Below are 57671 nucleotides of genomic sequence, written 5' to 3'. Positions count from 1 at the left end.
GTCATCACCGCCCACGGCGGAACCGCCACCGTCACCAGCAGCCCCGGACACACCACCTTCCGCCTCACACTCCCCGACTGAGACCGTCCGGCCCGCCCAGGGCACCAGGGGATCAGACCCATAAACATGCCCGCATCATGGAGCGACCGCAGCAGCGGGGACGGACAGGTCCAGGTCGAGACGGAGGCCGATGTCCAGCTCGAACAAGCCGTACGGATCGGAGGCGACCGTGGCGGCGACGTTGTAGGCGGTGTAGAGACCGAGCGCGATCGTGGTGGCGGTCTTCGTGCCGTGCCCCCGGGGCCAGCAGCTCGGAGGCCCGCAGGATCAGCTGGGTCGCGGCGACGTTGCCCACCTCGAACGCAGCCACCGCCCCCATCAGTCGGCCGAGGTCTCCTTTGAGGACCGGCCGTACCCGGATCTTCAGCGGCACCTTGTCCCGGCTGGTGGGGCGCGGGGGTCTTACGGATCGCGTAGGTGATCGCGGCGGCGGTCAGGACGCCGGCGATGACGGACAGGCCGATCGCCCAGGTGACGCGAGCGTGGCCACCAGGCCGAGCGCGAGGAGGGGGCCGAAGATCGTGCCGAGGTTGTCCATCATCCGCTCGAACCCGTACGCCCGCCCGTACGCCTTGGCCGGGACGATGTCCGCCAGCAGGGTTGCGCGCCGGGACGCGCAGCCCACGGGCGGTCCAGGCGGCGGCGCGCAGCACGCCGACCTGCCACACGGCGGTCGCGGCACCCAGTACCGCGGTGGTTGTGTATCCGCCGGCGGCGACCTTCCGGCGGCGGGCCGGGTCGTCGGCCAACATGCCGCCGCCGAACCGGGCGGCACCCGCGAGCGCGTCGGAAACGCCTTCGATCGCGCCGAGGGCTGCGGCAGGGGCCACCGAGGGTTGAGGTCAGCAGGGCGGTGGGGATCTCGTGGCCGGCGTGGGCGAGGAAGCTGGCGGTGCCGATGCCGCGCACGCCCGGCGTCAGCCACCTCTCCTGCTCGGGGGCGGAAGGGCCGGAGGGCGGCGCGGTCTCGGTCATGCGGGCGGTCTTGCCGAACGCGGCCGCTCGGCGGCATTGGATGATCGGACAATCCGCGACGCCCCGAGGCCGGGAACGGGCAGCCTGGGCGGTGGTCGTTGGCGCAGGTCAGTCCCCCGTGAAGGTGTCGTGTCCGCCGAGGCGGACCATGGCCTCGTACACCTGGCCGGGGGTCATGGAGGCCGACCCACATCGCCGTCGCTGTCGGATTTGATGCCGACCGCGATATAGACGGTCAGAACGCACTGCAGGCCGAAGGCCAGGGCGGCGATGCGCCACCGGCCGCATGTGGGTGACGATCCGGACCTGCACGGTGGTGATACCGGGAAGGCCCGGAAGCAGGTCCAAGCTACTCGTGTGACCTCAGTCACAATCTAGATCCCCGCGGCAAGTGGAATCGCGACACCGGGAGGTGGACGGCCGCTACCCTGACACCGCGGCTGCCAACCCGTAATCGCTACACGATGTGGAGTGGACACGGGGACTGCAGCGAAAATCGGGGAGTGATCGGTGTGATCCCTCGTTGGCCCGTGAATCTGATCTGGTTGAGCGGCTGGTGCCGGACCGGATGTGGGTGCTGTTCGTTCAGGCGGGACCACACCCCGGCTTCGGACCACTCGGCCAGGCGGCACCAGCACGTCATGCCAGAGCCGAAGTCGAGCTTTTGCAGTAGGTGTTCCCAGGCGATTCCGGTATGCACCACGAACAGAATGCCCTGGAACACCAGTCGGTCCGGATGCCGCATCCGACCAGGAAGGCACTTCCGGCGCTCCAACTTCGGCAGCAGCAGTTCGATCAACGACGACGACTTGTCGTCAACATCCCACGGCTTCGACCGACCCACTGGACACCCCCAGATCGTCAAAATCCCGAAGCGATCCAACCACCACAGAGATCATTTCGTTAGGAGTTATTGAGGTGATGCCCGGAGGTGGAGAATGCGAGTGGGTTTGCACGCGCTCGGTATCGGTGACGGTGCTCATCCCGAGGTGATCCGTGCGGTGGCCACAGCCGCGGAGACACACGGCTTCGCGAGGCTCTGGTGCGGCGAGCACGTGGTGCTCGTGGACGCGCCCGCCTCGCGCTATCCCTACTCCGCGGACGGCCGGATCGCCGTGCCCACGGACGCGGACTGGCTGGACCCGCTGCTTGCCCTGACCTTCGCGGCGGCGGTCACCAGCCGGATCGAGCTCGCCTCCGGCGTACTCCTGCTGCCTGAGCACAACCCGGTCCTGGTCGCCAAACAGGCCGCCACACTCGACGTGCTCTCCGCCGGGCGGTTCAGCCTCGGGGTCGGGGTCGGCTGGTCGGCCGAGGAATTCGCAGCGCTCGGAGTGCCCTTCGCGAAGCGCGGGCGGCGCACCGAGGAGTACCTCGCCGCGATGCGCGCCGTCTGGGCCGAGGACCCGGCCTCCTTCACAGGGGAGTTCACCCGCTTCGACGCGATCCGGGTCAACCCGAAGCCGCTGCGCGGCGGCCGGCTCCCGGTCGTGGTCGGCGGCAACAGCGACGCTGCCTTGCGGCGCGCGGCAACGCTCGCCGACGGCTGGTACGGCTTCAACGTCCCGGCGGCCGACGTCCCGGCGCGCATCGCCGTTCTCGCCGATGAGTGCGCCCGCCACGGTCGCGCTTTTGACGAGCTCACGGTCGCCGTCGCGCTGAGCGACGGCATCCCGGAGCACCTCCCCGCACTCGGTGCGGTGGGCGTCACCGAACTCGTCGTCGTCGGCGCACCCCCGCCCGCTCCCGACGCGGCAGCCACCTGGGTCGCGGAACTCGCCCGGACCTGGATTCGCCCCGAGGAATAACCAGGGCTGGACGGAGTAGCAGCCGCACTCTTTCACGCCCGCAAGACGTCTCCCAGGGGCAAGACGACAGCCCTGAGCCCCGACGGGCGCGCCCTTGGTCGTACAGCAGGGAGAAGGTGGCTTCGTCGGTTCCTAGGAACAGCGATTGTCTGCCGGTTCGGGAGGCAGCTGGGAACAGGGACATGGCCAGTCGACCGCTGACAAAGCTGCTCGTGACCACGACCTCTGCGTCGAGAATGTCGTGAAGATGCAGCACACCCGGCGACCGACGCCCCAGCACACGCGCCTGAAAGCTGTTGTCGCCATCCGAGGACACCCTCGCCCGGGCGGCATCGGAGCACGTCGCACAAGGCTCTGACGGGTACCGGCACCGCCGGGGCTCCGGCCTTCTGCAACCCGGCATGCAGAGGGGCCGCCCGTCGGGAGATGCAGGTACGCGAAGCTGTTCCCCTCGTGAGCGTTACGGCTCCCAGTCCTCTCCACGAGCCGGCGCCGGCGCAAACGGCACCGTCAAGATGGCCCGGGCTGTCACGGACGCCCGTGCCGACGTCACCCTTCCTCGGCGCGTCCGGGGCGGCACAGGGGTTACAGCCCGCCGGGCAGCTCCGGCAGCTCCGGCAGCTGGAAAGAGTAGCGGCCGAGCCAGCGGGCTGAGCTGCAAGGGAAAGGGCTGGACATCGGCCGGCCGAGCACGAGCTGTGCCGGCTCACGGGCGCGGCCTGGGGGGTGGACCGGACCCTGGGCAGCCCCGCTCGGAAGCGGGCTGAGCCGATCGGTGTAACTGTGGGGTGAGCGGGCCAGTCGTCGGCACGGGTGGGCAGGAATGGGGGGCGGAGGTGTTTTCGAATGCCCAGCGGTGACGTGCTCGTACTCATCGATGACAGTGGCCGGGTGGTCGAGTGGGGGCGTCCGGCTGAGGAGCTGTTCGGGTGGTCTGCCGAGGAGGCCATCGGCCGGTCCGTGGCGGCTCTCATGCGTGAGGTCGCCGCTGACGGCGAATCGCGGCGGGAAAGGTTCTCGGATCCGGCCGCGGTGCTGGTCAAACCGGTGCTGCGAGGTACTTCTGTGGTGTGGCAGGTGCTCTCGGCGGGGGACACCATGTCGGGGCAGGACGTGGCGATCTTGAAGGCCATGTTCACCCATTCCCCTGTGGTACTGCACGTCCTCGACGATCAGCTGCGCGTGGTCCGCATGAGCAGCGCTACCGGCGAACTGAACAGCACACCGGTGGGGCACCTGCTGGGCAAGCATTTCACCGAGGCGTGGGAACTCGAAGATCCCGAGGAAGAAGCCGCCGTAGCGCAAAGGGTCATGGAGACCGGGGAACCGGTGGTGAACCGGCTCGTCCGGCACGTCGGGGCACCGGGCCGGCCCACGCGCCGTATCCAGTCCCTCTCCTACTTCCGCCTGGAGGACTCCCACGACCGTGTGCTCGGACTGGTGGCATCCGCCGTCGACGTCACCGAGCGAGAGAACGCACAGAACCGCCTGGCCCTCCTGGACACGGTCCGCAGACAAGTGGGGCACCGGCTGAACGTGGGTGCTGTCTGTCAGGAGCTGGTGGAGGCGGTAGTGCCCGCCTTCGCCGACATCGCCGACGCCGAAGTGATCGAAGACGTCATCCGCGGAGACGAGCCCCCGCCGGTGCCCGTCCACGGGGACGTTCCACTGCGCCGGACCGCCTTCCAGGGCCGAATCGAGGGTCAGCCGGTCGGAGTCGTGCGCCCCCTGCCGACCGGCACCCCCTTCTCGCAGGTCCTGTCCGACCTTCGGCCGCGCCTCGTATCGATCGAGGAGGACAGCTCGTGGCTGGCCGCCGACCCGGCCCGAGCCGAAATCATCAGGCGGTCCGGTTCACACTCCCTGATCGTGGCACCACTGGCGTTGCGCGGCCATGCTCTGGGCGTGGTCAGCTTCTACCGTCACCAGCAAGAAGATCCCTTTGAAGAGGAGGACGTCGCGGTGGCATCCGCGGTGTGTGCCCACACTGCGCTCTGCATCGACAACGCCCGCCAGTTCATGCGCGAGTGGATTATCGCGCGAACCGTCCAGCGCAGGCTACTTCCCCAACAACCCGCCACACATGCCACCGTGGACATCTGCCCACTCCACCTTCCGTCTCCGGAGAGCGGCGGCGCATGGTTCGACGCCATCGCGCTGCCCGGTGCACGGACCGCGCTGATCGTCGGCGACGTGGCAGGGCAAGGCATCGCCGCAGCCATCACGATGGGACTCCTGCGGACGGCCGTCCATACACTCGCCGTCCTGGACCTGCAGCCCGATGAGCTGCTGGCCCGCCTCAGCGACACCACAGCCCGTCTCGCCGCCGCATACGCCGAACTGCCTCCCACGGATCCCCTGGACCGCGAACCGCTCACCGCCGGCTGCGTCATCGCGATCTACGACCCGGTCGAACTCACCTGCACCATCGCCCGCGCCGGCCTCCCCGAGCCGGTCGCGGTCCTTCCCGACAGCACCTCGGCCGGCCTGCCCGGCCTGTCCGTTCCTGCAGGTCCCCCACTCGCCGAAACCGGCAACGCCCCATTCCCCGCGACCACCGTCAGCCTCCCAGAAGGAAGCACTCTGGCATTGGGCACGGCCGCGCTCGCGGACGAGGTCCTGGCCCCGTCCGGTGCACTGCGCCCGCTCCTGGACGGCGCCGGCACAAGGCCCCTGCCGGACCTGTGCGACGACATCGCGCACGCCCTCCCGGATGACCACCGGACCGGCGAGACACTCATGCTGCTGGCCCGCACGAAGGCGCTGCCCCCAGATCGGGTACTGACCCTCTCGCTGCCTGCGGGCCCCGAGGCCGCACCGGTCGCCCGCGCGGCGGCCCGCCACCAGCTGGACATCTGGGGCGTGGACGAGGAGACGGCGTACACCACCGAGCTCATCGTCAGCGAGCTCGTCGGCAACGCGGTCCGCTATGGCGCTCCGCCCCTGCAACTGCGGATGATCTTCGAGCGAATGCTGACCTGCGAGGTCAGCGACATCGCGACCAGCGCTCCGCAGGTGAAACATGCCCGCACCATCGACGAGACAGGCCGAGGACTGTTCATCATCGCGAGCCTCGCGGACCAGTGGGGCACCCGCCATCAACCCCAGGGAAAGACCGTCTGGGCAGAGCAACCAACAGGGCTGGCAACGGAGCACCGAAACGATGCCGAGCGTCCGACATGAGCGCGGCAGGCGGGGCCCGCCGCGCGGCGGGCCGGATCGCGAAATCCGAAGCCGCGTCGACCGCGGCACGCACTGGGTCAGGCTCAGCACCACGAACGACCCCGCCCCATTGGGCGGGGTCGTTTCGCAGCCCGGGTGCGGGCCGGTCGGCCGAGCACGGCACGGAACGGTTGGTCTTCGACCCGCTCCTTGATACTGCAAGGACGAGGATCTGCTTGCCGCCGGAGGTATGCAGGCCCAGACATCCGCGAGCTGCTGGGCGGTCCGGTGCTGGGAGTCCTGACAGGTACCGACTACATCGAGGAGACCTTCACGCTGGAGAAGGGCACCGCGCTGGTCATGGTCACTGACGATGTGGTCGAAGGGCCGGGCCTGACGCTTGAAGCCGGACTGAAGCAGGCCGGAACGCTGGCCGGCCAAGCTCTCCACGACGGACTGAACGCCGAGGCGATCGCTGACCGAATTCTCGACGCCGCGGTCGCGGTGGACCACCTCGACGACGTGGCCGTGCTGGTCATCAGACGAACATGACGGATTCATGGTGGTCGCCGTCAGTGGCCGGCGACAGCGGCCAGGATTAAGAGGAACGCCTTCGACGTCGGGGCGCTTGTGTGCCCGCGCCGGTGCCGTGGCAGGTGGCGGCAATGAGGTTGCTGGTGATGGAGCGGGTGGGGGCAGCATCGCCTGAGACCGCCCAAAGGGGGCGCCGCAGGTTCAGATGCCGAATGGCGGCGGCCCAGGCCATGGAGTGGGTGCGCTCGTAGAAGCTGTCGAGGCTGTCCGGGAGCAGTGGGTAGGTGGTGCCGACGATGAGGTGGTGACGGCGAGGGTGGAAAGGCCGTTGAAGTCAGCTCTCCACGAACCGTCGGCCTTCCGCGTTGGGCCAGGCTCAATTCGCCTGACCGGCCCCCGGCCCGCACCATGGAAGCGCCATGGTTCATGAGCAATCGATCGTGAATGCGCTAGGTGTTCTGACCACGGAGGTTGGTGACGGATCCCACGGCTTGGGGATCTTGAACGAGTGAGGGCCTTCCGGGTTCGGTGTGGATTGCGACATCTCCACCGAACGATCAGAAGGCCCTCATGCCCCACCGTAATGCACCCTTGACCGAGACCGGACGTCTGCGTCTGGCCCGCTGCGTCGTCGAGGACGGCTGGCCGCTGCGGCGGGCCGCCGAACGCTTCCAGGTCTCGCCCACGACGGCCCAGCGGTGGGCCGCCCGTTACCGCGAGCTCGGCGAGGCCGGTATGGCCGACCTCTCCTCACGGCCGCACCACAGCCCGCGTCGGACCCCGACCCGCACCGAGCGGCGGATCATCAAAGTCCGGCTTCTGCGCCGCTGGGGACCGGCCCGTATCGCCTACCTGCTACGGCTGAATCCCGCGACCGTGCACCGTGTTCTCACCCGGTACGGCCTCGCCCGCCTGGCCCACCTGGACCGCGCCACCGGCCGGGTGATCCGCCGCTACGAACACGTCGCTCCCGGCGACCTCGTGCACGTCGACATCAAGAAACTCGGCAACATCCCCGACGGCGGCGGCCACAAGGTCCTCGGCCGGGCCGAGGGCCGAAAGAACCGGGCGAACGCCGGCATGAGCTTCCTGCACAACGCCGTCGACGACCACTCCCGACTCGCCTACAGCGAGATCCTCACCGACGAGAAGAAGGAAACCGCCGTCGGATTCTGGCAGCGAGCCCAGACCTTCTTCACCGCTGCCGGCATCACCGTCCAGCGGGTTCTCACTGACAACGGGTCCTGCTACCGGTCACACCTTTGGCGCAACTCCCTTGCCGAACAAGGCATTTCACACAAGCGCACTCGGCCCTACAGGCCCCAGACCAACGGGAAGGTGGAGCGGTTCAACCGCACTCTCCTCGACGAATGGGCCTACGCAAAGCTCTACCGCACCGAGAGCGAACGACGCGAGGCCTACCCCGCCTGGCTGCACACCTACAATCACCACCGCGGACACACCGCGCTCAAGGGCCAACCACCCGCCAGCCGCGTCCCCAACCTCACGGGTCAGTACAGCTAGGGCACAGCGTGCCGGACTTCGCCGACGTGCAGCAAGATCGGCATTTCGCGAAGGCCCTGACGTGCGCTGTGCGGGAGCTGGGTGCATTCGTGGCCGTGGTTTTCGTTGCTCAGCCGGATGAGGGAGACCTGGTTGCCGCGGCAATCGGAGGCTCCCCTCCGGCAATTTTCTCGATTCCGGACCGAATACCGTGTGAGAGCCCGCATGCTTCGGCGACTGCCTGGCGTACCGGGCGGGCGGTGGAATCCGGCCTGCCCTTCACGAGCCCGGAAGTGGAGAGATCGTTCCGGCTCGTCTCCTATCCGTATTCGGTCATCGCTATCCCCCTTGGGGTGAGGGAGAGACGCTTCGGATCGCTAACGGCTCTCTGGGTGCCGCCCTGCCCGTCCGAGATTCCGCGCCTGCTGGACCGCCTGGCCGAGTTGGGGGAGCAGCTGGAGTGTGCCCTGCTGGAGCGTTCGCCGCGTGAGGAATGGCCGAGGCCATGCCCCATGATCGTCCCGGTGTTCGAGACGATGCGCGAGACTGCCGTATCCACGAGGGCGCGCGGGCATCGGTGGGGGCTGCCGGAGCTCCCTGCTTCGTCGGTGCTGTCGCAGATGTATCACCTCCACAAATTGTCCGCGGCCCTCAACCGGGCGTCCGGCATCGATGGGGTGGTACGTGAGGCCAGCGAGTGGATCATGAAGCCCTTCGGTGCGAGCACCCTCGTCGTGGTGCTCGGCAGACAGGGCCGGCTGCGGGTTGTGGGCCACGACGGAAGCCCTGGCCTGGTGCGGGCAATCCATGGAGCCCACCTCGACCGCAGGATTCCTGCCGCCGATGCACTACGAACAAACAAACCCCTCTTCCTTCCGGACCGCGAAGCATTGCTCGATTCCTATTCCGAGGCCGATGTCGCGGACCTTCGGGCCTTGGCTGTTCTACCCGTCACTGGCAGCGGCCACGTCCTCGGCAGCTTCATGCTCGGATTCGACACCGCCAGGGATTTCCCGGCCGAGGAGCAGGCGCTCCTGCTCATGATGGCCACGCACTTGACGGTCGCGGTCGAGCGTGAGTATCTGAACGAGACCAAGCACGCACTGACCGACGCCCTGCAGCGGAAGCTTCTGCCTCGCAGCCTGCCGGAATGGTCGGAGTTCGTGGTCACCGCCCGCTACCTGTCCCCGCCGGCGGCTTCAGGGATGGGCGGCGACTGGTATGACGTCATTCCGCTGCCCGGCAGGCAGGCAGGCAGGCAGGTCGGCGTGGTCGTGGGAGACGTGGAAGGCCACAACGCTGACAGCGCGGTGATCATGGGGCAGCTCCGCAGCGGCCTGCACGCGTATGCCGCCGAGGGACACGACCCCGCCGACGTGCTCGCCCGGTCGAGCGCGCTGCTGGCCGAACTGGATGCGGATCTCTACGCCACCTGCTGCTTCGTTCGTGTGGACCTCGAGTTCGGTGGCGCCGAGGTTGCCCTCGCCGGACACCCGCCCCCCCTGCTGCGCGGACCGGACGGGACGATTGTTCCGGTCAAGGCGCCGCCCAATGTCCCGCTGGCCGTGGTGCCCGGGCACACCTACGCCACCGTAGAGGTCCCCGTCCTTCCGGGAACGCTGCTGACGCTCTACACGAACGGCCTGTCCTCCCGGCCCGGTGACCCCACCACGGACGCCTGTCGTCTGCTGGAATCGGTGGATGGCGTAGAGCGCAGATCTCTGGACGGGCTCGCGGACATGATCATGCAAAGGGCGGCCGCGACCGAACGCTCAGCGCGTCCCTCGGACGACATCGTCCTGCTCCTGGCGCTCTACGAGGGAAGCCCCTTGGGGCCCGTGCAGAGGGTTGATCGCATGTTCATACCGCGGCACGACATTCATGGCGTCAAGTCCGTACGGCGCTCTATCCGTGGCTTCTTGCAGCGACGCGAACTCTTCCATCTTGTTGACGACATGGAGGTCATCAGCTCCGAGGCCGTCACCAACGCGCTTATCCACGCGGACAGCGATGTGGAGGTGCGGATCCGTGAGTATCCGGAGCGGGTCCACCTCGAAGTTCGCGACACCGACGCCAAGCCGCCCATACCCACCTCCGTCACCGACTCGCTCGAGACGAACGAAGTCGCCGAACACGGGAGGGGTATGGGCATTGTGGACTACCTCTCCACGACATGGGGGAGCTCACCGAATGGCCGCGGCAAGACGGTCTGGATAGACATTTCCAAGTGATCAGGCCCTGGCGACAGACCGTCAGTCCGGGCAGCGGACGGTCGGGGCCCGCCCCCCGGGTCGGAGGCGAGCTCGAGGGTGCTGCGCGGTGCAATGCATCTCATGTCATCATTCGTTCTCGTCAGCAGCGCCCGACTGTTCCGGGGATAGCAGCCCGTCGACAACGGAGATGGCGTGCATGGCCGGGCGGCGGTGTCCGCGGTCCGGTATGCCACCTGTCGGCTGTCAACACTGGTCCTCTGTTGCGGTGATGATCCCCCGATGAGCCAGGTCCATCGATGCCTCGATGCCTCGATGCCTTGACGGACCTGCTGACGGTGATCGAGGTCCGTGACGCACGCCCCGATCAGTGCCCGAGGAAGTCCAGGAGGCGCTTGGTCATCTCCGCGGGCTTCTCCTCCCAGAGCCAGTGGCCGGAGCCGCTGACGACGTCGCCGGTGACGTCCGTGGCGTAGCCGCGGATCTGGTCGGGGACGGTCTGGCCCAGGCTGTACTGCGCGCCGAGAGCCAGGACGGGCATTGTGAGCTTGGTCTTCCCGTTGACGGTGTTGTCGGTGACGTCTTGGTTCAGGGTGCGGAACCACTCGAAACTGGCGCGCAGGTGCGCGTCGTCCTTGAGGTAGTGGCCGTAGATCGCGGCGTCCTTGGGCGTGATGCCGTTCTTGTTGAATTCCAGCATGTCGGCGAAGCGCTCGATCCACTGTGTCTCGCGGCCATTGATGGTCTGCTCGGGAAGGCCGTTGGTGACGTTGAAGAAGCCGAAGTTCCAGAACCCGGGGCCCTGAGAGGTCAGAGCAGGGTAGTTGTAGATGACCTTGTCCGGGATGGGGGCCTCGGTGAGGACGAGCTTGGAGACGTCGCCCGGGTACGCGGCGGCGTAGGCGTAGGCAACCATCGTGCCGATGTCATGGCCAACCAAGGAGATGTCGTCGTTGTGGCCGAGCTTCTTCAGGAGTCCGTGGATGTCCGCGGCCATGGTCATCTTGTCGTATCCGGTGCCGGGAGTGTCACTGTTGCCCGCGCCTCGCAGATCGGGGGCGATGACGTGATAGTGCTTGCTGAGCTCGGGGAGCACCTTGTGCCACTCGTACCACGTCTGCGGATAGCCGTGGACGAGGACCAGCGTCTTGCCGTGGCCGCCCTCGACGAAGTTGATTCCGACGTCGCCGACCTTGACCTTGCGCTCAGTAAAGCCGGCCGGAACCTTCGGCTCGGGACTGCTGGCGTTATGGATGGATGCGGTTGTCGCCGAGGTGCGCGGCGGTGCGGCGGAGGCGGACGCGGGGACGTTGGCGAACGCAGCCAGTGCGGCGGCGGCGACCGCTCCGGAGGTCAGGGAGGTTATGAGGGTCTTATTCACGCCGAGTTCCTTGATCGTAGGGTCGAGATGGGCCAGCGGTGGTTCGCCCGCCCGGGCAAAGGGGTTTCAGAGGGTCTTGATGAGGCCGCCGTCGATCACGAAGTCGGCGCCGGTGATGTTGCCGGTGCGGTCGCTGGCGAGCATGACGACGAGGTCGGCGACCTCGTCCGGGCGCGTGAAGCGGCCGGTCGCGAACCCGCCGATGCTGTCGATGATCCGCTCGCGCGCGGTCTCCGTGTCGACGCCCATGGCGTCGGCCACGGTGGCGGCCATTCCGCCCTCGCCGAGCCACATGTCGGTCTCGACCGGTCCGGGGCTGATGGTGTTGACGCGGACGCCCTGGGGGCCGACTTCCTTGGACAGGGCTTTGGAGAAGTTGGTGAGTGCGGCTTTGGAGGCCGTGTAGTCGACGATGCCGGGGTCGGGCAGGAAGGCATTGACCGAGCTGATGGTGACGATCGCGCCCTTACGTTCGATCAGCGACGGAAGCGCGGCGCGCACGGCGCGGATCGCACTGAGCAGGTTGGTGTTGAGGGTCGCCATCCAGTCGTCGTCAGTGACGGAGAGGAAGCCGCCGAGCCGTGGGGTAAGTGTCGCGACGTTGTTCACGAGGACGTCCACGCCGCCGAAGCGATCATGCGCGACATGCACCAGCGCCTCCACTCCCTCCGGGGTGGACAGGTCGCCCGTCACCGAGACCGTGTCGTACTCCGTGGTGAGCTTGTCGAGCTCGCTGCCGCCCTTGCGGGAGCCGGCGACGACCTTCACGCCCTCCGTGGCGAGGGCGCGGACCGTGGCGAGGCCGATGCCGCGGCTGGCGCCGGTGACGACGGCAACCTTGTTGTGCAGATTCATGTCCATGGCATGCCTTCCATCTGGATTGAGTAATCCATAATTGACGCAGTGGGGTGCTGCGAGATTCTGCCGAGGGGAGGGGCGACGGCCCGCAGGAGAAGGTCAGTCCAGGATGCGCAGGGCGTTGTCGACGGCGTCCGCGGTGAAGGCGTCAGCCGCCGTTCGGATGTCAACTCCCAGGGCGGCGGCCACTGCCGACAAGACTGCCTTCGGCGGTCCACATGTCGTTGCGGCGGGCATAGCGTCGTCGACGGCGAGCCAATCAGGCGACAGTGCCGACAGAGTTGGCGATGGCTGCGGTGGCCTTCTGGAAGTGGGGCGCGAGCTGCTCCTCGGTCATCCCGTTGACCGAAATGAATTCGACGTCTGTGATGCCGAGGAAGCCAAGGATGCCGCGGATGTAAGGCTCGTGGAAGTCCAGCGGGGCAAAACGCGGGTTGCTGAAGTCGCTGCCTGAGGAGCGCAGGACTGCGACCTTCTTGCCTTCCAGCAGACCCTGCGGACCGTCGGCCGTGTAGCTGAAGGTGCGGCCGGCCATGGAGATCTGATCGATCCAGGCCTTGAAAGACGCCGGCACGTTGAAGTTGTATACCGGAACCCCCAGGGCCAGCACATCGGCTGCCTTGACTTCGGCTATCAGCTTCTCGGCCGCGGTGACCGCAGCGTCCGAGCGGGCGTCATGGATTTCGGCCGGACCGAACACGCCGCGCACCCAATGCTCGCTGACCAGATCCGGCACATTCACCGTCACGTCGCGGTAGGTCACGGTGCCGCCGGGGTTCTGGGCCTTCCATGCATCGACGTACTGGGCGGAGAGACGTCGGCTGGCGGATCCGAATCCTGTGCTGCGGGCGCTGGAGTCGATATGCAACAGGTGAGGCATGAGGGTTTCCGTTTCATTGTGGATTGATCAATCCAGTATTGAGCGCGCGAGACTTGAGCGCTCAAGTGACGACAGTAGCAGTTCTGGATTGTTCAATCAAGAACAGTCGCTCCGACGTGTATGAGGCGACGGTGAGCCCGGATCCGGCGTCCGCAGGGACACGGACCCGGTACCACTGGAGCTGGTGGCCGTGCATCGCAGCTGACCACCGCGCCTTCTGCCTCGACATGCGCACTTTGTTCCGGACGAGGTGTATGACAAGGCGGCGGCGCACTTCAACGAGGCGGAGCTGGCGCAGCTGATTGCGGCGATCGCGTTCATCAACGAGTGGAGCCGATTCAGCGTGACCTCCCCGTACGCTCCTGGGCCGCTCCGCACGAGGTCAACTGAGTCGGCCTGAGTCCGGCTGAAGCCGCGTGGGCGGCCGCAGCGAGCGGGTGCAGCCCCGGCGTTTTACTCGAAGAGATCGAGGCTGGCAGTAGTATTCCCGCGGCAGCTGGGGGAAGTGCCCCGGTCCGCGGCCTACGGGCCCGCTTGTGAAACGCTTTCCGAACCGCAGGTAACGACGTCCCCGGATGGATGGGCATCTGCATCGCGTCACGGGCAGCCACAAGGAAGCCCAGCGTCCTGCTCGTGGCAGGTCGATCACTGAGACGGGGTGGCTCGCCAGGGTGGTGGGCAGCCCCTCGGTGAACGGCTGTACTTGCGGGCATGGTCCAGGGCTGTCTAGTCCAGGCTGCGCATCGCAGTGGCGACGGCCGATTCAACGAATTCCCGCCCGGCCCGGGCATTGCCCATGACACGTAGCCCCTGCATGAAGGTGGTCAGCAGACGCGCCAGGTCGGTGGGGTTCTTGTCCGCCGTGAGCTCGCCTTGAGCCTTGGCTCGCTCCAGCGCCCCGGCGATGGTCGACTCGACCAGTCGCAGGGTTGCTGAGACCTGTGCGGCCGTGGTCGGGTCGGAGGCGCGCTCGGTGGCGGCGTTGACCATCATGCAGCCCCGGTCAGGGTTGCACAGGTCTGCTTCGGCCATGGCCGCCAATGCGGCCCGCAGCGCCGGACGCACCTCGTCGGCCGACTCCAGTTGCGCTACTAGTTCGCCAGCGTTGCGCGAGGTGTAACGCTTCAGTGCCAGCCCGTACAGCTTCTCCTTGGACCCGAATGCCGCGTATAGGCTGCCGCTGCCAATGCCAAGCGCCGAGGTCAGGTCCTGCAGTGACGTCTCGGCGTAACCGCGGCGCCAGAACACCTCCATCGCTTGGTCGACAGCATGATCGATATCGAACTCCCGTGTGCGCGCCATGCTGTCAAGCGTAGCTGTTGTGGATTGGTCACTCAAATATCTTGTCTCCTCGATGCGAAGGCACTCGCTTCTGCCAAGACATGGCGTGACGTCGTCCGTGACCCTGTGCCTCTGGTTCGGGGCGACGGCCGCTGGGTAAGGTCGCTGGTTCACTGGTTCACAGCTTTGTCACCGCGCCCTGGAGGGCCTGACCTTCCGAGTCGGGAGTTGAGGATCTCAACGAAGTGGCACATCCGCTGGTCTGCGAACGGCGTCCTTCGCCAGCCACTTCTTCGCCCTCATCGACTACGGCCGCCGCTCAGGCGCTGCAGAGGTTTCGGCCGATTCCTCAAGGCGTCCGTGGTGCGTGGCCGCGCCACGTCGTTGCCTTCTGCACCCGCACGACGGTCTTGCCCTGGGTGTGCCTCAATGGCACCGGTAAGACACCGGCAGAAGAACGCGCCATCAATCGCCTCAAAGGCTTCCGCGCCGTCGCGGAATCGCGAGGGCGTCGTTCCTGTGCTCGCCCACGTCAGCGACACACCGGCTGACAGCGGCGATCCCTGCCAGCCGACAAGGCGCGATCGGCGTACGTCAGGATGCGCGCCCTCCGCGCGGGGCGGGTGCGGTAGTGGGATTGGTGCCGCGTTACAACCTCTCACGAGCGATCAAGAGGGATCCAGGTGAATGCCAGCAGGGCCCTGGACATCGGCCGCCCGCCCGAGCACGACCTGCGTACCATCCTGGACGCGATCCTCTACGTGGACCGCACCGGAGTGCAGTGGCGCTACCTGCCCCACGATTTCCCGCCCTGGGAAACGGTCTACGGCTACTTCGCCAAGTGGGAGAAGGACGGCGTGTTCACCCAGCTCAGCGGGCTGCTGCGGAGTCGGCTCCGTGAACACGAAGGGCGAAGAGCGCAGCCGTCCGCGTGCGTGATCGACGCGCAGAGCGTGAAGACCTCCACCAGCGTCCCCCGCTAGTAGTGCTTGGTCAGGTCGATATAGGGGTGGGTATGTCGCGGTGGCAGGTGGGGCAGGCGCCGGTCCAGACTGCGAGCAGGGTCTGGAGTTCGCGGACGACTTGGTAGAGGCTCAGGCCGGCGCCGCGTCTTTTGGGGCTTGGGCCAGTCGTTGCAGGGTGCAGAAGGCGTGCGCGACAGAGACAAGGGTGACGTGGTGGTGCCAGCCGCCCCAGGTTCGGCCCTCGAAATGGGCCAGGCCCAGGGCCTGTTTCATCTCCCGGTAGTCGTGCTCGATGCGCCAGCGGAGCTTGGCGAGCCGGACCAGCGTGGTCACAGGCATGCCGGAGGGCAGGTCGGACAGCCAGAACTGCACCGGCTCGGGCTCGCCGGCGGGCCATTCGGCCAGCAGCCAGCACTCCGGCAGCTCCGGGCCGTCGGTGGCCTGCCGGACCTCACGTCCGGCGGGCCGGATGCGCAAGGCCACGAAGCGGGAGTAGATGCGCTTGAAGCCGGAGCGGCCGGTGCCGGGCCGGGAGCCTTCCCGCCACTGCACCCCTCGTGCGGCCTTCCGCCCCGCCGCGATGACCAACTCCTTGACCGACCGCGGCTTGTCGGGATACTTGGCCACCGGCGGGCGTCCGGTCCCGGAGTACGGCTCGGCCACCGGCACCGCGTCGCCGGGCTGGGCCGACAGCGTGCTGGAGATTCCCACCACGTAGTTCAGGTCGCGGGCCTGCACCCCGTGCCGGAACGCGGCGGCGTCGCCGTATCCGGCATCAGCGATGACCAGCGGCACCTCGATGCCCCACGAGCGGGTCTCATCGAGCATGTCCAGAGCCAGCTGCCACTTCTCCACGTGCCCGACATCCTCGGGGATCTGGCAGACGGCACGCCGGGCGGCCTTGTCCGGATCGGCCTTTGGCGAGTGGGGGTCCCATGTCTCGGGCAGGAACAGCCGCCAGTTGACCGCCGCCGAAGCATGATCCGAGGCAAGGTGCAGCGAGACGCCGACCTGGCAATTGGTGACTTTGCCCGCCGTGCCGGTGTACTGCCGCGACACACACGCCGAAGCGGTCCCGTCCTTCAGGAACCCCGTGTCGTCGAAAATAAGCGCGGACGGCCGGATCGCCGCTTCCATTCTCCAGGCCACCCTGGCCCGCACATGCGCCGGATCCCAGGGACTGGTGGTCACGAAATTGGCCAGCGCCTGCCGATTCCCGTCCTCACCCAGCCGGGCCGCCATCGGCTCGACCGACTTGCGCCGCCCGTCGGTCAGCAGCCCCCGCAGGTAGACCTGCCCCCACCGACGCTGATCCTTCCGCGCGAACGGCTCGAACACCTCCGCCGCGAACGCCTCCAACTCACCACGCACCACAGCAATCTCGTCCGGAGTCACACACTCCCAACGCCGCACCGGGCCAGAAGGACACGCACCACCGCAGCCGACCTGACCAAGCACTACTAGGAGTCAGGGCACAGACGCGGGCAAGAAACCCCCCGAGCCGCGCGGTGGATGCCTGGCCAATGACGGAGCTGTCGGCCGAGCAGTTGGGGGAGCTGCTTGTGGACATGCACAAGCGGGGGCGGGGCGGGCGATATCCGGGAGAGGGGCTGGCGTCTGTTGCTGGCTGAGCTGTTTTCCCGGTGCGACGTGGTAGCAGCGGTGGCTGCCCTGCGTAGGGGAGACGCTCTTGCGGCAGGGGGTGGCTGCGGCAGAAGGCATCCGTCGGAGACTGGGCCGCCTACGCCGCCGAAGTAAGCCGACGACGGGTCCTGAGCCCACGCCCCCGTCGGCCGACGGGACACGACAGTCAGGACAGGTCGGCACTCAGCAGGGAGTACATGATCATGTCGCGACGTTCGGCGCCCACCATCTGCCAGCTGCGGAGCAGGCCCTCACGCTGGAATCCGACGCTCTCAGCCGTTCGCGCCGACGCAGCATTCCACGGCTCGAGGCAGAGCTGAAGACGGGGAATCTTCAGGTCACCGAGTCCCCAAGCGGCGACCGCTCGGAGAGCCGCCGCGGCGACACCCTGCCCACGAGCGGACCGGGCTACCCAGTAGCCGAGCGATGCACGGCCCTCGTTCACGTCCCTCAGCCACAAGCCGATCGCCCCGACTGGCTGACTATCCTGAACGCGCACGATGACGAACGGATACCCGCTACCCGTTGATGCACGGTCCCACTGCCGCCGGACAAAGGCTTCGCCGGCCTCCTGCGAGTACGTGGAGGGGACGGTCGTGATCAACGGGATGTATTCGTCGCTCGACGCCTCCTGGACGAGTGGCAGGTCGCCGAACTCCCAGGGGCGGAGCACGAAGCTGTCGCCTGCCGTCAATCGCGGGACATCCAAGGGGTGATCCATGATCGCATCCTGCCGCGACCACGGCCGGGGTGCACGCCTACTACCCGGCCGGACAGTTCTAATATCCGACTCCACCATTAGCGATCTACCCCACCGAGACCATCGAGGCCCACTGCGCCTTCATCGTCCGCCGCCGGTCCCTGTGACCGGGAGCCGAGTACCGCACGCCCACCGAAGCCGAATGGGACAACTTCCTCGCCCACTTCGAGAAACGCAAGCTTTCCGTCGGCATCTGCGCGGAATCCCCCGACATCTACCAGCGCGTCCAAGGCGGCAGCGCATGACACCACCACGCCCGCACCACCCACCGGCGACCGCAGCAGCAACTGGCCACTGTGGCCCTCGGTGCCTGAATTTCCTCCCCGGGAGGCCCCTTGCGGCCGGCCGATGCAGGGCGGACGCCTGTGCGAGGATCGCGGCGTGAACGATCTACGCTTCCGTCTCGCCGCCGACACCGACCTTGATGCTGTCGTGCGTCTGCGCGACGACGCTGCCCGCTGGATGCTTGCCCAGGGCGTCACTGGTCAGTGGCAGCCTGGTGAGCTGGGCGGGGACCACTTCCGCAAGATCATGGACAGTGGCGAGGTATGGCTCGCGGAGGCTGCCGAGCGTGTGGTCGGGGCCTGGGAGCTGTGGTGGGAGGACGAGGACGCCTGGGGGCCGCAGCCGCCGACGGCCGGCTATGTGCACCGACTGATGGTGGACCACAGCAGTGTCCCGTCCGGGACAGGGCGGCAGCTTCTGCGAGTCGCGGAGCGCCGCGTGGCCGAGGCGGGCCGAGAGTTGGTGCGGCTGGACTGCCTGGCTGGCAACGCACGCTTGAATGCGTACTACCTCAGCGCCGGCTACCAGGTTGTCGGGAGCAAGGAGGGCAAGCCGCAGCCGGGCGGCACGCCCAAGTCGTTCACGCTCCTCGAAAAGCTCGTATGGGATGGCGGGGAGTAGGACCCGCCTTCAGTCGTTGTCCGCGGCCTTCTTGGACCAGTTGCTCTGGGGGCCCTGGCGGGTGAGCCGCCTCGTCATGAGAGTGATGAATGTCCAGTCCAGGTGGGCTTCGCTGTGCTGGGGAAGTCGCTCTCAGAACTCCTAACGAAATGATCTTCGAGGTGGTTGGATCATTCCGAGACTGATGATCCGGGGGTGTGGGGTGGCTCTGCCGAAGCCGTGGGAGGTCGACGATGAGTTGTGGGCAGTGATCGAACCGCTGTTGCCCAAGATCGAGCGTCGGGTCCGGCACCCGGGGCGCAAGCGGCATCCGGACCGGCTTGTGTTCCAAGGCATCCTGTTTGTGCTGCACACCGGGATCGCCTGGGAACATCTGCCGCAGGAACTCGGCTTCGGCTCGGGCATGACCTGCTGGCGGCGGCTGGCCGAGTGGGCCGAGGTTGGTGTGTGGTCCCGGCTGCACGAGGCCCTCCTCGTGAGGCTCCGCAGCGCGAACGCCCTGGACTTCTCCCGCGCGGCGGTCGACGGCTCCCACATCCGGGCGTTAAAAGGGGCCCCAAGACGGGACGAAGTCCCGTTGACCGGGGCAGAGCGGGCAGCAAGCATCATCTGATCACCGATGCCACCGGCATCCCGCTCGCCGCCACCTTGACCGGCGGCAACCGCAACGACGTCACCCAACTCATCCCACTCCTGCAGGCCGTGCCACCGGTGCGGGGCAAGCGGGGCCGGCCCCGTTACCGCCCCGATGTGGTGCTGGGTGATCGCGGCTACGACCATGACAAGTACCGCCGTCTCGTCTGGGACCTCGGCGTGAAGCCGCTGATCGCCCGCCGCGGCACCGAGCACGGCTCCGGCCTGGGCAAGCAACGCTGGGTTGTAGAGCGCGCGTTCGCCCACCTGCACTGGTTCCGCCGACTGCGGATCCGCTGGGAGATCCGCGACGACATCCACGAAGCCTTCCTCACCCTCGGATGCGCGCTCATCTGCTGGCGGCGACTGCGCGCTCTGGTGACCGATGGCGTGGGCTAGTTAGCCGCCGCTAGCCGGTTTAGAACTTCCTTGGGGGTGAAGCTCCAGCCGACCAGGCGTGGCCCGCTCCAGTTGATACCGATCACGAGTCCATCCTGGGCGGCATCGGGGAGTACGCGATCGCACCAGGTGTCCAAGGGCATGGACTCAACGCGGAGCCCACGCCCCCAGATCTTCGCTGCCCTCTGGGCGCGGGTCGAGGTCGACCAGAAGGGAAGACTTCGCGTGCCGTCTGCAGAGAGGTGAGTGGGGCTTCCGTCGTCATCCCGGACAAGCCAGACCACTCTGCTTTGGCGTACGTCTCCGAAGAATGCCGCCGCTTGCGAACCGCTCTGACTCATGGCCGCCGAGCCTACCGTGCCCCAACACTCATTTCGTTAGAAGTTCTCAGTACTCCAGTCAGAATTCGTGTCCTGAGCTGCTGGTTGTCGTTGTTCGGGTATGGACGTGGTACCTGAAGTCGATTGCTGGAAGGCCGAGTTGGAGTCAGTTTTCGATCGAGTGGCGGGCCGGTTCGGGCGGGCGGATCTGCGGTGGCGGATGCGTGACTACGTGCGGGGGCTACTGGCGCCGGTCGGGCGGAAGAACGGCTGGCAGCTGGCCGCATGGGCCGGCCACCGTGATCCGGCGGGCCAGCAGCACCTGCTGAACGGTGCCCGCTGGGACGCCGATGCCGTTCGCGACGACGTGCGGGACTACGCCGCCGAGCGGCTCGGTCCGGGCGGGGTACTGATCATCGATGACACCGGGTTCGTCAAGAAGGGCACCACCTCGGCCGGGGTGGGCCGGCAGTACACCGGCACCTCGGGGAAGATCGACAACTGCCAGATCGGCGTGTTCGCCGCCTACGCCACCAGCTTGGGCCGGGCCCTGGTGGACCGGGAGCTCTACCTGCCGAGAGCCTGGACCTCCGACCGTGAGCGGTGCCGGGCAGCGATCAACGGCCTCGCGATCTCCCACAGCCCGTCCGGAACAGTCCGACTCCACATACCCCGTCCCATGACCAGCACAACGAGCGAAGCCCACATAGGACACCGTCTTAGCCTTGATCCACCGAGGTGGTTTGAGAGTGGTCTTTTGATCGGCTTCGGGTCGGGTGGCCGGGTGAGGGCAGCTTGTGTCCGCTGGTCTGCCCAGCATTTCCACGGTTCGGTTCCGGTCGGGCCCTTGCGGGCGGGGCGGGCAGGGGCTGTTCGTATCAGCCGGCCGGTCCGTGGGCGGTGGAGAACAGGTGTGTCCAGGCGTGCTGCCAGGGCCAGTTGTGCGGTAGGTGCAGGGTGATGCGGCGGCCGGAGCGGGCGATCCGGGCCGGAACGTGGACCAGGTGGGTGCGGATCGTGGCGGTGGTGGCCCTGGCGTGGAAGGCGGAGGCCTGTGCGCCGGTGGCCCGCAGCAGGTTGTAGGTCATCGCCCACAGGGTGAGCCATGCGGCGTTGGCGTGGAAGTGTGCGGAGGGCAGGTGGGCCAGGGCAGAGGCTTTGCTGTCGGCGATGACCTGCTCGATGACCGCGTGGTGACGGTGTTCGCGTTCGGCCTGGAGGGTCTGTGCGGGCTGGTCGGTGAAGAACGGGTGGTAGCGCCAGACGGGAAACAACTCGCCCTGCTCACCCACAACGGCGGGTTTGGCCAGGTCGCGGACCCGGCGCACGATCAGCCGCGCGGTGACCCGCTCTGCTTTTGTGCGGCTGGCGAACGCGGTGTAGGCGGGGATCTCGGCGACTTCGGCGTCCGAGATGAGTTCACCGGTTGCGGGATCGGGCACCGCGGTCGGGTACGTGATCTGCTGCCAGGCCTGGTCGGGGAGGGTGTGGATGGCCCGTTTGATGGAGGGGTTCATCCCGCAGGTGATCGAGAAGTGGGCTCCGGCCCGGCGGCAGGCGGCGATCACCCCGGCGTTGTAGAACTGCGAGTCCGCTCGCAGGATCCGGGTGCCGGTGCAGCCCGCCTCGACGGCGGTGGCCAGCGCCTCACTGACGAATTTCGGGGCCCCACGGGAATCGGCTGCCTTGCCGCGGCGCATCCGTACTGTTGCGATCACCGGCCGGGAGGTGGGGGTGCAGATCGTGGCAAGCAGGGGGTGCAGGGTGCGGATGCCCTTGAACCGGCCGTACTCGGCGCCCTGCTTGGCCCGGCCGTAGACCCGCTTGTGGGTGGAGTCGACATCAATGAACACCATCTGATCGGCGCCGGGAAGCAGCGGGGTGTGCGCGGCCAGTTGACCGAGGAACCTGCGGTGGACAGCGTGGAGTTGGAGTGCGTGACCGTGGGTGAACGCGCGAAGGAACGTGCCCAGCGTGGACGGCGCACGAACCCCTCGGAACAGGGCGGGCATCGCGCCGTGCCGCAGCACGTGGAGGTCGTCGATGCTGTCCGCGCCCGCCGCCATGCCGGCCACGATGCTGCTGACCTTGGCGCCCGCCGACGCACCCGCGCCGTTCGTCGTCCCGCTCAGCTCCACCTTCTGCGTCACCAGGCCCGACAGCCCACACCGTTCGGCCAGCCGCATCACCGGAACCAGCCCGGCAAGCGCGACCAGATTCGGGTCATCGAACGCAGCGGAGACCGCCGCTGGAGTATGGGAAACTTGCATCTCGGAAGTGCCTTGCCGATCGTGCGTGCTGGAAGCCTCAAGAACTCCCATCATCGCAGGTCACAAGGCACTTCCTTGTTTCCCGAAGAGTCATCCACAGCCATCAGATCGGTGGATCAAGGCTTAGCAGGCGGTGAGGGCCTCAGGGGCGTCCGAGGGCGCGGACGGTCCAGCCCGCCTGGCGCCAGGTCTCGGCGTTGAGGGTGCCGCGGCCGTCGATGACCCTGGGGGTTCCGGCGCGGGCGGCAAGCGGGTGCGGGTCGATGTGGGAGAACTGCGGCCACTCGGTCAGATGCAGCAGCAGGTCGGCATTCTGGACTGCGGCGCTGGGGTCGTCGATGTAGTCGAGTTCGGGGTGGGTTTTGCGCGCGTTGTCGATGGCCTGGGGGTCGGTGACGGTGACCGTGGCGCCGAGTTCGTGGAGCTTTTGTGCGACGGCGAGGGCGGGCGAGTCACGGATGTCGTCGGTGTTCGGCTTGAAGGCGGCGCCCCAGATGGTGATCCGCTTGCCGGTGAGGTTGTCGTCCAGTTGTTCGCGGGCGAGGTCGATCATGCGCTCGCGGCGCCGGTTGTTGATCGCGTCGACCTCTCGGAGGATTGTCAGGGCCTGGTCGACGCCTAGCTCGTCGGCGCGGGCCATGAAACCGCGGATGTCTTTCGGGAGGCAGCCGCCGCCGAAGCCGAGGCCGGGTTGCATGCCGCGCCGTCCGATGCGGACGTCGTGGCCGAGGATGTCGGCGAGCCGGGTGACGTCGGCGCCGGAGGCCTCGCAGACCTCGGCGATGGCGTTGATGAAGGAGATCTTCGTGGCGAGGAAGGCGTTCGCGGATGCCTTGGCGAGTTCGGCGGTGGCCCAGTCGGTGACGATCGTAGGCGTCCCCGCTTCGATGATTTTCTCGAAGCACTGCCGCAAGATGGTCTCGGCCCAGGAGAACTCGGTCTCGAAGCCGAGGACGAGCCGGTCGGGGCGGAGGGTGTCCTCGATGGCGGACGACTCGCGCAGGAACTCCGGGTTCCAGGCGACCTCGATGGCGTCCCCGGCGGGTGCGAACTCGTTCAGCAGGTCGCGGACGCGGGGTGCGGTGCCGACCGGGACGGTCGACTTGACCGCGACCACGGCCGGGCCTTTCAGGTGGGGTACCAGCTGGCGGACAGCGGAGAACAGGTGACTGAGGTCGTAGGCGTGCTCGCCGGGCAGCTGCGGGGTGCCCACTGCGATGAAGTGCAGGTCGGCGAAGGCGGCGGCCTCGGTGTAGGAGGCGGTGAACTTCAGGCGCCCCGAGGCGGTGTGGCGGGCGAGCATCTCGTCGAGGTCACGCTCGTGGAAGGGGGCTTTGCCGGAGTTGAGGGCGGCGACCTTGTCCATGTCGGAGTCCATGCCGAGGACCTCGTGGCCGAGTTCGGCCATGGAGGCCGCATGGGTGGCGCCGAGGTAGCCGCAGCCGACGACGGTGAGCTTCATGACGGGGTTCCTTTGCGAGATGGGGCTGCCGACGTCTCACCTCTGCCCCGCCCGGAAGCGCGGGGTGCTCAGGCAGGCCGGGTGAACGGGTAGCGGTTGATCCCGTCCCTGATGAATGCCGGGATCGTGCGGGCTCTCATCACAGCCGCCCGCGAAGACCGGGGGGAGGGCTCGCAGGGGGGCTCACAACTCGCAAACACGGTTCACGGCCGGGCCAGGAGGAATATCGTCAGTGATCCACGGGACATGCACGACTCTTCGTCCCCAGCCGAGTACGAATCTCGTTCGCCACCAAGTACAGACATTCGTGCTCAGCCACTCGTTCGAGTCGTGTGTGGCCCGGTCACCGGTAAAGGGAGAAGGCCGTGGCATCGACCAAGCGCCGGACCCGTCCGCCCAACACAGACCTGGCCCAGCTCATCGAAGCCAGCGGCGCGAGCCACAAAGCGCTGGCCGTGCGCGTCAACCAGCTTGCCCACCTCGCCGGGATAGGGACCGACTACTCACACACATCCGTGGCGAACTGGTGCCGCCGCGGGATGACACCGAAATGGCCGGTCCCTAAGCTGTTGGCGCAGGCCATCAGCGAAAGGCTCGGCCGGCCGGTCAACCTGAGCGAGATCGGGATGGGTGAGGCGGAGACAACAGACGCCTCTGTGGGGTTGGATTTCCCGCGAGACCCCGCCGATGCCGTCCGCGTCGCCACTTCGTTCTGGAGCACCGTGAACCACCGCGACTTCCTGGCCGGATCCGGCTTCGCCGCCTCTGCCTTCACCACCCCCGTCACCAGATGGCTCGTCACCCCCGCCGACGAGACCGCCGACCACGCCGGCGGCCAGCAGGTCGGACGGGCCGACCTCGACGAACTGCGTGAAGCCGCCGACGACGCCCGCCGCTGGGACTCCAAATACGGCGGCGGGAACTGGAAGGCCAACTCCGTCACCGACTGCCTCGACCACCGGGCCGGTCCCCTGCTGCAAGGCAGCTTCTCCGACGAGATCGGCCGTGAACTCTTCTCGGTGACCGCCGAGCTATCCCGGCTTGCGGGATGGACGGCGTTCGACGTCGGCGAGCACGAACTGGCTCAACGGCACTTCATCCAGGCCCTCCGCCTTGCCCGTGCCGGCGGCGACATGCAGCTCGGCTGCTATGTGCTCACCACCATGGCCATGCAGTCCCTCATGCGAGGCTTCGCCTCGGAGGCCGTGGACATGGCCCAGGGCGCCTTCGAGCGGGCCAAGGGCCAGGCCGTGCCCCGCGTACTGGCGTTCACCAAGCTCATCGAGGCCCGCGCTCACGCCCGCGAAAGCGACCCCCGGGCTGCCTCCCGGGCCCTGAAAGCCTCCGAAGACCTCCTCGGCCGGGCGAAGGACGACAGCGGCGACGAACCCGCGTGGATCGACTTCTATCACCACGCCCGCCTCTCGGCGGACGCTGCCGAGATCTTCCGAGACCTGAAGAACCCCAAGATGGCCCTGACCTGGAACCACCAGGCCGCCGCAATGCTGCCCGGAGTGTTCACCCGCTCTGTCGGCATGCGGCTCGCCATCGTCGGAACCGCCCAGCTCCAGGCCAAGGATCTGGATCGCGGCCTGGAGCTGGGCAACCGCAGCGTGGACATCCTCGCCCGGGTCAAGTCCTCCCGGGCCAAGGACTACGTCAGCGAGTTCAACGCGGCCCTCGCTCCTTGGCGGCGCGAGCCGACCGTCCGCGAGTTCATCCACCGGAGCCGCAAGGAACTCGGAGTTGCCGCCTGACCCGCCATCTTCTCGACAACGTCAGAACCCGTCTGTGGCCCTGCAGGCTCAAGTAGTGGGCGGCCGGAACGGGCGCCCATGACCTCGTGAGCTTCTTCAAGTCTGTCGAGAACGAACGGGCAAGCCATTCAAACGAGCCAGCTGGGCCAGCGACGTCTGTCTGCCCGCGGGCGAATCCGCCAGACTGCCCTTCGGTCCGGCCACCGACTGCTGGATCGATGGGGCGAACACGTTGCTGCTGACCGGCTCCTTCGGGCGTGAATCGGCGTTCCGGAAACGCTACCGCGGTGGTGGTACCGCCATGGGGTCTCCGAGTCGTTCCAGGCCTGGCGGGCCTTGTACTCCGCGACCGTTCCGCTCGATGTTGGTCTCGATGAGGCGGAATCGCGGCGCTCTCAGGCCTGTTCCGCTTTGCAGAAATCGATGATCTCGTCCAGGCCGGGCTCGTACCCGTCCGTGGTGTCGACGCGAAGCGTGGGCAGGTCGAGGGTGATGCCTCGCCAGTCAGCCACCGTGAAAACGGGGTTAGGGGCGGAGTGGGAGGCCTGTCGCACCTCGTTGCTCGCGTCCCGTTCGCTCCTGCGGGCGTGGGCGGTCTCGGGGTCGACATGGCACTCGATGATCCGCGCGTTGGGCGCCGACCCAATCTCCTCGAGCAGGCGGTGCCAGGCAGGTCCCTGGAACGCCGCTTCGGCGACCGTGGTCGCGCCGGCATCCAGCAACACGCGCAAGACATCGCGGAAGACCGTGAAGGTCTGCTGGTTGAGCGTGTCGCCCGGGGCGGGCCGGTAGCCGGGCAGGGAGAAGGCCATGCCCTCCTTACGAGTAGCCGCACGATAGGGCTTGGGACGTGCTGGCCTGGCGGTTCGGCTTGGGAGTGGATCAGTAGGCCGTCGCGCGGACGAGGTCGAGTTCCGTGCTCGGCCTGCTGCGGGTTGGGCGCTTTGCGCTGCGGTCGGAGACCAGGGCGCCGATTGCGGCGATGGCCTCGGGCAGGTCGTCGCGCTCGCCGGTCCAGCGTTGCAGCGACCGCCACTGCTTGACCTCTGCGTTGGCGTGCTCGACCATGATCCGCCGTTGGGATTGGCAGCGGCGCGCGTGGTCGTAGAAGTTGCGCTCGGACGGCCCGGCGTCCGCCGCTGGTTTCTTCGGCGGGGCGCTGACCTGGCCGGGGAAGTCGCGGGCCAGGCCGGCATAGCCGGAATCGACTTCGGCTTTCACGTTCGGGTGCAGCCGCAGCTGCTCCTCGATGCCCTCGGTGCGTACTGCGGTGGCATCGTGCATCCGGCCCGGGCGGATCGCCCCGAGCCACAGCTCCCGGCCCTGCTCGTCGCTGATCATCGTGGCCTTCTCGGTGTTCTGCTTCTTCTTGCCCGACACGAACGCCTTACGGCCCGGCCGCCCCGCCTTCGGGCGACGTACCTGCACCTCGGTACCGTCGATCCGCAGCATGATCCCCTCGGCCTGGGCATAGGCGAACACGTCCGCGAGGGTCCTGAGCCTGATCCCGGGCCGATCCGGCACCGCGAAGCCGCGAGCGGCCAGCAGCGGGCGCACCTCGCCGACCGCCCGGTCGATCGTGGAGGGCGAAACTCCGAACAGCGCCGCGAGCACCCTGTGTGACAGCGCCCAGCGCAACACCACCAAGGTCACTAGCACCCGGTCCACGAAGACCAACTGGTGATCCGGCCCAGCCCCAGCCGCCCGCAATCGGCCATGGCCACGCCGTTTGGCCAGCTCAGAGTCTCGGGCTGCGGTCCACGGCCCGGCCAACTCGGTGATCAGTCCACCCAGGTGTTCCTTCGAGATCCCGCACAGGGCAGAATCAGAGCAGGCCGCGCGGGCCCAACTTGACTTCACACTCCAGATGATCCCGCGCGGCTCTTCGCCTTCCGGCACCAGGGCGGCTGCCGGAGCCTGACCGCCGATACCCCGATCACTCGGGCCCGGGCCGGTGCGCCCATTCCTGGTCGAGGATGCTGAAGACTTCGGAGTCACGCCAGCCGTCCCGGATCCGCGCGGTGTGCCGGTGTCGGCCCTCGTGGGTCATGCCGAGCTTGCCCAGCACCCGGGCCGATGCGACGTTGCGAGGATCGCAGGTCGCGTAGATCCGGTGCAGTCCTATCAGCCCAAACCCTCTGCCGAGAAGTTCCCCGCCGATGGCTGTGCCCACGCCTCGACCCCACACCCGAGGATGGACGAGATAGGAGATCTCGCCCTGGCGGTGGGCCAGGCTACGGACCTTCAGCTCGCCGATACCGACGAGTTCACCGTCGAGGCAGGCTGCATACACGAATCTCGTCTGCGGGGACTGCAACCGGGCATCCACCGCGCCTTGGACGAAGTCCCGCGTCTGTTCCTCGGTGTTCGGCCCCCACGCCTGGTAGCGGCAAGCCTCCGGCAGGCTGGCGAAGGCATGTACAGCGTGGCAGTCACCGACAACGAGCTCGCGCATAGTCACCGAGGTTTTGATCACGAGCCGATCCTGTCAGGCCAGCATCGCCAAATACCAGCACTCAAGTCGCGGGGCTCCTACACGATCAAGATCGCGTCATTATCGTGCGGCTACTCGTTAATCTCGTCGCGGCAGATCGCCGGGCACCCGATGCGCCGGGCGAGTCGGTGGGCAAGGGTGGTCTTGCCGGATCCGTAGGGTCCGGTGACAACGATTAGGGATGGCACGGAGTTCAGCACCTCGTTTCCGCGGTCTCGAAATACTCGGGTATCTTGCCGAAGTCCGGCGGCATTGCGTGTTCGCTTGCGCTCGCAGGCGCGATACCTGCACGAGCAACCAATTCCTTGGTGGCGCAGCCTTGGTGCTCCGCGATGGTGGTGAGCACCGTAGTGCGCGTGAGGCCCAGACGCGTCGCCAGGCCGGGGGAGTGCACTTGGCCAGGCGCGGAAGCAGGGGTGGTGAGTTCACGGGGGCGCTGGTCCTGGCAGGCGGGATAGCTCACGGAAACAGGCCGGCCGTCGGTGACGATGTGGGGTCCTTCCGCTTTATGGCCCGCCGCCCGGCTGGTGGACGAACGACTGATGGCGGACGCGACCCTGCCTGAAGGCCTGAGCACGGACACAGTGGCACTGCTCAACGTTCGCTGTTTGCTGTCGCAGGACATCCAGCAGCCCGCCGTTGCACTTTGGTTCGGTGCAACGGCGGGCTGTGTCGGCAGGGGGTTACTACAGCTCCCGCTCGATCTGGTTCTCGCTGACCTTGTCCTCGCGCATGGTCGCCTCGTTCTGGACGGCGTAGCGCGTCTGCGCCCCGCTGCCCTCGGCGCTGCGGATCTCGCCCCGCTGGAGCTCGTCCTGCTGGTCCCGGTACTCCACGTGCTGTCCCTTGCGGTAAGGCATGGGGATCTCCAAGTCTCGTATGGGTCGGCGGGGGCTGGTCCCGTTCGTTCGGCAGGGGCGCCCCGCCCTCTTGGCGCCCGCGACTATCGCCAGGCGCACTCACAGCCCACCCCCAACTCCGCCCTACGGCAATCACTACGGGCCGAATGGATGACGCCTCGCTCGCCGCCGCGTCAACGTCCTCGGGAGCTTCCTCTGCGACGGACGGTGCTGCGAGCCTGTGCCGCCCACCGCTCTCGCGGCTTGACATCCGGCCAGGGGCGCCCGTTGATCCGTACTTCGCAGCCCGGCCGATGTGTTCGTTCTTCTCGGGGAGATCTGGGAGGTCACCTCCCCCGTTTGCCAGGTGGATGAGTTCGCCTGGGGCCTGGGAGGCAGGCCAGGCCCTGGGGGCGACGGTGATGATGACGGTGGAAACCGCCGACCGGGGGCCGGCGTCCGCGTGCTCACATGGTGGTGCGGGCGGCCTCGGGATGCTGGTTGGGGCAGCGGCGCGGATCGTCCAGCCGTTCCACGGCCAGTAAGACCGACCGGCAGTAGGTGGCGGAGCACGGTTGCGATGAGGGGTGGCAGCAGAACGGGCACAGGCCCGCGTGATCATGGAGTTCTCTACGCTCTGTGACCGCGAAGGACGACTGTGCCCGCGCTGCCATCATGCCTGCTTGAACCCGCCTGGGACCAGTTCAGGGGCCCTGCTGCCCGATCGGGCCGAGTTTGACCCCGACCATCCGCTCGGCTGCCATCGACGGCGTATACCGGACCGCGTCGTCTTCGACCACGTCGTCCAAGCGCTGATCCACGGCTCCGGATACGAGCGCATCTCCTCGCCCGGATGCTCCGACCGCACGATCCGACGCCGCGTCAAGCTGTGGGCTCAGATGGGGATCTCGCAAGCGCTGCACCGGATCGCCCTGGAGGCGTACGACCGCATGATCGGCCTCGACCTCGATGAAATCTCGGTCGACGGCTGCATCACCAAGGCGCCGTGCGGCGGAGAGAAAGCGGGGCGCTCGCCCGTCGACCGGGGCAAGCAGGGACTGAAGCGCTCGGTCGCCTCCGACGCGTGCGGGGTTCCACTCGGGATCGTGTCCGCCGGGGCGAACCGGCACGACTCGCCGCTGCTCGGCCCCACCCTGGCAGCGGCCAAAGAGCAGGCCGGTGCGATGCCGGAGGCCGTCAACGTTAACCTCGACCGCGGGTACGACAGCACCAAGTCACGTGTGTTGATCGGCGAGTTGGGATTCTCGGCCGAGATCGCCCGCAAGGGCGTGCCCGCCCCGATCCAGGCCGGCAAGCGCTGGGTGGTGGAGCGCACGCACTCGTGGATGAACGACTACGGCAAGCTGCGGCGCTGCACCGAGAGGAGCGGCGATGTCGTGGACTTCTACCTCTACCTCGCCGCCGCACTCGTCACGCTCCGCATGCTCATTCGACGCTCGACGAGCCGCTACCGCTGGGACGGCCGCCCCACCACCCGACGCCTCAAGTGATCCATTTGCCGGTGGGTCTAAGTCCGCCAGGGCGCACGGTCCGTGATCACACGGCCCGGCATGCGAAGGCGCCGGGGTCGCCAGGACGGGCGGCTCCCCGGGGGCCCGATGCTATGACTTCGGCCCGCGCTCCACCGCCTGAGGTGTGCGGACCAGCCGCCGACTACGTGGGAGAGGCGAAAGGGTTCCCGTCGGGCGCCACTGGGCTGCTCCACTGCGCGCCCGGAAGCAGGACAGGAGCCCAATCCGGGCCGCGGTGATCCAGCCACCACCTACCGATCGTGCGGAACTTCTCCTCGAACCCGCGATCCCAGTTGAGGAACCCGGTGATCGGTGCCCGCAGGCGAGTACGACGGCCACCCGCTTCGTAGATCACAACGGTCTGGGTCCCCTGGACGCGTTCGACGCGGATGGCCTGGACGTTCGACCACTGGATGGTCCGGCGGCGGAGGCTGTGCACGATGGCCGTCGACTCCGTGAGAGTGACGCCGAGGTACTGCCCGAGGACGTGCAGCACGAACAGCGCGGCGACCCACATGCCCAACGACTCGGCTATCTCAGACCCGGCGGGCGTCCAGGTCATCCAATCCCAGACCTTCGTGCCCCACACGATGAGGAGGAGGGGTAGAACAGGCAGTACGCGTTGGAGACGCGTACACCGGTAACGGATGTGCTCCGGCGGCACAACCTCGACCTGCAATTGCTCCACCAAAACCCGCCCCTCACACAACGCAGCCACCGTCGGCACATGATCGCCAGGGCAGCATGGCGGACCGGGGGCGCGCTGTCCATTGCCTACGGCTGCCAGCCGAGCGGGCCAGGAGGGTCATTCGCATGCTGTTCGCGGCCGCTTTGACCTCCTGCAAGCAGCCCCGGGGTCCTGGCTCACGGACGACCGTGAGCTGTCGACCAGCGTCAGCAGCTGCGGAAGGCTGTCGACCCAGAGCCGCTGGGGCGGCTGCGGTGCTGCCCCGGGGGGTTCCGCTAGAGACGACGCTGCCAGGTCTGGCCGACGAGGTCGTGCCCGAAGTTGTGATGGGGCTCTTCGGTGATGAGCTCGAAGCCCTGCTTCTGGTAGATGCGCCGGGCCGAGCCGAGGACGTCGTTGGTCCACAGGGTGATCGACTCGTACCCGGCCTCCCGCGCGAACCGCAGGCACTCGTCGACCAGGCGGGCACCCAGGCCCAGCCCGCGTGCCGCGGGATCGACCAGCAGCAGTCGCAGCTTCGCGGTCCGGTCGTCCCCGCGTACGCAGAAGACGCAGCCGGCCCGCTCTCCGTCGACGTCGGCGATCCATGCCGCCTGCGGTCCGGGGTCCTTCTGCTCGGCGTAGTCGGCGACGATCCGTACGACGAGCGCCTCGAAGCTGGTGTCCCAGCCGAACTCGTGGTCGTAGAGCGCGCCGTGCGCCATCACCACCCAGCCCAGGTCCCCGGGCCGATCCAGCGGCCGGATGACCACCTGACGCTCCTCCATGATGTCCTCACTCCCGCATCACTGAAACGACTGTTTCAGTAGACTAGCCCGATGACCCGATCCGAAACAAACCCCTCCCCGCGGCGGCAGGAGCTGCTGGAAGCCGCATACGCCTACGCTCTGCGCAGCGGCCTCACCGAACTGTCCCTGCGCCCGCTCGCCGAGGAGATCCAGTCCAGCCCGCGCGTGCTGCTCTACCTGTTCGGCAGCAAGGACGGCCTGATCCGCGCCCTGCTCGCGCGGGCCAGAGCCGACGAGCTGGCCGTCATCAGGGAGATCGCCGGCTCGCAGGACGGGCCCGAGGGGCTGCAATCGGTCGCCCGCGAACTGTGGCGGTGGCTGTCCGACGCCGCCCACCGCGGCCTGCTGACACTGTGGGTCGAAAGCTACGCCCGCTCCCTCACCGACCCGGACGGGCCGTGGGCCGGTTTCGCCAGCGATACGGTCGGCGACTGGCTGACGCTGCTCGCCTCCGGGCAACCCGCCGAATTCCGCGATACCGAGGCCGGGCTCGCGCAGCGCACCCTCGTCCTCGCAGCCCTACGGGGAGCGCTGCTGGACCTGCTCGCCACTGGCGATACCGCGCGCACCACCGCGGCGGTGCACCTTCAGTTGGCTCAGTCGGGGTGACGTGGACCGGCACTCAGCAGACCTACGGCCCGCTCCGTCTGCCATCGCTTGCCTTACGTGTTCTCACTCCGGGGCGTCGCCTCTGCCTCTCGCCGCATCCACAACGGTCTTGATCCCGGTGGCTCACCCTCTTGCGTGGACGGTAGGCAGTCGACTTGAAGCGGGGAGGATGTCATAGCTCCTTGGCATCATGGGGGCCGTGATTGCCATTGGTGCCTCAGACGTTCCTGACCTGCCTCTTCGTGCTCGGCTGACCGAGTTGCTAGAGGGGATCGATCCCTGGGATGAGCAGGAGCGCGCGCACCTCGCCACGGCAGCGGAGTGGATCGCAAGCGGAGCTCCGCTGTATCGGACGCAGAAGCCCGATGTTCCGGCGATGCACCTGGTCAGCTACTTCGTGGCCCTCGACGAGGCCCGCGGGAAGCTTTTGCTCGTCGCTCACCGCAAGGCCGGCCTGTGGCTTCCCAGTGGCGGCCACGTCGAGCCGATGGAGGACCCGTGGGAGACGGTTCTGCGCGAGTGCTGTGAGGAACTGCGCACCGAGGCCGTTCCGTCTCGGGTGTCCGGCAAGAATCCGTTCTTCTTGACCGTCACGCGAACGCGCGGGCAGGGACAGCACACTGATGTGTCGTTGTGGTACGTCCTGGCCTCAGAGGCAGGTGACATCGCCTCCTTCGACGAGGATGAATTCGAAGCGATCAAGTGGCTGCCACTGCAGCAGGTCCTTGCCGAGCCCGGGGACACACTTGACCCTCACATGCATCGCTTCACCAGCAAACTCATGGCTGCCCTTGCCCGCGCGCAGTGACCTCGGAACGCCTGCATGGCCTTGGCGTCATCCGGCCGAGCCGCGCTCGCACCTTGGCGACCTCGGCTTTGCGACGTTAGATCTGGGCGAGGCGGGATTCCGGCAACCGTCCCGCCTCCGGGGCCCCGGCGCGGCGCTGTTCGAATTCAGCAGCGCGCCGGGCTCTGCCGCATCGGCGCTGCCGACCAACCACTGCTTCATGCCCAGCAGTTCGCCGCCGGCCGCGCCAGTTCGCCCGACCACTCGCTCATCAACAGGCCGTCAGCGACTCGCGCCGAATAGCAGCTCCACCAGGGGATCCCCCTTCAGGAATGCCGCCAGCTCCGTGCGGTCCGGCGCGGTGGCGGGGCCGCGGCGCCCCACCGCGTATGCTGCCGCCGCGTTGGCTCCGCGCGTGGCCGTCAGCGGGTCGTGACCCTGGCTGAGCAGGGCCAGGAACGAGCCGACATGCGCGTCCCCCGCCCCGTTGCTGTCGACCGCGTCGACCGGGAAACCCGGCACATGGCGCGGGGCCTCGCCGGGCGCCGCCAGCCAGCAGCCGTCCTTGTCCGCCCGTACGAGCACACCCGCGCCCGGAGCCAGGCGTTCCTGCAGGGCCGCTGCCGCCGCGCGCGGATTGTCGTGGCCGGACAGCAGGCGGGCCTCGCGGGCATTGGCGCTGAGCCAGTCCGTACGGGCCAGGACCGGAGAAAGCACCGCCTCGGGGATGTCGGCCACCAGCGGCGCCGGGTCGAAACAGACCGTGATGTCGGCCGGCAGCCCCGCCGTGAAGCGCGACAGCAGCGGGCCGTTGACCGGCATCACCATCCCGTAGCCGGAGAGCTGCACCAGATCGCCGGGCCGCAGCCGCGCGGCGACCACGTCGACATCCGACTGCGTCAGCTCCGCATCGACCCCGAAGCTGGTGACGAAGGTACGTTCGCCGCCGCCGTCGACCAGGGCCACAGTGAAGCCGGTGTCGCCGTCCGTACGGGCGGGCAGCAGTGTTCCGATCTGTTCGGCGGCGAGTGCCTTGCGTACGAGGTCGCCGTACGGCCCCGTGCCGTGCAGCCCTGCGAAGACCGCTTCCGCACCGAGGCGGCGGGCCGCGACCAGGGTGTTGAAACCGCCGCCCGTAGTCAGTTCCGTACGCGTGCCGATGACGTCGCCGCCGCGTTCGGGCAGTGCGGGAACCTCGATCACCAGATCGGCGATGACATTGCCTGCGAGGACGAGACGGCCGTTCATTGTCCGGCCTCCTGAAGAGCGGGGAAGGCGGGTTCGTTCCCGGTACCTGCCGCGGTGCTGGTACGTCGGCCGAACAGCGCGTACACAACCGCTCCGACGGCCATCGAGATCGCCCAGCCCAATCCGTTCACGCCGAACCAGGTGTCGGAGAGCGAACCCGCGAACCAGACGTCGGTGTCGCTCGTCGACGCCTTGGTGAAGAGCAGACCGGCCACGATGGCGGCGGCCCAGCCGAGGACGGCCGGAAGATGGAAGCCGCCCGTGTACCAGTACCGGCTGGTGCGGGTGGTGTCCATCAGCGCATCGGAGTCGTACGTACGCCCGCGCAGCGAGTCCACCGCGATCACGCCGATCCAGGCCGAGATCGGTACGGCGAGCAGGGTCAGGAAGGTGGAGAAGGGGCCGTAGAAGTCGTCGGCGATCAGCATGAAGTAGATACCGCCGGCGAACATCAGCACCACATCGAGGGCGACGGCCATGGGGCGCGGCACCCGCAGTCCCAACGTGATCATCGTCAGCCCGGCGGAGTAGGTGGAGAGATGGTTCGACATCAGCAGCCCGCCGAAGGCCGCGATCAGATAGGGGATCGCCATCCAGGAGGGCAGCATCGCGTTGATGGCGGCGACCGGGTCGGCGGAGGTGGCGAGCGTCGGATCGCCCGCGGAGAGCAGCGAGCCGAGCGAGATCAGCAGCACGAGCGGGATGCCCGCGCCGAACGCCGAGGCCACAATCAGCCGCCTGCCAGGAATCTCGCGGGGCAGATAACGGGCGTAGTCCGCGCCCGCGTTGGCCCAGCCGATACCGGTACCGGCGGCGATGAAGCCGATGCCGGCGACCACGCCGCTGGTCGGACCCGTCGGGGCGTCGAGCACCTTGGCCCAGTCGACGGTCGCGGCCAGGAAGCCCATCACGATCAGATTGAGGACGCCGAAGACGACCGTGGCCCACTTGTTGATCCACATGATGGTGGCGTGGCCGAGACCGCTGATCAGCAGCGTGCAGACGATGAAGACCAACAGACAGACGAGCGTGAGCACGGTGTTCTGGACGACACCGAACGCGGTGCCGAGCAGCGCGAGCAGCGCGTACGCCGCGGTGGTGGTGGTGATCGTCTCCCAGCCGACCCGGCTCAGCCAGGTGATCAAGGTCGGACCCGCGTTGCCCCGCTGCCCGAAGACCGCGCGGGAGAGGGTGAGCGCCGGGGCGCCGCCCTTCTTGCCCGCCAGGCTCAGGGCCCCCACCAGCGCGAAGGAGCCGAAGGCGCCTACGACGGCGACGAGAATCGCCTGCCAGATGTTCAGGCCGCGGAAGGCGACGAGGGTCGCGCCGAGCGGGAGCCCTAGGATGCTGATATTTGCGGCGAACCAGGTCCAGAACATCTGGCCGGCCTGGCCGTGCCGCTCGTTGTCGGGGACCGGTTCGATCCCTCGGGTCTCAATGGCGCCGACGCGATCGTTCGTCTTCGAAGCGGCCATGACGGAACCTCCTAGCAAGGTGCGAAGGGGCGGGTGGCGAAAGCGGTAAAGCGGGAGCGCCGGAGGCCTGGGGGGTTTCGCGGCGCGCAGGGGCCTTGGGGCGCTCAACGGAGTGCGAGCAGCCGGGCGGTCAGGGGTTCCAGGACGAGGGAGTTGACGGTACGGAGCGTCCGGACAGCCTCGGTCGGCAGCGCGGAGAGCCCGGCGACCGACCCGGCGATCGCGCCCGCGATGGCGCCGATGGTGTCGCTGTCGCCACCGAGATTGGCGGCGAGCAGTGCGGCTCGCCAAGGATCGCCGTCTGCCACGGCGAGTACCGCGAAGGCGGCGGGTACCGACTCCTGGCTGGCCACGCTGGTGCCGATGAGCGCGCAGATCCGGTCCAGAGCCTCGGCCTCCGGGAGACCCCGTACCAGCTCCCACGCCCACTCGATCCGGGACGCGATATCGGCCCCCGCGATCCAGTGCCCGCGCCGCGCGCCCGCCCGGGCAGCGACCACCGCGGCGGCGACGGCCTCCCCAAGTGTGCCTCCACCGACACCTGTACTGACGGCGGCGGCGACGGCCGCAGCGCCCGCGATCCCGATGGTTGTGTCATGAGTGACCTGGCAGGACTCCACGACATGATCGAGGAAGGACTCCAGCGGCTCAACGGCGAAGGCGATCCCGACCGGGGTGACGCGCATCGCGGCGCCGTTGGTCGTGCCGTACCTCCCCGCCTCCTCCGTCGGTACGCCACGGGCCACTGCGTCCAGAGCGGCCTTGGTAGACGGGCCGAGGAGATCGAAGGAACCCTTGGCCCTCATCTCCTTCTCCCAGTCGAGCAGATCATGTGCGAGGCGCAGCGGGTCGATCCGGCCGCGGCCCTCGTCGATCAGCCGGCCGACGATCACGGCCTGATCGGTGTCGTCGGTGACCGATCCGGCGGGCATGCCCGCACTGACCGGGTTGTCGGGAAGGGCAGGCTCGAAGCCGGTGAGGGTGCCGTAGACCCGTACGACGTCCTGACGGGACATCACCTGCGTAGGCATGCCGAGAGCGTCGCCGAGGGCGAGTCCGTAGTACGCGCCGAGGGCGCGGTCGAGTCGGTCGGTCACAGTCGGCCTCCTCGGCCCGAGCGCACGTGCAGTTCGAATCTGGCGGGGTCGAGCAGGCTGGTGACCTGCTCGGTGACCGAGCGGTCGGCGGCCCGGTAGACCTGGGTGAGTCGTAGAAAGGACTCGCCCGGGGAGCGGTGCAGTACTGCGGCTTCCGCCGCGTCGAGCCCGCGGACCGACACCAGGCCCTCGCCGGAGTCGGTGATACGGCCCGCGGCGATCAGAGCCCGGCTGAGCGAGCCGCCGTCAAGTCCGCGCTCCGGTAGCCCGGAGAGGTCCCCGGTGGCGGGGATCCTGCTGTGTTCGAGCGATACGCCCTGCCCGTTGGCGAGCCGTCTGACCCGGTCCAGGGCGATGAACCTGCTCGATGCGAGCCCCAGCTCGGCAGCCAGCTCCTGGTCGGTCACCTCCTCGAAGCGGAGGGTCTCGGTCGTCAGCTCGGTGCCCTGCTCGGCCAGCGCCCGGGTCCAGCCGAGGCGGTTGTCCAGCGGTGTCCCGTCGAAGGTGACGAAGGAGCCGATCCCCGCATGGGTGGAAATCAGCCCCTCTTCACCGAGGACCTGGAGCGCCTGCCGCAGGGTGGTGCGGCTGACGCCGAACCGCTGGGTGAGGGCGTGCTCCCCGGGCAGCCTGCTGCCGTCTGTATGGACCCCGGCGCGGATCTCGTCGGCGAGCACGCGGGCGATGCGATGATGCTTGTGTACCTGTCCAGGCATGTCTAGAAGATAAGCGGACGGGCTCCTTTCGGTCCATAGTCCACGGAGAACTTCTTTTTGCTGACACGGGCCGGCTCCGGGTGGAGCGCAGGATTTCGACGGCGGCGAGGCCGTCGCGGACATGAGCGGCGCCGGTGGGTTCGGGTGAGCCGGGTGACGAACAGGTGGGGGTTGCTCGAGCCGAGTGCGAGCCATCACGATTCCCACCTCTGTCGGCGATCTTGTGATGCCGGCCGGCGAGCTCGCCGTGCAGGTGAATAGTCGTGCCGGTTTGTCCTTTAGAGTCCAATACACGTAGATTCCCGCCATGCTGTGCGCGAACTGTTTCCTCTCAGCTCGCAGTTGAGCGACAACGCGACCCGTCATCATCGGCTGGGAGGACCCCGCCCACATGTCCGGAACCGTAGACCGGTGGACCACCACACTGCGCAAAGCCTGGAGGGCCGGCACGCTGTGGCCGTGGTGCCTGGCGGCCATCGCGGCGGCCTGCGGCTACGCCGTGGCCACCGTCTTTCACCCCGGATACCTCAGCGCGGACAGCAACACCCAGCTGTGGCAGGCGCTGGGGGATGAGCCGGTGAACGACTGGCATCCGCCGGTTATGGCGCTTGTGTGGCGGATCATCATCCAGATCACGGGGGACTTCTCGGCCATGGCCGCCCTGCAGGCCGCCGTGCTGTGGGGGACGCTGTGGGTCCTCGCCCAACTGGTGTGGAAGAAGACCGGCAGCCGCGGGCTCTCCCTTGCGGTGCTGGCCGTCGGCTTCGCGCCGCACATCATGAACTTCACGGGAGTGGTGTGGAAGGACGTGCACCTGGCCTACGCGCTCCTCGCAGTCTTCGCGATCGCGCTCACCGTGCGTGAGCTGCCACAGGACAGGGCCAAGACCCGCTGGGCCCTGCTGGCGCTGGGTGTGCTGCTCCTCGCGTACGCCGCTCTCGTACGGAAGAACGGTGTCCCCGCCGTGATCCCGGTCTTTGCCCTGCTGGTCCTCGCGGCGTGGCCCGCCCCGGGCCGACGCCGCTGGCTGGCCGCCACCGGTGTCTTCGTCGCGGTCGTGATCGCCGGCAGCGCCGGTGTGTCCGCGGCTACTGCCCCGTTGACCACCAGCGTGTACGCGGTGATCCCGGTGGACGATCTCGTCCACGTGCTCACCCCGGCCCAGGTGCGCACCGCCGCCGAACAGGCCGGCGCGAGCGCGGACTTGCGTGACCGCCTGGTCACCACCGCCATCAACTGCCAGAAGCAGCACATCACCTCCGATGCGTACCTGCAGTGCTATCCGCACCGTCGGCCATTCGACGTGACGTATCTGAATCAGCGCGCCGACGTTGTCGTCCGGATGTGGACGCAGCAGATGCCGCAGCACTGGAAGGGCTATGCCGAGTACCGGGTCCGGGTCTTCACCAAGCTGCTCTTCCAGAGCAACCAGGTCTTCTGGAACGGCACCTATGTCAATGCCGGCGCCCGACTCCACCCCGAGGTGCAGAAGAAGCCGCTGAACGACACACTGAGGTCCGCTCTGCAGAACTATGTGACCGGTTTCGCCCGCGACCTGCCGATGCTTTTCCAGGGCTGGTTCTGGCTGGCCGTCTCGCTGGTGCTTGTGCTGCGTCGCCGGTGGACCGGTCCCTACACCCGGGAACTCCGGCTCCTCGGGGCCAGTTCCCTCCTGTACATCCTCGCCTACCTGCCCACGGCGCCCGAGTCCAACTACCGTTACGTGTACTGGCCCGCGCTCTCCGGGACCGTCGCACTCGCCCTCATCGCGATCGCCTTCGCGGCGCGTCGCCGCGCGGCGGCCGATGTGCCCGCCGGTGAGCCGGACGCCCGCCCCACCGTGCCGCCGGCCGGCCGGGCCCCCGAAACCGCCCCGTCGGGACCGCACGAGGACGCCGGCGTCGCCGTGTGACCGCCCGCTGATCCGGGCTGTCAATGCTTTCCGGCGCTCAGAGGTCGCTCTACCGCGAGCGCCATGCGGTCGAGTGCGGGATCAACCGCCTCAAGAGACACCGCGCCGTCGCCACGCGATATGACAAGCGCGCGGTCCGCTACGAGGCGACCGTCCCCGTAGCGGCCATGAACGAGTGGCTGTGACCAGCGGTCATACGAAACTGACCAGGATGGCGCGTGGGCGTCAGGAACCCATCGCGGCTCGGTCGGACTCGCTGCGAAGAACGCAGAATTCGTTGCCTTCGGGGTCAGCAAGGACTGCCCAGCCAGAGCCATCGGGGTTCCGATGATCGGTGACAAAGGTGGCACCGAGGCCGAGCAGCCGTTTTACTTCCTGCTCACGCGATGTCTCAGGGCGCAAACGCAGATGGATCCGGTTCTTGATCTTCTTAGACTCGGGCACCTGGTTGAAGTACAGCACTGGGCCCTCCGCCAGCAGCACCTGAGTCTCACGGTCACCCGGTTTGTCCTCCGGGTGTAGTGGACGGTCAGTCACTCTGCTCCAGAACCGGGCCAGCTCGTAGGCATCCGCACAGTCAATCGCCACGTTCTGCAATACCGAAACCATGCGCGCGAGCCTTCCTCACTTCCACTCCAGACGCCACCGAGTTGCGCTCAGCCTTCGCGCACACAGCTCAGGCGCATGGCAGCACTTTCAGCCTGAGGGATGGGACTTGGGTCCGCCACCTGCCCCCTCCAGAGCTAGGACGTGTTTGAGATGTTGATCAAGGTTGTGAAACGATCTTGAGATGTCTCGTGGCGATCTGACGGATGCACAGTGGGAGCGGCTGGAAGCGGTGTTGCCGCCGATACCGAAGATGGGTCGACCTCCGAGGGATCGGCGACAGGTGTTCGACGGGATCTGGTGGCGGGCCCGGACCGGCTCGCCTTGGAGGGATCTGCCCGAGCGATACGGCCCCTGGGAGACCGCGTATGCGGTGTTCCGACGGTGGCAGATCGACGAAACATGGGCCCGCGTCCTGAAGAAGTTGCAGGTCAAGGCGGATGCGGATGGGATCATCGAGTGGGAGGTCTCGGTCGACTCCACCGTCTGCCGGGCTCACCAGCACGCCGCCGGGGCCCGCAAAAGGGGGCTGACGATCCGGGCCGGACGCGTCCGAACGGCCTCGCGGCCGAGCCGGACGACCACGGTCTGGGACGCTCGCGCGGCGGACTGACCACCAAGATTCACCTCGCCGTCGACGCCTCCTTCCACGTCCTCGCTGCCGTCATCACCGCCGGCCAACGAGGCGACGCGCCCGCCTTCGAGCAGGTGATGGACCGAATTCGTGTCCCCCGGATCAGCGGTGGACGCCCCCGCACCCGGCCCGGACATGTGCTTGCCGACCGGGCGTACTCCTCCCGTCAGATTCGCTCCTACCTGCGCAAACGCGGGATCGCGCACACCATCCCGGAGAAGCGAGACCAGGCCGGACACCGACTCCGCCGCGGTTCCGCCGGAGGCCGTCCGCCCGGCTTCGACCGCGAAATGTACAAGCGCAGGCACAAAGTCGAGTGCCGGATCGGCCTTCTGAAGCAGGCGAGAGGCGTTGCGACCAGGTACGACAAGCTCGCCGTCCGCTACGAGTCGACCGTCCAACTCACCCTCATACGGCAGGCGCTGTGACCACATCTCAAACACGTCCTAGAAGACTCATGAAGATCTTGGGTTCTGGCCCTGCCGCGTGAGCGGCAGGGCCAGACTCGTCTTGTGGCGATGGGCGAGTGGATCGGCGAGAGCGTCGGGCCGGACGTGTGGGAGACGTGTCGGGATCTGATTCCGGCTGGGAGTGTGTTCGCGTTCTTGGCCGAGCATCGAGGTCGGCTGTTTCCGGCTGAAATGTTCGCGGACATGTATCCGTCGGCGAACGGGCGGCCCAGTATGCCGCCGCAGATCCTGGCCGCCGTAATCACGCTGCAGGCCCTGCACGGGCTGTCGGACTTTGAGACGGTCCAAGAACTGCGGTGCGACCTGCGGTGGAAGGCCGCGTGCGGACTGGGCCTGCACGACATGGCGTTCGATCCGTCGCTGCTGGCCTACTTCCGCCGCCGACTGGCCCGTTCCGCCCGGCCGAACCGGGTGTTCGAGGCCGTGCGTGAGGTGGTGAAGGCAACCGGGGTCCTGAAGGGCAAGCACCGCCGGGCGCTGGACTCCACCGTGCTGGACGACGCGGTCGCCACTCAGGACACGGTCACCCAACTCATCGCCGCCGTCCGGGCAGTGATCCGCGAGGTTCCCGGTGCCGAAACGGTCGCCGCCGCCCAGTGCACCGCCCACGACTACACCGACCCGGGCAAACCGAAGATTGCCTGGAACGATGAACAGGCCCGCGCCGAGCTGGTCGACGCGCTGGTCACGGACGCGCTGCGGCTACTGGGCCACCTGCCCGACCAACAACTCGGCGAGAAAGCCGCGAACGCGGTGGGCATCCTGGCCCTGATCGCCGGCCAGGACGTCGAGCCCGCCGATGAATCCGACGGCCGCGACGGCCGCTGGCGCATTACGCGGGGCACCGCCCCAGGCCGGATGGTCTCCACCGTCGATCCGGAAGCCCGGCACGTCCACAAGACCCGCAGCCACCAGCAGGACGGCTTCAAGGCCCACTTGGCCATCGAGCCCGAGACCGGCTTATACACCGCCGTCGCCCTGCGGCCCGGCGCCGGGCCCGAGCACCACGAGGCGGCCGTCGGCCTGGACCTGCTCGCCGACGAGGACACCCCGGTGGACGCCTTCGGCGACACCGCCTACTCCACCGGCGACGCCCGCCAGGCCCTCCACAAGGCCGGGCACCAACTCTTCCTCAAACCCGCCCCGCTGCGGCCGGCCGTCCCTGGCGGCTTCACCCTCGACGACTTCACGATCGACACCACCGCCGCCACCGTGACCTGCCCCGCCGGACACACCGTCGGCCTGTCCGAGCCCGGTGGCCGACACCACCAGCGCAAGGCCACCTTCAAGGATCTGTGCACCGGATGCCCCTTGCGCCAGCGGTGCACCAAAGCCAAGGCCGGACGCATCCTGACCATCCGCCCGCACCACGACCTCCAAGCAGCCGCCCGCCACCAGGCTGCCACCGACCCCGCCTGGCAGGCCGACTACCGCCGCTGGAGACCCCCGGTCGAACGCACCGTCGCTTGGCTCGTCCACCACGGCAACCGCAAACTCCGCTACCGCGGCACCCTCAAGAACGACGCCTGGCTCCACACCCGAGCCGCCGCCCTCAACCTCCGCCGACTGATCAACCTCGGACTCACCCACACCAGCGGAGCCTGGCACCTCGCCCCGGCCAGCGCATGACCAAAGGGGCCGCCGGCCTAGCGGCCGGACAGCCCCTCACCAAGATCTTCATGAGTCTTCTAGTGGGAACCCTCCAAGCCCGGCTGGACATCGTTGTGCCGGTCAAGATCACCGTGTTCATCCGCACGGCCGCAGACTTGCAGGACGGGGTGGCCGAGGCGGCCGCCGCGTCCTTGTCCGTGACGACACCTGGGACACCACACCGTGAGCGAACGCGTCATTGCGCCCAAGAGCCGGGGCTTCCTGTTCCTCGACTCCCATCCTGGCGGCTGCCGACAGCTAGTGGACGAGATGTGGCAGGCCGTCCCCGCCCCGGTCACGGCCGGGGGCGAAGGGCCGGTGGCTCTGGTTATCGGCTCGTCCGCCGGGTATGGCCTGGCCGCTACGATCGCGGGCCTGGCCCGTGTCGGTATCCGTGGCATCGGCGTGTGCTTCGAGAAGGCGCCCGCCCGGCGTACCGGCACGGCCGGCTGGTATCGCACCGCCGCCACCGCCCGCCTCGCCCAACAGCACGGGCGGGACATGGTCTTCCTCAATGGCGATGCGTTCAGCGACACGGTGAAGGAGCAGGTTGCCGACCTCCTCGCCGAGCGGTTCGGGGGACGACTCGACTTCCTGATCTACTCGGTGGCCGCGCCTCGTCGCACCGACCCGGACACCGGCAACGTGTATGCCTCGGTTCTCAAGCCGATCGGCTCGCCATACACCACCAAGACCCTCGTCTTCGACGAGCACGGTGCCCCGGAGGTGAAGGAGGTCACCACCGCGCCGGCCGAGGACGACGACATCGAGCAGACCATGGCAGTTATGGGCGGCACCGACTGGGAACGGTGGATCACGTTCCTGGCCGACCGGTCCCTGCTCGCCGACGGCTTCGCCACCGCCGCCCTGTCCTACATCGGCTCGCCGCTCACCGCGGCGATCTACCGGCAGGGCACCATCGGCGCCGCCAAATCCCATCTGGAAGCCACCGCACGCACGTTGGACGAGCGCCTCGCCAAGACCGTGGGCGGCCGGGCCGTGACCTCGGTCAACGCCGCTGCCGTCACCCAGTCCTCCACCGCCATCCCCGGTATCGCCCTGTACGTCGGGCTGCTGCGTGGCGTCCTCGGCGATGCCATGGTGGCCCCGATCGGTCAACTGGTGGAGCTGTGGGACCAGCTGACCGGCGCTCGTTCCCTCGACCTCGACGACGAGGGCCGGGTCCGCCTCGACACCTGGGAACTCGACCCCGCCGTACAGAACGCCGTCGCCGAACGCTGGAGCACCGCCACCAGCGACACCATCACCGAACTCGCCGACCTCGACTGGTTCAGCGACGAAGTCCGCCGCCTCTACGGCTTCTCTGTCCCCGGCGTCGATTACACCGCCGCCGTCGAAACCGACGTCCCCTGGCCCACTCTCACCATCTGACCCGCGCCACGGACGCCCCCGATCTCGTCGTAGAACGAGGTCGGGGCGCCAGCCCTGCTGATCTGGGCCGTTGATGCGTCGGCGGTAGCCGGCGAGGCTGTTGAGGATGTTGCCGGCGGCCGTGCCTCGGTGCCCTGCTGCGCGGCCTTTGACGGTTGCTCGCGGACCGCTGATCCGCTGACCTTCAGGAGGGCGACCCCGACGTTCTCAGCCGGTCTGTCCGGGCATGAATGATTGGTACGGCGGAAGCTGCGCTGGACAAGGAACACGATGCCTTGCGGAGACCCGCACTGGGGAACGGCGGCGGATGGCCGGCCGGTGGTGTGGTTGTGGGGCGCGACTGACGACGACTGACATGGTCCGGGCGCCGCGAGGGCGGATGCGACATTGGGCGCGCCGACCGTAGCTATCCGGCTCGGGCGACCCGGGCCGGGATCATGGTCGTTGCTCTCTGGTGCGGGCCGGTTTCGCCGTGTAGCGTTGTTGCCAGATGTCGTGGTTCGCAGTTCCTGCCCGCGCCCTGGCGTGGGCGTTTTGCTGTGCAGTGCGAGACCAGGGCGATCACCTCCGGGTCCGCGCGGTGCGGATCCGATATCGACTGGAAGGCACGAGCATGGCCAGCGGAACCGTCAAGTGGTTCAACTCGGAAAAGGGTTTCGGCTTCATCGCCCAGGACGGCGGTGGGCCGGACGTCTTCGCGCACTACTCCAACATCAATGCGAACGGCTTCCGTGAGCTCCAGGAAGGCCAGGCCGTGACCTTCGACATCACCCAGGGCCAGAAGGGCCCGCAGGCGGAGAACATCACGGTCGCCTGACCAGCGACTGAGCATCACAAGGATCCCGGAGCACAGGCTCCGGGATCCTTGTGCATCCCGTCCCTCACGGCGGATCGGGGCCACGGGAGACTGCGCCCGTGCTCTCGCGCTTGGCGGGCCAAGACCGAATCACCTTGCTGATGAGGATCCAGGAGAATGCCGATTCGGCCGAGCCGGGTCGGTGCCACACAGCACGGCCTGGGCGAGGGCGTGGCGGAAGCCGCCGGGGCAGGCGGCCGGCTCGCGGCGAACTGCACCGCCGGTGCACAGAGGGCCCGCCTCGCCGGACTTCCCGGGCACTTCACAGACCCGCACTCGCCCAGTGAGTGCCAAGGTCGTACGGCGAAGACACCACGACGCTTCTCCGGCGGCGGCAAGAGACTCTGACCTGAGAGTACTTGGATGGATCGACACAGCCTCCGGGCAGGTCAGTAACTGCTACGGCACACGTGCTGTCCACTCGGGAGTGCCGAACTTGGTGCGTACGAGTTCTCCGCCTGTGCCAGTTCCTCAGGGGTCACCGCGCCCTGGGTGAGGCCGTGGCGCTTGCGGAAGGAGTCGATCATGTTGTCGATGACAGCGTCGCGCGGCAGACCGGTCTGTCGGCGAAGGGGGTCGACGCGCTTCTTGGCGCTCCTGGTGCCTTTGTGGGACATCTTTTCCTTGCCGATGCGCAGGACTGCGAGCATCTTGTCGGCGTCGATGTCGTAGGACATCGTGACGTGATGCAGCACGGCGCCGGGCCCGCCGCCGGGGCCCACGACGCGCTTCTGGGCTGCTCCGGCGATCTTCCCGATGTCGGTCGCGATGTCGTTGAGCGGCTGGTACCAGGCCTTGATGCCCATGTCACCGAGCGCCGCGAGCACTCAGTCGTCGAGGTAGGCGTAGCTGTCCGCGAAGGAGAGGCCGGAGACGAGGGCAGACACGCAGCGTAGCCGGCCGCCGCCCGACCGCGACCTCGGCGGTGATGACCTCGTTGAGTGCCATATGGAGTGCGGGGGAGTGCGGGGTCTCGTGGATGAGCTGCCAGCCCTGCCTCCAGAGACGCCCGACTCCTCGATGAATCGGCTCCCATCACGTATAACGCTGCCACCGTGAGGGATTAATCGAACCAACGTTCCACGCCTTTGGGCTCCGCGACCGTGCCCCGGTCCGTGTGACGAGCAGCGGGCTGTTGGTGGTGCGGTCGTTTCAGCCGAGAGGGAGCAGTAGGGCGGCGACCAGCGTGCGGAAGAGGCCCTGGCCGGGGAGGGCGAAGACGCGGACGGCGGCGTCGGCGATGACGCCGGGCAGCGTCCAGAGGACCAGGCGCCGGCGCGGCCGCCGCGCAGAGCGCCGTCATGGCGGTACCGCCAGAGGGCGCCGGGTCCGGTACCACGTTGAACAGCAGGTTCGTCGGCGTGACCGCGGGACTGGGCACCCCGAGGATGGCGCACTGCCGCTGATCCACCCCCGCGACATTGTCGAGGCGGCCGCCGTCGGCTGACCGAGCCGGGCCACGAAGGCAAGGCCTACACGCTCACCGGCCCCGAGGCGCTGACCACCGCACGACAGACCCGAATCGTCGCCGACGTGCTTGGCCTTGAAGCGCGCTACGAGGAGATCGGCGTCGAGCAGGCTGCCGAAGCCCTTCGCGGCGCCGGCCACCTGCCCGACATGCTCGTGCCGTCCGTCCTGGAGGTCCTCGGCCCGGACGCCGCCGGGCTCCCGGTCTCCCCGGCTGTCGAGGAGCTCACTGGCCACCCCGCGCGCACCTTCCGCCAGTGGGTCCACGACAACATCGCCCGCCTCTGATCCACTCCACCACTGGGCAGTGACAGGGCTGCGCCCACCGCAGGCGAGCCGCGGCGGGCGCAGCCCTGTCACCTACTTGGCGATCAGTACGAGGGTTGCTCGTGCGCCGAGGCTGTACGTCGTGCCGCTGCCGCCTATGAGGGCTTCTGAGCCGGGCTGCGCGACCTGATTGGCTCCTTCGGCCCAGGCCGAGGTGTCCGTGACGCGGTACCACTGCTTTCCACTGCCGAGAGAGGGGAGCGTGAAGTCGACCGCCCCCGACCAGCCGTTGTACGCCACGTACAGCGCGCCGGCGGAGTCGCCGAGTTCGGTCCCGTCGATCCGCCATGCCAGCGCGTGGTTGTTGGCGTTGCTCCAGTAGGCGCTGTCGGGGGCGGTGCCGGTGGGGGTGAACCAGTTCAGCTGGCCCATGCCGTTGCCGTTGGTGTCGGACGCGGTGTAGAAGTCCGCGGGCCGCAGCGCCGGATGTGCCTTGCGGAAGGCTAGCAGCCGCTGGGTGTAGGTGCGGAACGTGCTCTCGTCGGTATCCCAGCTGTAATCGAGCCAGTTGGCGGCGGAGTCGAGGTTGTAGGGGTTGTTGTTGCACCGCAGACCGCGCAGGGTCTCATCACCGCCGGTCATCATCGGCGTACCGGCCGAGAGCATGAGGAACGCGAAGCCGTTGCGGGCGGCCTTCCGCTGGTCCGTTGCCGCGCCACCCTGGTCCCAGGACATGTTGTCGTCCGAGCCGCCGTCCGAAGTTCCGTACGGCCAGGCTTGGCTGTTGTTCTTGGTGTTGCAGGAGTAGAGGTCCTTCTGGGTGAAGCCGTCATGCGCGACCATGAAGTTGATGGAGTTGAAGGGGTGCCGCCCGTCGTCCTGGTACAGGTCGGAGGAGCCGGCGAAGCGCGTGGCGAGTTGGGAGGGTGTCACCTGGTCGACGCCCATCTTGTTCTGGTCGCGGCGCAGGGTGTCGCGGTAGATGCCGTTCCATTCCGACCAGCCGGGCGGGAAGTTGCCGACCTGGTAGGTGCCGTTCCCGATGGCCCACGGTTCGGCGATCCAGTCGGTGCCGGTGCCGCCTGTGGCCGGGCGGGGCGGCATCTCGGTGGTGATGCGGCGCAGCGCGGTGGCGGGGTCGGTGCTGCTGTATTGGAAGCAGCCGTGCTGGCAGGTGTTGCCGAGGACGGTCGCCAGGTCGTGGCGGAAGCCGTCGACGCCGAGCGTGTCCTTCCAGTAGGCCAGGGAGTCGACGATCAGGTTCTGGGCCACGGGGTTGTACGTGTTGTAGTTGCCGCCGACTCCGGTGTTGTCCCAGGGGCTCTGGCGGTCGGCGGTCAGAGAGTAGTAGGTCGGGTTGTCCAGGCCGCGGAAGGACAGCAGGCTGTAGGTGTTCTTGTCCGAAGCGTTCCAAGGGCCGCCTTCGCCGGTGTGGTTGTAGACCACGTCCGTGAAGACCTTGATGCCGGCGTCGTGGTAGGCCTTGACCATTGCGCGGAACTCACGTGTCGGCCCGCCCGGACTCTTGTCGGCGGCGTACCGCCGGTCCGGGGCGAAGTAGTTGAGCGTGGCATAGCCCCAGTAGTTGTCGCCCTCGGTGCTCGTCGGATCGACGTCGTTGGTGTCGTTCTGCGTCTCCTGCACGGGCAGGAACTCCACCGCGGTCACACCCAGCGCGGCCAGGCCCGCGGCCTTGGCCGCGGCGCCCTTGTAGGTACCGCGCTCGGCGGCCGGAACGGAGGTGTCGTTCATCGTCAGACCGCGCAGATGCACCTCGTAGACGATGTCGTCCTTGAGGGGGCGGACGGGCTTGGTACCGATGCCGCCGGTCGTTGGGGCGGCGAGCACGATGCCCTTCGGTGCCTGCGTCCCGTTGTCCTTGGCGCGGTTCGCGGGGCCGGAGCCGTAGATCGTGCCGTCGGTCATGCCCGGCCGCTGGGGGTCGTGGCTGACTTCCCGTGCGTACGGGTCGAGGAGCAGCTTGTTGGGATTGAAGCGGTTTCCCGCGGAGTCCACGTCGGAGACGAAGCCCGCGGTCGAACCCTTCGTCCAGGCCGCGTCGTAGGGCCAGTTGGGCCCCCAGGCCCGGTAGCCGTAGTAGACAGTCCCGGTGATGCCGTAGGTGTCGCGCAGGGTGGCGACGCTGACGGTGGCCGCCCAGATGTCCGTACCGGACTGCTTGGCCAGGAGCAGGTCGGCCTTCTCCTGGCTTCCGGACGCGGAGTCGTAGACGGCGACGAGCATCCGGGTCGCCCTGGAGGAATACACCCGGAAAGTGATGTTCGAGGCGGTGCCGTCATACCGCGCCCCGAGGGTGGCGGCGTCGATCGCGGCATGCGCAGGCTGACCGGGTGGCAGGAAACCGATAGCAGCAGTCAGTAGGACGGCTACGACCGCCCAACGTGCTGTGCGGAAGCGTCTCACGGGTGATCTCCTCGCGGTGCGGGTGGGTGTGCGAAGTCGAGTAGCGGGGATCGGCGGCGTCGGCCTGGACCAACTTCGCCCTGGGCCCGGCGGATGGGGTCTGGAGCGCCGGTTCCCGGGGGCCCCGGCGCGGGCCCCGGAACTCACGATCGACTACTTCAGGTACGGGCCGTCGGCGCCGACCTTGCCGGGGGCCGGGTTGCCGGGCAGGTCGAGCACGTATGCGCGAAGGTTGCCCTTGCCGGGCGCGTCGATCGTGAGCGTGCCGTTGCTCACGGTCTTGACGTCTCCGGTCACGGCGTCCTTGTACGTACCGTTGGGGATGCCGGAGCAGGTGGCGCCGCCGGAGACGGTGACCAGGACGAAGCTGTCGGTGGTACCGCTGGTGTAGCGCCGTTTGTATGCCATCTGGCCGTCGATGCCCTCGGTGGAGTACTGGCCCATCTGCAGTGCGGGGACCGCCCTGCGGATCTGGTTGAGCCGCTGGACATGCTTGACCAGGGGGTTGTTGAGCGTGTTGGCGACCTCGCCGCTCGCGCTGTCGACCTTCGCGAAGTCGGAGGCGGTCACCGTGCCCGCGAGGTGGCCGCCGAAGTACGCGCGGCCGGTGGACGCCAGCGGGCAGGTGGGACCGCAGTCGATCCGCTGCCCCTTCTGGAACTCGATCTCCGAGCCGTAATAGAGGGTCGGGATGCCGCGGAAGGTCCACATCAGCGACATGTTCTCGGCCCACGCGTCGGTCCCGCCCGCATAGCGTGTGGACGACTTGTTCGGCCCGTAGTCGTGACTGTCGACGTACACGGTGTTGTACGTGGCGTCGTTGTAGCTGTCGTCCGAGTCCCTGCCGTTGTTGAAGGCGTTGGGCGCGTCACCGAAGTTCATGTGCATGCGCATGTCGATGACGTTCATGCCGGAGAACTTTGAGTGGTCCGGGGAGTGGTAGCTGTTCCCGTTCAGGAACGCGTTGGTGGTGGTTGGCTGGTTCGCTGGGCCCTGCGCCTGCTCGTAGTCGTACATCTCCAGCGCGGCCGCGGCGTCGTCGACGCTGTATTCCTTGCGTTCCTTCCAGGTGAAGAACTGCGCGGAGTGGTTGACCGAGCCTCGGTTCCATTTGTCGTTGACGAAGGCCGCGACCTCGCCGAAAACGTAGAAGTCGTCCGCCTTGTCCGCACCGTACTTGGCCACCAGTTTGTCGTGCACAGCCGGCAGGAACCGCCGGTTCCAGGTGGTCCGCGGAATGTGCACGGCGGTGTCTATGCGGAAGCCGTCCACGCCCATGTCGATGTATTGGTTGTAGGCGTCGATCAGGTACTTCTGGACGTCGGTGTTCTCGGTGTTGAAATCGGCCAGATCCTCGTGCAGCCAGCAGCTGCGCGCGTCCTCACCCTCCCAGTTCCCGATCCAGCACCGGTGGTACTTGGTGGCCGGGAACATGCCGGACGTGGGGCTGGGCCACTGGCAGTTGTAGAGCTTGTAGCCCTCCTGGCTGTGACCACCTGTCGGCGTCCCCCAGTTGGCGCAGGTGTTTCCGGCGGGCTCGGCGGTGGACCACAGGTCGCCGTTGTACGTCTTGCCCTGCGCGTCTTCCTCCAGCGGGGTGTACTCCTTACTCGGCACCTTCTCGTCGTAGTACCAGCTCCACTGGCCGTCGCGAACCCCGTACACGGTTGGAGTGAACAGGCCCTTGGCGCCCCAGCGGGAGCTGTGGTTGTACACCACGTCCTGGTAGATCTTGATGCCCTTGGCGTGCGCCCGGTCGATCAGCTGCTGGTACGAGACACCGTCGGACTCCAGGCGCGGGTCGACCGTGTAGAAGTCGTACCCGTGGTAGCCGTGGTAGTCGTAGTCCGAGCGGTTCATCACCACCGGGGTGATCCAGATCGCGGAGAAGCCGAGGCCCTTGATGTAGTCGAGCTTGTCGGCCAGTCCCTTGAAGTCACCGCGGAACATGGGGTCGTTGTTGGCGGCATTGCCGGACTTCACGTGCTGGCTGCCACCGCGGTTGTTGGACGTGTCTCCGTCGTAGAAGCGGGCGGTCATCGCGAAGTAGATGGAGTCCTTGCGCGGATCGCCGCCCAGCATGGTCGCCGGAGCGACGGGGTCCGGGTCGGGGTCCGGGTCGCTCGCGCACGGGTCGGCCGCGTCGGACGTGAGTACACCGTCGACGATGGTGGTGCGGCCTGTACCGATCGCGTAGTCCTGAGTGCCGTTGTTGTCCCAGGTTCCGGAGCCGTTGTTGAACGCGGCTTTCAGGCCGGTCGCCGATCCGAGGTCGATGGTTTTCTTGGCCCAGCCGGTGCAGGCGGCCTCGTTCATAGCCACGCCGGGCACGTCCGTCCAGGGACCGCTGCCGATCGAGTAGTGGATGTTGGCCGTGCTCCAGCCGCTGGGCGGCTTGTAGTAGACGGTGGCCGTGTTGGCGGCAACCGCCGGGCCGGGCAGCAGTCCGGCTATCGACCCCGCGGCCGCCAGCCCGAACACGGCCAGTCTTCTGCGCATATGCATACGCACGGTCTCCTTCGTGTCCCAAGAAGAGGCCGCCGCGCCAACAGCCGGATACTTCCTGCAAGTTCTTGCTGGAATTTCCTGCAAGTTAGCGAGGGGAGACAGCTGTGTAAAGCCTTTGCGCCAGATACGGAGGTGCTCAGTCCGTCGCCTCCGAATCCGATCCGTCACCGCATACCGAACGGTTCCGTATCGAATCCGGTTATACTCGCAGGATGAGTGAGAAGCAGATCAGGAGCTCTGGGCGCCCGCGCTCCGCGGAGAAGGATTCGGCCATTCTGCAGGCTGCGCTGCAGCTGCTCGCTTCGCACGGGTACACCCGTATGACCCTGGACCAGGTAGCGAAGGCCGCAGGGGTGAGCAAGTCCACCATCCATCTGCGCTGGAAGACCAAGGCGGACCTTCTCACCGCCGCCCTGGAAGCGGCGCGCATGGCCGAGGCCCCACCGGAGACCGGGGACACCCGAACCGACCTGGTGGCCATCCTCCGCGACTTCGCGGCCACGGTGGAGCGGGTCCGGGGCATGGCGCTGATCGGCACCTGCCTGGCCGAGGAGGCCCACACCCCCGAACTCCTCGCACTGCTGCGTGAGCGCACCGTCCTGCCCCGGCGGGCCCTGCTCCGCCACGTTCTGGAACAGGCTCGCACGCGCGGCGAGGTCCGCAGGGATGCTGACCTGGAGGCTGCGGTCTCGACGCTGCTCGGCCCGTTCTATGCCGACTACATGGCAGGGCGAGGCGGCAGGATGGGCTGGGCCGAGGACGCTGTGAATCTCGTATTGGCCGGCCTGAGCCCTGCGCAGGCGTGACCGCCGGAAGCGGAGCCGTAACGGATCACGGGCGCGCGTGTGATGGCCGGGAGTAGAGGGGCGTTGTGCGCGCCGGCCCGCTGTGGTCAGTGTGCCGCGAGGCCGATGAGTTCTGCGCTGACCTGCCACAGACGTCCGGCCAGGGCGGTGTCGTAGGAGAGCTTGCTGGACCGCTTGGAGCGGCTCTTGGTGAAGTAGTGCCCCGTGGTGTCGGCCACCGCGGGCGACGCCGCGAGATGTACAGAGGTCGCGGCGCCCCTGGGAGGGCGTGAGCATGAAGGGCCGCATCAGTGGGGTCAGCAGCTTGAAGGCGGGTGAGGCGTCCTCCTTGCCGAAGTCGGTGCGGACAACCCCGGGGTGCAGGACGTTGGCGGTCACCCCCGTGCCCTCGAGTCGGCGGGCGAGTTCGTAGGTGAACAGGACGTTGGCGAGCTTGGACTGGTTGTAGGCGCGCCGGCCGGAGTACTTGAGCTCGCCCTGCAGGTCGTCGAAGTTGATCCTCCCCATGGCCTGGGCGCCGGAACTGACGGTGACGATCCGGGCCGGGGCGGCGGCCTTGAGGTTGTCCAGGAGGAGGATGGTGAGCAGGAACGGGGCAAGGTGGTTGAGGCCGAAGGTGTGCTCCAGGCCATCCACCGTGGTGCGGCGGGTGGCCCAGTAGCCGCCCACATTGTTCACCAGGACGTCCAGGATGGGATGGGTCCGGGTGAACTCTCGGGCGAGACGGCGAACTTCACCTTGCACGGACAGGTCCGCGACGAGTGGCTCAATGTGCGGGTTGCCGGTCTCCCGGCGTATCTCGGAGACGACGTGCTCAGACGCAGATTCTCCGTAGCGGATGCGGATCCGACGGTGTTGACGACGCCGTCCAGGCCACGACCATGGGTGAGCTGCCGGACTAGTAGACCGTCGCGGCTAATTTTTGGGATAGAGGTGGCGCAGTTTGATGCGTGCGTCGTGGGTGGTGAACTGCCAGTCGACCTGACGTTGGTCGGTGTTGGTGGCGTTCTGCCAGGCCGAGAGTTCGGTGTTGAGGTTGTCGAGGTCACCGATCCGGCGGTCGAGGCATTGCCGGGTCAGCGCGGAGAGTTCGATCTCGGCGATGTTGAGCCATGACCCGTGTTTGGGCGTGTGATGGATCTCGAGGCGCTGGGCCAGGGCGAATGCTTCTTCTGGTTCGAATGCCTCGTACAGTGAGGCGATGCCGTGGGTGTTGAGGTTGTCCATCACCAGCACCACGGATTCGACGTCGGGGTAATCCACGCTCAGCAGCTGCTTGACCTGGCCGGCCCAGTCGATCCGGGTCCGCTGGGACAGCGCCTGGACTCGACGCCACCCGCGAAGGGGTTCGACCCACACGAAGATCGAGCACGTGCCGCAGCGGATGTACTCGCTGTCCTGGCAGGCATCGCGACCAGGGCGGGCCGGGAGCGGGTCGCGGACATGGTCGAGGAGCTGGTAGGGCTTCTCGTCCATGCACACCACGGGACGTGCCGGATCGTAGGGCCGGGCATAGATGGCCAGCACGTCTTCCATCCGGGCCGCGAACTCCGCGTTCGCTCGCGGTGGGATGGTCCAGCACTTTCTCAGATGAGGACGCAGTTGCGTTTTTTAAGACCCGCCCGATGGTGGAGTGGTCCAGATCGGGGATGTCCTCGACCAGCGCGACGTGCTTCTCCAACAGCCGCAGCGACCACCGGGCATAGCCCTGGGGTGGCTGTGAGCACGCCATCGCGATCAGCCGGGCTTCGACCTCGCCGGTCACCGGCGAGGGCACCGGCGGGAGGTCGCGCTTCTTCCGCGCGATCGTGGCGTGAACATCGCCACCGGTCTCGGCGAAACGCTTGGCGACCAGCCGCAACGTCTCACCGGAGACACCGAGCCGGGCCGCGATCGCCTCCTTGGTGTCCACCTCACCCACCGAGCTGTCCAGTGCAAGCAGCACCCGCGCACGCATGATCATCGAGGCCCCACGAACACCCGTCGTGGTCACTCGGACCAGCTCCTCACGATCCTGCGCGGTCAACCTGACCGGCCGCTTCTTCTGCGAACCCACAACAACAGTCCTATCTGGCAAAGGGGAAGGAATCTGCCAGACACCAACCTCCCAGTCAGGTGCACCATAACTAAGCGGCGACACGCTACTAGGGCGGCGATGTCCTCGCTGTGGTAGTCGAAGACCTCGTGCGCGCCGAGTCCCAGCACGTGATCGGCATTCCATGTGGACGCGGTCGCGATCACGTGGCCTCCGGCCAAGGAAGCGAGCTGGACCGCGAATCCGCCCACGCCGCCCGCACCGCCGGTGACCAGCACGGTGTCACCGGGCTCGACACGGAGCCGGCGGACGACCGCCTGGTAGGCAGTCATGGCGGCGCACGGCAGAGCGGCGGCAGCGACCGCGTCCAAGCGGGCCGGTACCGCAGCGAGGACGGCTGCCTCGGCCACGGCGTACTGCGCGAGCCCGCACTGACGGCGCAGGTCGCTGTGGTGGGCGATGCGTTGTCCGATGCGCGTGGAGGTGACGTCCGCACCCAGTGCATCGACGATGCCCACCTATGTCCAGTCCCGGCACGTGCGGCCAGGTCCAGTCCGGATGGCCGGTGGTGGCGATCTGGTAGTCGACGGGATTCAGGCCGCACGCCTCGACGTGGACGCGCACCTGTCCGGGCCCCGGTTCAGGCACCAGTACATCGGCCAGATGCAGGGTGCGGGGCCTCCGGGGCGGTCCAGGACGACGGCGCGCATGACAGTGGATCTTTCCGTGGCGGGGCGGGACATCGCGGTACGCCGGTCAGCAGAGCTTGGGGGAATCCGTGCTGTGCGGCCCGGTCCGGGTCAGGCTCCGGCGATGTGGAAGTTGAAGTCGGCGTGGCCGACCGCGCCCCACAGGCGCAGCCAGATCGGCAGCAGCATCTCGGTGCCGCGCGCGGTGGTGATGTCGCCGAGGTCGATGACGCTCGACTCGGACCAGCCGAAGGACGCCAGCAACTCGGCCACCTGCTTCTTCGCGTCGGTGTCATTGCCGGAGACGAACACCGTGTGCTCGCCCGGGACGCGGGACGGGTCGACCATGATCTGGCAGTTCATGGTGTTGAGGGCCTTGACGACCTTCACGTCGGGGAAGGTGCGCTGGATCTGCTCACCGAGGCTGTCGGTGTTCACCGGGTTCAGCGACGGAGGCATGCCCTGGGAGAAGTCCAGCGGGTTGGCGATGTCGATGAGCACCTTGCCCGCCAGGTTCGCGGAACCCGCTGATTCGAGGGCCTGCACGCTGCCGGCGCCCGCGGTGGTGTTGACCACGGCCTCGCCCCAGGCCGCCGCCTCGGTGAAGGTCTCGAGGTGGACCTGCTCATGTGCCTCCAGCCACTGGGAGAACGGCGGGTTCCCGTAGCCGTCGGGCTCGGTGCGGGCGAGGGTGGACTGCGGGTCGCGGGTGCCGACGACGACCTCGTGACCGAGGGAGGCGAGCTTGGCTGCGATCGTCTGGCCGACTACGCCGGTGCCGAGAACTGCGTAACGCATGAGGACGGGTCCTTTCTGGAGTGTGGGCGTGATGACGGAATCCGTCTGGCGTATAGAATCTAAACCGAGCGGTTCGGTATTGCAAGTCGCTAGGCTGACGGCATGGAGAGGACGGATACGGAAGGCTGTCGCGCTGCTGCAGGCCGCCCACGCTGCCCCGGCAAGGAGGCGGCGATACTCGCCTCGGCGCTGACCTTGCTCGCCGAACGGGGCTTCACCCGTATGACCCTTGACGGGTGGCCAGGGCCGCCGACGTCAGCAAGGCCACCATCCATCTGCGCTGGAAAGCCAAGACCGAGCTGGCCGCGGCCGCACTGAAGACCCTGCGCCCCTTGTTCCACGCCGCCGGTAACCGGGGATGCACGAGCTGACCTCGTTGCCCAGCTCGCCGACTTCGCAGACACACTCGCCCGCACCCACGGAATGGCTCTGATCGGCACCTGTCTCGCGGAGGAGGCCCATACCCCCGAGCTGCTCGGCGTCTCTCGCGAGCATGCGGTTCGGCCGCGCCGGGCCGCATGCGGCGACTGTTGGACCAGGCCCGCGCACAGGGCGACCTCTCCCTAGACGCCGACCCGGAGGCACTGGCCTCCGCCCTACTGGGCGCCTTCTACGCCGACCACCTCGCCGTGCGCGCACCTGCCGTGGGCTGGGCCGAACACACCGTGGCCGTCGTGCTCGCCCCAGCGTCGCTCACGTAGTCACACCTGCGACCAAGCGGCCCAGGCGGCACCATGAGGCCGCACCTCGAGCCGGTGCCCACCACTCCACCGTCACAGCAAGCCTGTGCAGCTGTGACGCACGTCATGCCTTACCGCGAGAATGTTCCACTGATGCCTCAGTATTACATATACCGAACCGCTCGGTTTTGATATTGAACTGCCCTGTTCGCCGCCGCGCTCCACGCCCAATCCTCATGCAGAGTCGATCGCTCGGCCGGCGGATCGCCGACCTGATCGAGACCGAGTCCGAACTCACGCCGCTCGAGGCCGCAGAGTGTCTCGGCTACCCCACCGTCACACACCGCGGCGCCGTGGTGATCGCCGAGGCCCAGCTGCGTACTCGTCAGGAACGCCCAGGTGCTGGGAGTTGGCTGCCCCGGGTCGCGAGGGGCGG

48 protein-coding genes and 11 pseudogenes (1 of these 59 running past the window's edge) are annotated in these 57671 nt (G+C 67.7%); 26 read left to right on the top strand and 33 right to left on the bottom strand.

The window, feature by feature from the left end:
• Positions 1-81 carry the 3' end of a cell wall metabolism sensor histidine kinase WalK gene (locus tag OHA03_RS44950; RefSeq protein WP_267009745.1) on the top strand. 1344 nt of this gene lie to the left of the window's left edge, so 81 of the gene's 1425 nt are visible here — the last part of the coding sequence; its start codon lies beyond the left edge, outside the window; its stop codon occupies positions 79-81.
• 412 nt (positions 82-493) lie between these two features.
• Here OHA03_RS44950 and OHA03_RS44945 read toward each other — a convergent pair whose 3' ends face one another.
• Positions 494-685: a hypothetical protein gene (locus OHA03_RS44945; RefSeq protein WP_267009744.1), complete on the bottom strand. Its 192-nt coding sequence runs from the start codon at positions 683-685 to the stop codon at positions 494-496.
• A 933-nt stretch (positions 686-1618) separates the two neighbouring features.
• Positions 1619-1834: pseudogene (locus tag OHA03_RS44940) on the bottom strand (transposase); the annotation flags it as partial.
• A 139-nt stretch (positions 1835-1973) separates the two neighbouring features.
• Between OHA03_RS44940 and OHA03_RS44935 the strand changes: the two are divergent.
• Positions 1974-2843: an LLM class F420-dependent oxidoreductase gene (locus tag OHA03_RS44935; protein ID WP_267009743.1), complete on the top strand. Its 870-nt coding sequence runs from the start codon at positions 1974-1976 to the stop codon at positions 2841-2843.
• Here the strand turns inward: OHA03_RS44935 and OHA03_RS44930 are convergent.
• Positions 2743-3246, bottom strand: a complete 504-nt coding sequence (locus tag OHA03_RS44930) for a DUF5959 family protein (RefSeq protein ID WP_267009742.1) — start codon at positions 3244-3246, stop codon at positions 2743-2745. The two genes, OHA03_RS44935 and OHA03_RS44930, sit on opposite strands and share 101 nt — an antisense overlap.
• A gap of 443 nt (positions 3247-3689) precedes the next feature.
• Here OHA03_RS44930 and OHA03_RS44925 point away from each other — a divergent pair, with 443 nt between their 5' ends.
• The 4 genes from OHA03_RS44925 to OHA03_RS44910 all read left to right on the top strand — a co-directional run bounded on the left by OHA03_RS44925 (position 3690) and on the right by OHA03_RS44910 (position 10273).
• Positions 3690-6026: a SpoIIE family protein phosphatase gene (locus OHA03_RS44925; protein ID WP_267009741.1), complete on the top strand. Its 2337-nt coding sequence runs from the start codon at positions 3690-3692 to the stop codon at positions 6024-6026.
• A 135-nt stretch (positions 6027-6161) separates the two neighbouring features.
• The gene (locus OHA03_RS44920; protein WP_323181412.1) at positions 6162-6557 is read left to right on the top strand and encodes a SpoIIE family protein phosphatase; all 396 of its coding nucleotides are present in this window, start codon (positions 6162-6164) and stop codon (positions 6555-6557) included.
• Positions 6558-7109: 552 nt separating this feature from the next.
• Entirely contained in the window at positions 7110-8063 is a 954-nt protein-coding gene (locus tag OHA03_RS44915; protein WP_267009271.1) for an IS481 family transposase, read from the top strand.
• A gap of 8 nt (positions 8064-8071) precedes the next feature.
• Positions 8072-10273, top strand: coding sequence for a SpoIIE family protein phosphatase (locus OHA03_RS44910; RefSeq protein ID WP_267009739.1), 2202 nt, complete (start codon positions 8072-8074; stop codon positions 10271-10273).
• 346 nt (positions 10274-10619) lie between these two features.
• On the opposite strand, the gene OHA03_RS44905 is transcribed toward OHA03_RS44910, so the two are convergent.
• From OHA03_RS44905 to OHA03_RS44890, 4 genes are all read right to left on the bottom strand, one after another.
• Positions 10620-11633 carry an alpha/beta fold hydrolase gene (locus OHA03_RS44905; protein ID WP_267009738.1) on the bottom strand — a complete coding sequence of 338 codons (1014 nt, stop codon included), beginning with the start codon at positions 11631-11633 and terminating at the stop codon, positions 10620-10622.
• Positions 11634-11699: 66 nt separating this feature from the next.
• Positions 11700-12494 carry an oxidoreductase gene (locus tag OHA03_RS44900; RefSeq protein ID WP_267009737.1) on the bottom strand — a complete coding sequence of 265 codons (795 nt, stop codon included), beginning with the start codon at positions 12492-12494 and terminating at the stop codon, positions 11700-11702.
• 256 nt (positions 12495-12750) lie between these two features.
• On the bottom strand, positions 12751-13371 hold the full coding sequence (locus OHA03_RS44895) for an FMN-dependent NADH-azoreductase (protein WP_267009736.1): 621 nt from the start codon (positions 13369-13371) through the stop codon (positions 12751-12753).
• Between the two features lie 726 nt (positions 13372-14097).
• Entirely contained in the window at positions 14098-14673 is a 576-nt protein-coding gene (locus OHA03_RS44890) for a TetR/AcrR family transcriptional regulator (protein WP_267009735.1), read from the bottom strand.
• Between the two features lie 680 nt (positions 14674-15353).
• Between OHA03_RS44890 and OHA03_RS44885 the strand changes: the two are divergent.
• Positions 15354-15629 (top strand): annotated as a pseudogene (locus OHA03_RS44885) (transposase); the annotation flags it as partial.
• 117 nt (positions 15630-15746) lie between these two features.
• Here OHA03_RS44885 and OHA03_RS44880 read toward each other — a convergent pair.
• Both OHA03_RS44880 and OHA03_RS44875 read right to left on the bottom strand, forming a co-directional pair.
• Positions 15747-17012, bottom strand: coding sequence for an IS701 family transposase (locus tag OHA03_RS44880; protein WP_267008511.1), 1266 nt, complete (start codon positions 17010-17012; stop codon positions 15747-15749).
• 415 nt (positions 17013-17427) lie between these two features.
• Positions 17428-17955: a GNAT family N-acetyltransferase gene (locus tag OHA03_RS44875; protein WP_267009734.1), complete on the bottom strand. Its 528-nt coding sequence runs from the start codon at positions 17953-17955 to the stop codon at positions 17428-17430.
• Positions 17956-18402: 447 nt separating this feature from the next.
• On the opposite strand from OHA03_RS44875, the gene OHA03_RS44870 reads away from it, so the two are divergent.
• Positions 18403-18927, top strand: coding sequence for a GNAT family N-acetyltransferase (locus OHA03_RS44870; RefSeq protein ID WP_267009733.1), 525 nt, complete (start codon positions 18403-18405; stop codon positions 18925-18927).
• A 184-nt stretch (positions 18928-19111) separates the two neighbouring features.
• Positions 19112-19959, top strand: a protein-coding gene (locus tag OHA03_RS44865) for an IS5 family transposase (protein ID WP_267009732.1) whose coding sequence is annotated in 2 segments (ribosomal slippage) — positions 19112-19475 and positions 19475-19959 — 849 coding nt in all. Because the reading frame shifts where the segments join, the coding sequence is not laid out codon by codon here.
• Here the strand turns inward: OHA03_RS44865 and OHA03_RS44860 are convergent.
• Complete coding sequence (locus OHA03_RS44860; protein WP_267009731.1) at positions 19956-20300, bottom strand: DUF2750 domain-containing protein; 345 nt, start codon at positions 20298-20300, stop codon at positions 19956-19958. The two genes, OHA03_RS44865 and OHA03_RS44860, sit on opposite strands and share 4 nt — an antisense overlap.
• Positions 20301-20380: 80 nt before the next feature.
• Between OHA03_RS44860 and OHA03_RS44855 the strand changes: the two are divergent.
• Positions 20381-20895 (top strand): annotated as a pseudogene (locus OHA03_RS44855) (IS701 family transposase); the annotation flags it as partial.
• Positions 20896-21157: 262 nt separating this feature from the next.
• Here the strand turns inward: OHA03_RS44855 and OHA03_RS44850 are convergent.
• Together OHA03_RS44850 and OHA03_RS44845 are read right to left on the bottom strand one after the other, a co-directional pair.
• Positions 21158-22549, bottom strand: coding sequence for an IS1380 family transposase (locus tag OHA03_RS44850; protein ID WP_266999817.1), 1392 nt, complete (start codon positions 22547-22549; stop codon positions 21158-21160).
• A gap of 142 nt (positions 22550-22691) precedes the next feature.
• Positions 22692-24011 (bottom strand): UDP-glucose/GDP-mannose dehydrogenase family protein, encoded by a 1320-nt coding sequence (locus OHA03_RS44845; RefSeq protein ID WP_267009730.1) that lies wholly within the window; start codon positions 24009-24011, stop codon positions 22692-22694.
• A gap of 365 nt (positions 24012-24376) precedes the next feature.
• On the opposite strand from OHA03_RS44845, the gene OHA03_RS44840 reads away from it, so the two are divergent.
• Positions 24377-25768 carry a sporulation protein gene (locus tag OHA03_RS44840; protein WP_267009729.1) on the top strand — a complete coding sequence of 464 codons (1392 nt, stop codon included), beginning with the start codon at positions 24377-24379 and terminating at the stop codon, positions 25766-25768.
• Positions 25769-26163: 395 nt separating this feature from the next.
• On the opposite strand, the gene OHA03_RS44835 is transcribed toward OHA03_RS44840, so the two are convergent.
• The 4 genes from OHA03_RS44835 to OHA03_RS44820 form a co-directional block, all read right to left on the bottom strand.
• The gene (locus tag OHA03_RS44835) at positions 26164-26580 is read right to left on the bottom strand and encodes a hypothetical protein (protein WP_267009728.1); all 417 of its coding nucleotides are present in this window, start codon (positions 26578-26580) and stop codon (positions 26164-26166) included.
• Between the two features lie 70 nt (positions 26581-26650).
• A complete protein-coding gene (locus tag OHA03_RS44830; protein WP_267009948.1) occupies positions 26651-27586 on the bottom strand; it encodes a transposase in 936 nt (311 codons plus the stop codon).
• A 118-nt stretch (positions 27587-27704) separates the two neighbouring features.
• Entirely contained in the window at positions 27705-28223 is a 519-nt protein-coding gene (locus tag OHA03_RS44825) for a GNAT family N-acetyltransferase (protein ID WP_267009727.1), read from the bottom strand.
• 725 nt (positions 28224-28948) lie between these two features.
• Complete coding sequence (locus tag OHA03_RS44820; RefSeq protein ID WP_267009726.1) at positions 28949-29122, bottom strand: hypothetical protein; 174 nt, start codon at positions 29120-29122, stop codon at positions 28949-28951.
• A 637-nt stretch (positions 29123-29759) separates the two neighbouring features.
• On the opposite strand from OHA03_RS44820, the pseudogene OHA03_RS44815 reads away from it, so the two are divergent.
• Positions 29760-30612 (top strand): annotated as a pseudogene (locus OHA03_RS44815) (IS5 family transposase).
• 163 nt (positions 30613-30775) lie between these two features.
• On the opposite strand, the gene OHA03_RS44810 reads toward OHA03_RS44815, so the two are convergent.
• Entirely contained in the window at positions 30776-31195 is a 420-nt protein-coding gene (locus OHA03_RS44810; protein WP_267009725.1) for a hypothetical protein, read from the bottom strand.
• Between the two features lie 401 nt (positions 31196-31596).
• On the bottom strand, positions 31597-32088 hold the full coding sequence (locus OHA03_RS44805; protein ID WP_267009724.1) for a GNAT family N-acetyltransferase: 492 nt from the start codon (positions 32086-32088) through the stop codon (positions 31597-31599).
• 51 nt (positions 32089-32139) lie between these two features.
• Here OHA03_RS44805 and OHA03_RS44800 point away from each other — a divergent pair, with 51 nt between their 5' ends.
• The gene (locus OHA03_RS44800) at positions 32140-32718 is read left to right on the top strand and encodes a TetR/AcrR family transcriptional regulator (RefSeq protein WP_267009723.1); all 579 of its coding nucleotides are present in this window, start codon (positions 32140-32142) and stop codon (positions 32716-32718) included.
• Between the two features lie 199 nt (positions 32719-32917).
• Positions 32918-33526, top strand: coding sequence for an NUDIX domain-containing protein (locus OHA03_RS44795; protein WP_267009722.1), 609 nt, complete (start codon positions 32918-32920; stop codon positions 33524-33526).
• Between the two features lie 261 nt (positions 33527-33787).
• Here the strand turns inward: OHA03_RS44795 and OHA03_RS44790 are convergent, their stop codons facing one another.
• The 4 genes from OHA03_RS44790 to OHA03_RS44775 form a co-directional block, all read right to left on the bottom strand.
• Positions 33788-34753 carry a PfkB family carbohydrate kinase gene (locus tag OHA03_RS44790; RefSeq protein WP_267009721.1) on the bottom strand — a complete coding sequence of 322 codons (966 nt, stop codon included), beginning with the start codon at positions 34751-34753 and terminating at the stop codon, positions 33788-33790.
• Positions 34750-36228, bottom strand: a complete 1479-nt coding sequence (locus OHA03_RS44785) for a cytosine permease (protein ID WP_267009720.1) — start codon at positions 36226-36228, stop codon at positions 34750-34752. Before OHA03_RS44785 ends, OHA03_RS44790 begins: the two co-directional genes overlap by 4 nt.
• A 104-nt stretch (positions 36229-36332) precedes the next feature.
• Complete coding sequence (locus tag OHA03_RS44780) at positions 36333-37325, bottom strand: ADP-ribosylglycohydrolase family protein (protein ID WP_267009719.1); 993 nt, start codon at positions 37323-37325, stop codon at positions 36333-36335.
• Positions 37322-38041: a GntR family transcriptional regulator gene (locus OHA03_RS44775; protein WP_267009718.1), complete on the bottom strand. Its 720-nt coding sequence runs from the start codon at positions 38039-38041 to the stop codon at positions 37322-37324. The genes OHA03_RS44780 and OHA03_RS44775 overlap by 4 nt, the downstream gene beginning before the upstream one ends.
• A gap of 391 nt (positions 38042-38432) precedes the next feature.
• Here OHA03_RS44775 and OHA03_RS44770 point away from each other — a divergent pair, with 391 nt between their 5' ends.
• Together OHA03_RS44770 and OHA03_RS44765 are read left to right on the top strand one after the other, a co-directional pair.
• Entirely contained in the window at positions 38433-39953 is a 1521-nt protein-coding gene (locus OHA03_RS44770) for a hypothetical protein (RefSeq protein WP_267009717.1), read from the top strand.
• Between the two features lie 41 nt (positions 39954-39994).
• A pseudogene (locus tag OHA03_RS44765) lies at positions 39995-40138 on the top strand (IS5/IS1182 family transposase); the annotation flags it as partial.
• A 40-nt stretch (positions 40139-40178) separates the two neighbouring features.
• Here OHA03_RS44765 and OHA03_RS44760 read toward each other — a convergent pair.
• On the bottom strand, positions 40179-40562 hold the full coding sequence (locus OHA03_RS44760) for a VOC family protein (RefSeq protein WP_267009716.1): 384 nt from the start codon (positions 40560-40562) through the stop codon (positions 40179-40181).
• A gap of 181 nt (positions 40563-40743) precedes the next feature.
• Here OHA03_RS44760 and OHA03_RS44755 point away from each other — a divergent pair.
• The 4 genes from OHA03_RS44755 to OHA03_RS44740 all read left to right on the top strand — a co-directional run bounded on the left by OHA03_RS44755 (position 40744) and on the right by OHA03_RS44740 (position 45522).
• Positions 40744-41621, top strand: a protein-coding gene (locus OHA03_RS44755; protein WP_267009715.1) for an IS5 family transposase whose coding sequence is annotated in 2 segments (ribosomal slippage) — positions 40744-41137 and positions 41137-41621 — 879 coding nt in all. Because the reading frame shifts where the segments join, the coding sequence is not laid out codon by codon here.
• A 90-nt stretch (positions 41622-41711) separates the two neighbouring features.
• Complete coding sequence (locus OHA03_RS44750; RefSeq protein ID WP_267008256.1) at positions 41712-43292, top strand: IS1182 family transposase; 1581 nt, start codon at positions 41712-41714, stop codon at positions 43290-43292.
• Positions 43293-43496: 204 nt separating this feature from the next.
• Positions 43497-44705, top strand: a complete 1209-nt coding sequence (gene fabV / locus OHA03_RS44745) for an enoyl-[acyl-carrier-protein] reductase FabV (protein WP_267009714.1) — start codon at positions 43497-43499, stop codon at positions 44703-44705.
• A gap of 613 nt (positions 44706-45318) precedes the next feature.
• Entirely contained in the window at positions 45319-45522 is a 204-nt protein-coding gene (locus OHA03_RS44740) for a cold-shock protein (protein ID WP_267009713.1), read from the top strand.
• Positions 45523-45960: 438 nt separating this feature from the next.
• On the opposite strand, the pseudogene OHA03_RS44735 reads toward OHA03_RS44740, so the two are convergent.
• Both OHA03_RS44735 and OHA03_RS44730 read right to left on the bottom strand, forming a co-directional pair.
• Positions 45961-46551 (bottom strand): annotated as a pseudogene (locus OHA03_RS44735) (biotin/lipoate A/B protein ligase family protein); the annotation flags it as partial.
• Positions 46552-46716: 165 nt separating this feature from the next.
• Positions 46717-46960 (bottom strand): annotated as a pseudogene (locus OHA03_RS44730) (sulfite exporter TauE/SafE family protein); the annotation flags it as partial.
• A 134-nt stretch (positions 46961-47094) separates the two neighbouring features.
• Between OHA03_RS44730 and OHA03_RS44725 the strand changes: the two are divergent.
• The gene (locus OHA03_RS44725; RefSeq protein ID WP_267009712.1) at positions 47095-47316 is read left to right on the top strand and encodes a hypothetical protein; all 222 of its coding nucleotides are present in this window, start codon (positions 47095-47097) and stop codon (positions 47314-47316) included.
• A gap of 72 nt (positions 47317-47388) precedes the next feature.
• On the opposite strand, the gene OHA03_RS44720 is transcribed toward OHA03_RS44725, so the two are convergent.
• Both OHA03_RS44720 and OHA03_RS44715 read right to left on the bottom strand, forming a co-directional pair.
• Positions 47389-49719 (bottom strand): isoamylase, encoded by a 2331-nt coding sequence (locus OHA03_RS44720; RefSeq protein WP_267009711.1) that lies wholly within the window; start codon positions 49717-49719, stop codon positions 47389-47391.
• A 153-nt stretch (positions 49720-49872) separates the two neighbouring features.
• Positions 49873-52218, bottom strand: a complete 2346-nt coding sequence (locus tag OHA03_RS44715; protein ID WP_267009947.1) for an alpha-amylase family glycosyl hydrolase — start codon at positions 52216-52218, stop codon at positions 49873-49875.
• Positions 52219-52439: 221 nt separating this feature from the next.
• On the opposite strand from OHA03_RS44715, the gene OHA03_RS44710 reads away from it, so the two are divergent.
• Complete coding sequence (locus OHA03_RS44710; RefSeq protein ID WP_267009710.1) at positions 52440-53033, top strand: TetR/AcrR family transcriptional regulator; 594 nt, start codon at positions 52440-52442, stop codon at positions 53031-53033.
• 86 nt (positions 53034-53119) lie between these two features.
• Here the strand turns inward: OHA03_RS44710 and OHA03_RS44705 are convergent, their stop codons facing one another.
• The 6 genes and pseudogenes from OHA03_RS44705 to OHA03_RS44690 form a co-directional block, all read right to left on the bottom strand.
• Positions 53120-53251 (bottom strand): hypothetical protein, encoded by a 132-nt coding sequence (locus OHA03_RS44705; protein WP_267009709.1) that lies wholly within the window; start codon positions 53249-53251, stop codon positions 53120-53122.
• Between the two features lie 115 nt (positions 53252-53366).
• Positions 53367-53873, bottom strand: a pseudogene (locus OHA03_RS48205) (SDR family NAD(P)-dependent oxidoreductase); the annotation flags it as partial.
• 75 nt (positions 53874-53948) lie between these two features.
• On the bottom strand, positions 53949-54605 hold the full coding sequence (locus OHA03_RS44700) for an IS630 family transposase (RefSeq protein WP_267009646.1): 657 nt from the start codon (positions 54603-54605) through the stop codon (positions 53949-53951).
• 100 nt (positions 54606-54705) lie between these two features.
• Positions 54706-54990, bottom strand: a pseudogene (locus tag OHA03_RS48200) (helix-turn-helix domain-containing protein); the annotation flags it as partial.
• A gap of 65 nt (positions 54991-55055) precedes the next feature.
• Positions 55056-55586 (bottom strand): hypothetical protein, encoded by a 531-nt coding sequence (locus tag OHA03_RS44695; RefSeq protein ID WP_267009708.1) that lies wholly within the window; start codon positions 55584-55586, stop codon positions 55056-55058.
• Between the two features lie 282 nt (positions 55587-55868).
• The gene (locus tag OHA03_RS44690) at positions 55869-56555 is read right to left on the bottom strand and encodes an NADPH-dependent F420 reductase (protein ID WP_267009707.1); all 687 of its coding nucleotides are present in this window, start codon (positions 56553-56555) and stop codon (positions 55869-55871) included.
• A 236-nt stretch (positions 56556-56791) separates the two neighbouring features.
• On the opposite strand from OHA03_RS44690, the gene OHA03_RS44685 reads away from it, so the two are divergent.
• The 4 genes and pseudogenes from OHA03_RS44685 to OHA03_RS44670 all read left to right on the top strand — a co-directional run.
• Positions 56792-56926 (top strand): TetR family transcriptional regulator, encoded by a 135-nt coding sequence (locus tag OHA03_RS44685; protein ID WP_267009706.1) that lies wholly within the window; start codon positions 56792-56794, stop codon positions 56924-56926.
• Positions 56927-56957: 31 nt separating this feature from the next.
• Positions 56958-57122, top strand: a pseudogene (locus tag OHA03_RS44680) (hypothetical protein); the annotation flags it as partial.
• Positions 57074-57256, top strand: coding sequence for a hypothetical protein (locus OHA03_RS44675; protein ID WP_267009705.1), 183 nt, complete (start codon positions 57074-57076; stop codon positions 57254-57256). The pseudogene OHA03_RS44680 and the gene OHA03_RS44675, both read left to right, overlap by 49 nt.
• Before the next feature lie 215 nt (positions 57257-57471).
• A pseudogene (locus OHA03_RS44670) lies at positions 57472-57671 on the top strand (hypothetical protein); the annotation flags it as partial.

The organism is Streptomyces sp. NBC_00154 (genome assembly GCF_026342835.1).
Lineage (GTDB): Bacteria > Actinomycetota > Actinomycetes > Streptomycetales > Streptomycetaceae > Streptomyces.
The sequence above is the reverse complement of the archived record's forward strand: the minus strand, read 5'-3'. Positions and strand labels throughout refer to the sequence as shown.

Coding starts and splice junctions, on each gene's coding strand:
- OHA03_RS44935 (WP_267009743.1), top strand. CDS start 1,974: ATGCGAGTGGGTTTGCACGCGCTCGGTATCGGTGACGGTGCTCATCCC.
- OHA03_RS44930 (WP_267009742.1), bottom strand. CDS start 3,246: ATGCCGGGTTGCAGAAGGCCGGAGCCCCGGCGGTGCCGGTACCCGTCA.
- OHA03_RS44925 (WP_267009741.1), top strand. CDS start 3,690: ATGCCCAGCGGTGACGTGCTCGTACTCATCGATGACAGTGGCCGGGTG.
- OHA03_RS44915 (WP_267009271.1), top strand. CDS start 7,110: ATGCCCCACCGTAATGCACCCTTGACCGAGACCGGACGTCTGCGTCTG.
- OHA03_RS44900 (WP_267009737.1), bottom strand. CDS start 12,494: ATGGACATGAATCTGCACAACAAGGTTGCCGTCGTCACCGGCGCCAGC.
- OHA03_RS44895 (WP_267009736.1), bottom strand. CDS start 13,371: ATGCCTCACCTGTTGCATATCGACTCCAGCGCCCGCAGCACAGGATTC.
- OHA03_RS44890 (WP_267009735.1), bottom strand. CDS start 14,673: ATGGCGCGCACACGGGAGTTCGATATCGATCATGCTGTCGACCAAGCG.
- OHA03_RS44860 (WP_267009731.1), bottom strand. CDS start 20,300: ATGAGTCAGAGCGGTTCGCAAGCGGCGGCATTCTTCGGAGACGTACGC.
- OHA03_RS44850 (WP_266999817.1), bottom strand. CDS start 22,549: ATGCAAGTTTCCCATACTCCAGCGGCGGTCTCCGCTGCGTTCGATGAC.
- OHA03_RS44845 (WP_267009730.1), bottom strand. CDS start 24,011: ATGAAGCTCACCGTCGTCGGCTGCGGCTACCTCGGCGCCACCCATGCG.
- OHA03_RS44835 (WP_267009728.1), bottom strand. CDS start 26,580: ATGGCCTTCTCCCTGCCCGGCTACCGGCCCGCCCCGGGCGACACGCTC.
- OHA03_RS44825 (WP_267009727.1), bottom strand. CDS start 28,223: ATGCGCGAGCTCGTTGTCGGTGACTGCCACGCTGTACATGCCTTCGCC.
- OHA03_RS44820 (WP_267009726.1), bottom strand. CDS start 29,122: ATGCCTTACCGCAAGGGACAGCACGTGGAGTACCGGGACCAGCAGGAC.
- OHA03_RS44810 (WP_267009725.1), bottom strand. CDS start 31,195: ATGACCTGGACGCCCGCCGGGTCTGAGATAGCCGAGTCGTTGGGCATG.
- OHA03_RS44805 (WP_267009724.1), bottom strand. CDS start 32,088: ATGGAGGAGCGTCAGGTGGTCATCCGGCCGCTGGATCGGCCCGGGGAC.
- OHA03_RS44800 (WP_267009723.1), top strand. CDS start 32,140: ATGACCCGATCCGAAACAAACCCCTCCCCGCGGCGGCAGGAGCTGCTG.
- OHA03_RS44790 (WP_267009721.1), bottom strand. CDS start 34,753: ATGAACGGCCGTCTCGTCCTCGCAGGCAATGTCATCGCCGATCTGGTG.
- OHA03_RS44785 (WP_267009720.1), bottom strand. CDS start 36,228: ATGGCCGCTTCGAAGACGAACGATCGCGTCGGCGCCATTGAGACCCGA.
- OHA03_RS44775 (WP_267009718.1), bottom strand. CDS start 38,041: ATGCCTGGACAGGTACACAAGCATCATCGCATCGCCCGCGTGCTCGCC.
- OHA03_RS44770 (WP_267009717.1), top strand. CDS start 38,433: ATGTCCGGAACCGTAGACCGGTGGACCACCACACTGCGCAAAGCCTGG.
- OHA03_RS44760 (WP_267009716.1), bottom strand. CDS start 40,562: ATGGTTTCGGTATTGCAGAACGTGGCGATTGACTGTGCGGATGCCTAC.
- OHA03_RS44750 (WP_267008256.1), top strand. CDS start 41,712: ATGGGCGAGTGGATCGGCGAGAGCGTCGGGCCGGACGTGTGGGAGACG.
- OHA03_RS44740 (WP_267009713.1), top strand. CDS start 45,319: ATGGCCAGCGGAACCGTCAAGTGGTTCAACTCGGAAAAGGGTTTCGGC.
- OHA03_RS44715 (WP_267009947.1), bottom strand. CDS start 52,218: ATGCGCAGAAGACTGGCCGTGTTCGGGCTGGCGGCCGCGGGGTCGATA.
- OHA03_RS44710 (WP_267009710.1), top strand. CDS start 52,440: ATGAGTGAGAAGCAGATCAGGAGCTCTGGGCGCCCGCGCTCCGCGGAG.
- OHA03_RS44690 (WP_267009707.1), bottom strand. CDS start 56,555: ATGCGTTACGCAGTTCTCGGCACCGGCGTAGTCGGCCAGACGATCGCA.
- OHA03_RS44675 (WP_267009705.1), top strand. CDS start 57,074: ATGCGGCGACTGTTGGACCAGGCCCGCGCACAGGGCGACCTCTCCCTA.